Raw genomic sequence first — 57,671 nt, 5'->3', positions numbered from 1 at the left:
AGCGTTCAATATTGCGCTCTTCATTGAAGGTGATAATTACAACCGATAATTTCGTTTGTTCCATTTTTCAAAAAAATACGTTGATGCTACGGCAATTCAGGGTATAAAAAATTATTGTACGGATATCGTTTGATATGCAATTTACGAACTTCTGAATACAGCATATCTCTGAACGTATCAATTTGTTTCTTTTTCGTTGCCGAAATAAAAATGCAGGGTGTATTCTCAGATGCCATCCACGATTGTTTCAATTCTTCAAAACTGAGGTTTTCTTTTGTTGCCGGAGTCAGGTCATCTTCATCCTTCACAACATAGGAATAGCGGTCAATTTTGTTGAATACCATGATGGTTGGCTTGTCGGCTGTACCGATGTCGGCCAGCGTTTGACGCGCTACGTTTATCTGTTCTTCAAAATCATTATGAGAAATATCCACAACATGTAACAGTAAGTCGGCTTCCCGCACTTCGTCCAGTGTTGATTTGAACGATTCAACCAGGTCGTGCGGCAGCTTACGAATAAATCCTACGGTGTCCGTCAGCAAAAACGGAAGGTTGCCAACCACCACTTTTCTGACGGTTGTATCAAGTGTCGCAAATAATTTATTCTCGGCAAAAACTTCCGATTTGCTCAACACATTCATGATCGTCGATTTGCCTACGTTGGTGTAGCCAACAAGTGCAACTCGTATCAGTCCTTCACGGTTTTTACGCTGTGTAACTTTTTGCTTATCGATGGTCTTCAGCTTTTCTTTAAGAAAAGTAATCCGGTCTTTGATAACACGACGGTCCGTTTCAATTTCTTTTTCACCGGGACCTTTCATACCGATACCGCCCTGTTGTTTTTCAAGGTGGGTCCACATCCCGGTAAGGCGTGGCAGCAGATACTGGTACTGGGCAAGCTCAACCTGTGTGCGTGCATACGACGTGCTGGCGCGGAATGCGAAAATGTCAAGGATGAGATTGTTGCGATCGAGGATTTTACAACTCAGCGCTTTTTCGAGATTCCGGATTTGCGAAGGCGACAGGGCATCATCAAAAATAGCCGTATTGATTTCATGTTCTTTGATGTATTCCGCTATTTCGAGAAGCTTTCCCGAGCCCACAAAGGTGCGCGAATCAGGCGATTCAACTTTTTGAATGAATCGCTTTATCTCTTTGCCGCCTGCTGTTTCAAGTAAAAATGCGAGTTCGTCCAGGTAAACGCCGGCGCGGTCCTTATCCTGTTTGGGCGTAACAAGCCCGATAAGCACTGCCCGTTCTTTATTGGTCTCTGTTTCTATCAAGGTAGAGTTTGGATTTATTTCTTTTTATTACCATTGGCAATAAAAAAGAAGGTGATGGCGGCAAATACACCGAAAATGGCAACAAACCGTCCATGCGAAAATGCGTAATATGAAATGATTTTATACAAGCATCCAATGAATAACAGTGCTGCGGAAAGCATTGTCAGCCCGCTTTTTTTCAGGAATCCGCCGATAAACAGCAGCATTCCGAAAAAGCCAAAAGCTACTGCGATATAAAAATTGGTGCTGCTGAAATTTGGCGTACGGTATTCAACAAAAAAACAAATATACACAATGAGCAGAACCGCGAGGCGCAGCATCCAGGTTGACAACGGAAACAATGTTTTTATAGGTTCCATAAGGACGCAAATGGTTAATATCAGCAAAGATACGAATTTCTTATCAGAATGCCCTGTTCATGAGTTATGCCAGTTTTCCGCCAAGGTATTTCCTGGAAATATATTTTACGGGATACCACGATGCCGCAAACCCGATAATAAATACAATGCCGAACACCAACAGAAAATCCATGACTTCCATTTTTACAGGGTAAGCATCTACAACAAATGAATTGCTTGTTTGTATCGTGATGAAACTGAAGGTCTGCTGAAGCCAACAGATTATTCCGCCTAATACTAATCCAAGAACGCCGCCCAATAAATCAATCAGCAAACCTTCGATTAGAAAAATGCGCCGTATAAGTTTTTCATCGGCGCCCAGACTCGTGAGCACGGCAATATCTTTTTTCTTGTCGAGAATAAGCATGCTAAGTGAACCAATAACGTTGAAAGTTGCGATGAACAATATAAACGAAAGGATGATGAATACCGCAAGTTTTTCCGATTTCATGATTTTATACAACAGTTCTTCTTGCTGAAAACGATTTTTTACAGAAAAATTGTCGCCGGCAATTTTTTGTATTTCACGCTGTACTTTTTCCTGATCTTCTCCTTTGCCAATGCCTATTTCAACAGCGCTTATCCGCGTTTTATAATCAAGCAACTGTCGGCAGAACCGCAGTGGCACGATTACGTATTTGATATCAAAATCCTGCTGAATAGAAAACACACCCGCCGGTTGAATGGTAAGGCTGTTAAAAGCTTCCGCAGGATCAAAGCTGGCACGGGCATTACGCCGCGGTACATAAACAGTAAGTGGATTTTCATAATCACGCAGCGCTAATCCAAGTGAGTAGGCCACTCCCTGACCAACCAGCGCAAAATCATTGCTTCCTGTTTGAAGAACATAGTCGCCTTCTGTCATCATCTGCCTGATGTTGCTGGTTTTGTCAAAATCTGAACTGACACCTTTTATAGCGATAACAAACTGTTTGTCTTTGTATTTGAGAAGTGCATTTTCCTCAATAACCTCAGTGTAATAAGCTACTCCGGGTATGCTTTTTAATTGGTCCGATGGAAAAACTGCGGCATCAAAGGTTTTTCCTTCGTTTGCAGTTATACGTATATCGGGATTGAATGAATTGAAAAGCGTTACCACAAGGTTCTCAAAACCGTTGAATACCGATAGCACAATAATAAGCGCCATGGTTCCCATAGTGATGCCGGCAACTGAAATTCCCGAAATGATATTGATGATGTTGTGCGATTTTTTCGCAAACAGGTAGCGGCGCGCTATGTAAAATGCGAATTTCAATCTGCTTATTGCTTTAGAAGTTCATCGATATGATCCAGATAATCGAGGGTGTCGTCGTGAATGAATTCCAGCTCAGGCACAGCCCGCAGCTGATGCCGGATGCGCATAGCCAGTAATCTTCTTATTTCAGCAGTATTCAGTTTTACCAGGTCAAACAGCACTTTTTTATCTTTTGTGGCAAACAGACTTACAAAAACCCGCGCCATCATCATGTCTTTGCTGATAGTAACACGGGTAACTGTAATCATAGAATTACCATACAATCCGCGCTGTTCCTGCTGAATAATTTCCCCGATTTCTTTCTGGAGCAAACGGGACACCTTGCTCTGTCTGATTGTTTCCATAAATGCAAAAGTACAACATTAAAGGCTATTTACATCTAAACTGCAAAACTCCCGGAATTCAACAAAAAAAGAGACGGTCTCAGCAGAGCCGCCTCTTTTTTTAATATTAAGGAGGATTAATCCATTATAACCACAGGCAAAATTTTGGTTTGTTCACCTGCACTGACTTTGAAATAGTATACTCCGTGATACGTGTCAAGTTGTTCTTTGGTGATGATAAATGAGTTTCGGCCTGCAGGTGTGTCAATACCATCGATTAGTCTTACAAGAATCCGCCCTGTAACATCAATCAACTCAATATTTACGCGCGCCTGTTTATTCAGATTTAAAACAATCTGGCCGCCATCAGTCATTGGATTCGGATTTACTTCGGCACCAAAACCAGTGCCCGGCATATCTGAAATACCGGTAATGTAGTCGATAAATATGAGATCGGAAGTGTCGTTGCATCCGTATGTGTTTGCCACCACAACTGAATAATAGCCTGTTGCTGATGCCGTACAGTACTGGTTTGTTTCTCCCTGAATCGGTTGCCCGTTAAGCAGCCATTGATAGGATGGCGCTGTCGAACTTGTCAATAAATATCCTGCAAGAGTTACCGTGGGGTGAGGCGGTCCGGGCAGTACTGATACCTGCATGCTTACAGGTGAGGTAGTATCACAGTTATTATAAGCATATACCAAAATGGTTGCCAGCCCTGTAAAAGTGCTATCCCAGTTTACAATGGCATGCGATCCTGATTGTAACAGCTGACCTGCGTTTGATGGGTTGAGTGTCCAGAAATAGCCACTTGCGTTATAACATGATGCACCATAATGAACACTGTCAGTTCCCTGGCAAACGGTACCCTGCCCGTTGTGGAAAATAAGCTGTGCAACAAGGGTATCAACATGTATTGTGAAGTTCACGGAGGCAGTGGTGTCACAACTATTGTATGCCGCAGCAGTAATTATTGCATTGCCGCTGAATGCCGGATTCCACAGTACATTTATCGTGCTGTCTACTCCATTGATAACGCCGGCCTGAACCGGTGATATTGACCAGATGAATCCGGTATTGGCATAAGATGAGGTTCCAAATGTTGAAGCCGGTGTGCCCTGGCAAACAGATACCGGACCGGTAATTGGCGCAGGAGCTGTCGGGCCTTGACCCACAATAATATTTACTGATGAAGCTGCCGAGGTTCCACAACTGGTACTCGCTGTGGCCGAAATTACTGCAACACCTGCAAATCCCGGGTTCCAGTTTACAATTGAGGTTATTCCTGTTCCTGTAATTGTGCCTGCGCCTGCGGGTGTTATACTCCAGTTCACTATTGCACTACCGACAACGGTTGTAGCATATTGAATGTTCGAAGATCCCTGACACACAACAGTCTGACCTGTCGGCTGACTTGGTGTACTCGGGGCGCCCATAACGTTCACAGTTTGGAAAGCCGTGTCAATGCAGCCGCCGGTGTTGTAAACGTATCCGATATTGTGCGTGCCTATACCGGCTGTTGCCGGATTGAACTGGCTACCTGTAACGCCGTTACCGAAATACGTACCACCTGCAGGAGTTCCGGTTGTTAATGTGAAAGGTGTTGCATTCTGACATACCGGTGGAACTGCATTAAAGCCGATTGTAAAAACAGTTAATGTTTTTGAAGATGATGTGGATGTGATGCAACCGTTGTATGCATTCACTGAGATTGTCGCAGTCGTAATATTTCCAATCACTACAGTTATTAAATTTGTTCCCTGTCCCGTAACAAGAGAAACACCGCTAGGCAATGTCCAATTATAACTTACAACTCCCGGTATAGCATTAACCGAATACGTTGCAGTCTGCCCTACGCACACATTTGCCTGACCGCTGATGATTCCCGGATTTCCGAGTGTTCCCTGTGTTGTGAAGTTCCATCCGGTGTTACCACCAAGATCCGTTGAATTAAACGCATTAAATGTGGCACCACCAAGTGCCGAAATATCACTCATAACAATGTTGAAACCGCTCACAATACCTGATACTTTTGATACTTTCGCCGGATTGCCGGTAATGGATGAAATGATAGTGTCGGGAATGCTGCACTGGCCTGAAAATCCCCAGTAACTTGTTATTGTCTGTGTTTTTGTTGACTGCAGCGTGTATTTTTTCCCAGGAGCAAATAACAGAGTCTCAAAATAATTATTGCCCAGAATTTTACCGCTTCCACCCATCGTTACCTTATGGAAACTGGCTGTGAGCTGCCCGTTTGTGCTGATGCTTGCTGTACCCGTAGTCGCTGAGAATACAACGTCATAAAGTTGTATAGTGGAATTTGGCAGACCGTTTACGAGGCAAACAATGCCTGCTGTTACACCTGAATAATTTGGAAGTACAATACGGGATGTGCCTGCATTGACTGCCAAGTTTACTGTATTCAGGTAGATTGCCGGAACACCACCAGCTCCCGATAAAGTAAGCGTTGATGAACCAAGCTTCAATTTTCGGTTGGTGGTCTTGTCAGAAGTGAAACGGAGCGCTGTAATATTGTAATTAGCCGTATTGAAAGCTCCCATATAATAAAATATAGAATTTGTAGGTCCTGTTTTCAGGCTGTCGGCAAGCGTCCATCCGCCTGTTCCCTGAAAATACATGTCACTCGTGATTGTTTTCCCCGATGTATTAATTACATTGGTTGTATCTCCCGATTCAAAATAAAGCTTTCCCTTGTAATTGTATACCATTCCGGTATACAGATTCAACGAACCAAAAATCCTGATGGTTGATGCTGCCGTTCCACCGAAGGTCGGATTATTCAATGGATGATTCCAAATCATGTTTTTGCAATAAGCAGGAACAGGATCAATGGTTACAATGGAACCGCTTCCGAGAAATGAATTGGCATCGAAAACAACGTTGTCATTCGGACCCGGAAGACATGCTGCCGGGGTACCTCCGCTATTTAACGACCAGTGAGACTGGTTGCTCCATGAGCCGCTGCCGCTTATCCAGTAATATGTTCTAGAAACAGGAGCCGAAAAGGTCCAGCCACTGTTACCACCCATATTTGTTGCATTCGTGGCTGAAAATGCTGCCCCGCCCGAAACCTGAATATCTCTAAGAAGAATGTAGTCGGTACTTACAGTGCCTGTAGTTTTTATCACTGAGGCCGGACTCGCAAAAGTATTGGATTGTACTATAATATATGAACTGCAATTTCCTGAAGCATTCCAGTTTCCGGTAATCGTTTGTGTTTTTCCTGCCTGCAGAAAATAGGAGCTTCCGGAAGTAAACGTCAGGTCGTGGTATGTATTCTTACCATAAATACTCCCTGAACCCTGAAAGATTACATCATGAAAAGCCGCACCGCCTGCAGTAAGTACATAAATACTGGATGAAGCTCCTGCCGATGAAAGAACTACATCATATAGGTTTGTTGGTGCGGCGTTTGTTCCGGAAATAGTGAATCCTCCGGCATTGATACCTGAAGTTCCTGTGAACCTGAGCAGTGATGTGCCACCGTCAAAAACAAGGTTGGTCATGTTCAGTACCATGGCTCCTGACAGCAGAGTGCTGCTTAAAACAATTTCTGAACTACCAAAGGAAAGACCGCGGTTTCCTGTTAAATCGGAAATTAACTTTGTGCACGAAACTTTATAGCCATTGGTAGCCAGTGATCCGGTATAAAGAAATATTGACTTTCCACTTGCTAAAATCAGACTGTCGGATAAACCCCAGCCACCTGAACTCAAGAAATAAATATCTCCGTTGATTGTCTTGTCACCGCATGATATTGTATTACCTGTGGTAGCGGCTGCAAAATGTACATTTCCTGTAAAACCAAAATTAAAATTCGCATTCATATTCAGCGACCCGAAAACTTTTAAAATCGCAGTTGAGGCGCCTGCAAAAGTCGGGCTGTTGTTTACGCCTGTCCAGGTCATATTCTTACAACAGGCGAGTGTTCCACTTACCGTTACCGACTGTCCGGCACCATTAAATGAGCTCGCATTGAAAATTACGTTATCGGCGGGACCGGGAATACAACTGCCGCCGGCACCTCCACTTGTTAATGACCAGTGCGCAGGGCTTTCCCAGTTGCCTGTGCCACCAACCCAGTAATAAGTAGTAGAAGAAGGTGCGGTAAAACTCCATCCGGAATTGTTGCCCAAATCTATTGACGAACTGGCAGTGAACGCTGCGGCACCCGATTTACAGATGTCGCGTAAAATGCATTTGGCAAGTGTTACTGTTCCTGATGACTTATAAATGGTATCTACGGTGCCTGCAATGGATGACTGAATAGAAATATAACCGCTGCAACCACCCGTTGCGCTAAGTGTACCGTTTATTGTTTGTTTTTTTCTGGATTGCAGTGTGTAGCTTTTCCCCGGTGTCAGAATGAGGTTATTGTACGTGTTTGAACCATTGATAATGCCATCCCCAAGGAATGTCAACTGATTGAAACTGCAGATTGATTTCAGTGAAATGTTCAGTGTTGATGCTCCGTTCGGATACCCGAACATAACATTGTTAAAATCTGCCGTTAGCCCTAGGTTTTGATCGCTGATGTACAAACCGCCGCCCGTAGGACCTGTCTGACCAAGAAAACGGATACTTGATGAACCTGCATCAAACCACAAATCTTCCAGGTAAATAGCCATGGCACTCGAAGTGTTATCATGGATTCTGATTATAGAACTTCCTAAGATAAGGCTACGCGGAAAAATCCGGTCTGAAGAAAATTTGTAACACGAAATATTTTTATTGTTAGTGATAAGGCTGCCATTATATAAATACACTGATTTATTGTTGCCTAACGATAATGAGTCCGCAAGTGTCCATTCGCCACCCACACCGTTAAAATAAACATGGCTGAGCAGTGTTTTCCCTTTTGTATTTATTGTACAGCCGGGCATTGTGGATTCAAAATAAATTGAGCCGATGTAAGTAATATTCATGGCGGTTGCCAGCGTAAGCGAACCGTAAATCTTCAGTAAATTATAGCCGGCAAGAGTGGGAGTGCCTGTAACGCCTGTAAAATTAAGGTCATTACACACAGGTGTTCCGTTAACAGTTATTGTTCCTCCAGTCGGAAAGGAATGATTATCGAAATACACGTCATCATACATGTCGGGTAATGTCGTGTGCATTGTCGTGCCACCCGATGTGGTTGCCCAATGGTTTAGCATAGTCCAGGAGCCTGTTCCGCCAACCCAGTAATAATTCGTGGAAAAAACGCTGCCACTCGTAAGTGTAAGCATGAATATTAGAACCAAGAACCTCAGTCCTCTGATATTGGTAATTTTAGTGAGTGAATTCTTCATATTGTTTGTAGATGTAGATTTTGTTTTCATAAAGATACGATAAAATTAATGCTTTTCTAATGAAATTTTAATAACATGATTTTATTCTATAAAGGTACTATATAAAACTAATAAAATTACAAATAAACGTGGAAAAGTTATCGACAAACATCAAAATAATGTCGTTGAACGCAATTTTTAAAATTTGGTTACAGCTGACTGATTTTTATTTTTTCTGCCATAGCACATCTGCTATTTTTCAATATGTGGCTTTTAATGCACACATTTACAATTGATTAAGTGGCTGTTATATATTATGCCATTTTCATTTGCTTGCATTGTTATCCCAATCTCAATTGATTAAAATCAAGAGACTCTCATCGCTATTCTTCAAAAATGATAGCCAAAAGTGAGGAACGGCGATATTCGACCGTCACAATTATATATTATATCTTTGCTGAAATAAAAAATACCGGAAGTCGTTTTCTTCCCGAAACAGAGTAAATGAAAAAACTGATTGTCATTCTTCGCTACGCAATTCCTTACTGGAAATATGCTCTTGCCAATATTGTATTCAACATTGTTGCGGTTGCTTTTTCAGTGGTTTCCTTGGTACTTGCAATTCCTATCCTGAACATACTTTTCAAAACTCAGGAAGCTGTTACGTCTGCACCTCCATTGTCGTTCAACCCCGATTCTATCAAGCAGAACTTCTATTATTTTATAAGCGAGACAATAAGAAACAACGGCGAAATGACAGCATTGCTCTATATCTGTCTGAGCATGGTCGTTCTGTTCTTTCTGAAAAATCTGTTTCGCTATATGGCCATGTATTATCTGGCCCCTGTACGCAATGGCGTTGTTAAGGATCTCAGAAATGAACTGTACCTTAAAATTATGATATTGCCGCTTGCCTTCTATACCGAACAACGCAAAGGTGATATCATGGCGCGCATGACTTCCGATGTGCAGGAAGTAGAGTGGTCTATCATGAGTTCACTGGAAATGATATTCCGAGAACCCATTACCATCATTGTATTTCTTGCTACATTATTTATTATCAGTCCACAGCTTACATTATTTATATTGGTACTGTTGCCAATTGCAGGCTATCTGATTGGTCAGATAGGGCGCAGCCTGAAGCGGACATCGCAAAAAGGACAGAAAAAGATGGGCGAATTGCTCGCTCTGATTGAAGAAACTATTTCCGGACTCCGCATCATTAAAGCATTTAACGCCATCTTCAGCACTCAAGAGCGTTTTAAAAAAGAAAATATTGTTTACACTAAACTTATGGTTCGCCTTTACCGCAAGCGCGATTTAGCCGCACCACTCAGCGAATTTCTGGCCATCCTTGTAATTGTGCCTGTTCTGTATGTGGGCGGAAAACTCGTATTGTCAAATGATTCAGGAATGGGTGCTGCCGTGTTTATTACGTATCTCGGACTGTTTTCACAATTACTTCCTCCGGCCAAATCATTTACTGCCGCGTTTTATAACGTTCAAAAAGGGGCTGCCTCTGTTGAACGCATTCAGGTAATACTGAAAGCGGAAGAGGTTATCATTGAAAAACCCGATGCTATTGCCGTCAAAGAGTTTAAAGACGAAATAGAATTTCGTAATGTGGGATTCCAATACGGCAATGAGCCTGTGCTGAACAACATAAATCTTAAAGTTGAAAAAGGTAAAATGATAGCGCTGGTTGGTCCGTCGGGTGCAGGAAAAACGACCATGGTTGATTTATTGCCCCGATTTTATGATTGCAGCGAAGGTCAGATTATCATCGACGGGCACGATGTAAAAGATTATGTAATTTCAGACCTGCGGGGCCTCATGGGTATTGTTACTCAGGAAAGTATTCTGTTCAATGATTCTGTCTATAATAATATTGCGTTCGGCATGAAGAACGTTTCTGAGCAGGATGTGATACGCGCAGCGCAAATTGCCAATGCACATGATTTTATTATGGAAATGGAAAACGGATACCAATCTAATATTGGTGATCGTGGTATGAAACTTTCGGGTGGACAAAAACAGCGAATCAGTATTGCCCGGGCCGTTCTTAAAAATCCGCCCATCATGATTCTCGACGAGGCAACTTCGGCACTTGATACCGAATCGGAACGTCTGGTTCAGGATGCCTTGATGAAACTTATGAAAAACCGTACATCCGTTGTTATTGCGCACCGTCTCTCAACCATTCAGTATTCCGATGAAATTATAGTGATACAGAAAGGCGAAATTGTTGAACGGGGTAATCATACCGAACTCACTGCCAAAAACGGCGTGTACAGAAAATTGTGCGACCTTCAGGCTTTTTCCTGATAATGCTGTAATGTATAACATCATGAATGTCCCCGATCCACGTATCCTCAAACTGGTAAAGAAACACCATATTTTTACCCTTGCCTCATCGGTAGAGAATAATCCTTACTGCGCCACCTGTTTTTATGTCTTTGATGAAAACAGTATGCGTTTTATCTTTATTTCTGAAAAACACACCCGGCATATTTCGGAAATTGAGAACAATAATCGTGTTGCGGGTGCTATCGCATACGAAACCAGACTCATAGGTGTTTTACGGGGCGTGCAGTTTACCGGTAATGTTAGGGAATTAGAGGGTTCGGAGCGCTCCAGTGCAAAAAAAGCATACATCAGAAGGTTTCCGGTAGCGGCGCCTTTCTTAAAAGACACTCCCTTCTGGGCTTTAGAAGCCGATTTCTTTAAAATGACCGACAACAGGCTCGGTTTCGGCACGAAGCTAATCTGGTATCGGAATTCCTGATTATCCTGAAAAAAAGGATAGTATTTTTTCTTTCAATGAGTTAATTGCGGAAGTTAATAAGTCCCTGACTTTGTTAATAAAATTGGCTTGCAGCGCGCAGGCGCTTCACGTATTTTAGCTGTCCCGAAAAACTCTCAGGAACAATTTCCCATTCATCGGATTAACAAATATTTAATATTTGGGATGGGAGAAAACACGGTATTTTTTTGAGAAGTAACGATACAAAAGAAACAGCATATGGAAGAGAAGATCTTACCAAAGATTAGTGAGGCCACTGAAGCGAAAACCAAAACCACGTATAATAGCGTATTAGATAATCGTGTCAGACCTGAACTTCCTGACGATGAATTTTACACACAGGAATTTATTGCTCAGGTGAAAGAACCTGCCCGCAAAAAAGAAATGCAAACCTATAAGTTCGACGATGCTCTTGCTGCCACGATTGAATATTTTAAAGGGGATACGCTTGCCGCGAACGTCTGGCTGAATAAATATGCATTGAAAAATAGTGCAGGCGATTTGTTCGAACGGACTCCCGATGATATGCATCGCCGCATTGCGCGCGAAATTGCACGCGTTGAGAAAAAATATTCCAATCCTATCGGCGAAGAAGAAATTTACGAGCTGTTCAAAGATTTCAAATACATCATTCCGCAGGGAAGCCCTATGGCAGGCATTGGCAACGATTTTCAGGTTGCATCGCTTTCAAACTGCTACGTGATTGGCAACGAAACACCTTCCGATTCTTACGGCGGCATCATGAAAGTTGATCAGGAACAGGTTCAGCTTATGAAACGCAGAGGCGGTGTAGGGCACGATCTGTCGCACATCCGCCCAATGGGCAGTCCGGTGAAGAACAGCGCACTCACATCAACCGGCATTGTTCCCTTTATGGAGCGCTATTCCAATTCTACCCGTGAAGTGGCTCAGGACGGTCGCCGTGGCGCGCTGATGCTGAGTATTTCCATTAAACATCCCGATGCCGAACGTTTTATTGATGCCAAGCTGGAAGACGGAAAAGTTACCGGTGCCAACGTTTCTGTGAAGATTGACGATACCTTCATGAAAGCCGTTCGCGATGGCGGAAAATATGTTCAGCAATACCCGATTGATTCTAAAACACCTGTTTATAATAAAGAAATTGATGCCCTGCAGCTGTGGAAAAAAATTATTCACAATGCATGGAAATCGGCAGAACCGGGCGTTCTGTTCTGGGATACTATTATTAACGAATCGGTTCCCGACAGCTATGCCGATGTTGGATTCCGCACCATGTCAACAAATCCATGCGGCGAAATTCCTTTATGCCCATACGACAGCTGTCGCCTGCTGGCAATCAATCTTTACAGCTACGTTGAAAATCCGTTCACACCTCAGGCACTTTTCAATTCAGAACTGTTTTCGCAGCACGTGCACTATGCCCAGCGCATCATGGACGACATCATTGATCTGGAAAGCGAAAAAATCGATAAAATACTGCAGAAAATAGATGCCGATCCCGAAGATGAAGAAACGAAACGCACCGAACGCAAGCTTTGGGAAAAAATAAAAGAGAAAACGCTGAAAGGCCGTCGTACCGGTATTGGTATTACTGCTGAAGGCGATATGATAGCGGCTCTGGGTTCGCGTTATGGCTCTAAAGAGGCAACGGATTTTTCGGTTGAGGTGCACAAACAGCTTGCGATTGAGGCATACCGTGCATCTACCAATCTGGCAAAATCAAGAGGCGCTTTTCCTATTTACAGCACAGAAAAAGAAAAAAATAATCCGTTTATTCTTCGCCTCAAAGAAGCTGCACCGCTTGTATATAAAGCCATGGAAAAATACGGCAGACGAAACATTGCGCTGCTTACCATCGCTCCAACAGGCAGCGTAAGTATTTGTACACAGACGACTTCGGGCATTGAACCTGCATTCAAAGTAAATTACAAACGCCGCGTAAAAGTAAATCCGAACGATAAAAATGTAACCGTAAGCTTTGTGGATGAAGTGGGCGATTCATGGGAAGAATACAACGTGTTTCATCCTAAATTCCTGAAATGGCTCAAGGCAAACGGGTATGATTTGGACGCTGTAAAACTTTATTCCGATGAGCAACTGAAACCTGTGATTGAAAAATCACCGTACCATAAAGCAACCGCCAACGATATTGACTGGCTCGCCAAAGTAAAGATGCAGGGTGCGATACAGAAATGGGTTGATCATAGCATCAGCGTTACTGTTAATGTACCCACCGAAACTACAGAAGAAATGGTGAGCGACATTTATAAAACCGCATGGGAAAGCGGCTGCAAAGGCGTTACCATTTATCGCGACGGTTCCCGTTCGGGTGTGCTGGTGAGTGATACAAAGAAAGAAGACGTGGATGATTTCCGCGAAACAAAAGCCCCGACACGTCCGCGCAAACTCGATGCAGAGGTTATCCGTTTCCAAAATGACTATGAGAAGTGGGTTGCTGTGGTGGGTGTGTTGCATGGCCGGCCATACGAGATATTTACCGGCAAGGCGGAAGATTTCTTTTTACCTGCTTCGGTGAATAAAGGTCATGTATTGAGGAATAAAGAAGAGGGCAGCGAAACCTCCCGTTATGATTTTCAATTTGAAGATAAGGCCGGCTACAAGATAACCATTGAAGGGCTTTCACGCTCATTTGATATTGAATACTGGAATTACGCCAAACTAATTTCAGGCATTCTCAGGCATGGCATGCCCTTGCCTTATGTGGTTGACCTCATTTCCAATCTTCGTTTGGAGAACGACTCCATTGTGACCTGGAAAAACGGCGTGGTACGTGCTCTTAAAAAATACATTCCGGACGGCACACAGGCACCCGATACCAAATGTCCTCAGTGCGACGACCCCCAAGGTTTAGTTTATAAAGAAGGCTGCCTCACCTGCACCAGCTGCGGATATTCTAAGTGCGGCTGATACTGATAAATTTGCGGACATAAAAAAATCCCGGTTGATTAACCGGGATTTTTTTTATCATAAAGTGATGAAGTTTTACTTCTCTTTTTTCTCAGCTTCGATCTTCTCTGATTTAACAAATTCGCAGGTAAGGGCGTAAGTCAGTTCCTGTACGTCTTTCTTTTTCTTTACTTCGATAACGTAGAAATTACCATCGGTGCGGTAAGCAATAGTAGTTTCCGTTACTTTGAAACCAGCATATACAGAATCGATGTGGTGTTTAATCTTTTTGGGCAGGTACTCGGCAGGAATTCCCCACTCTGTCATTACCCACTCGCTCGTTTCCTTAATTTCAACTTCAACAGGCATATTGTTTTTGGTAAATGCCGCTTCATAAATCGCACCTTCTTTTGTCCAGGCTACGTTTACAGAATCAGTAATTTTTGATTTAAAAGTGCTCAAAACGGCGGGAGGAACGTCTTTTTCGGCAACTTTTTGGGCAAAAAGGCCGGTCGTAATCAGTACGGCCGCCAACAATGAAATCAACTTTTTCATAATGGAATAATTAGATTTTTCTGAAGGTTATTTGTCGCTAAATTATAATAAATATCGGTGTAAAAACGATAATTCAAAAAATATTTGAAAGAACATGATAGCGGATGAAAGCATTATAACGTGTGCTTTCACCCGCTATCAGTATTTAGGTGCTGTTTATCATGACGATTACTCAAGTGCGCTGAACGAATTTTTAAGCCCCGACCAATTCACCAGTTCCATCTTCACTTTTCCAACCAGAACTTCTCCTTCGGCATAAATTGGAATGCGGTTTTTATCGTCGCTGGCATACACTATTACAGGGTAAGGATCTTTAAAAACACTTCCTGTAATTACTTGTGGCTTCAGTTTAATGCATTTTACCTTGCCGATACCAATGTCGATACTTGACTTGCCGAGGTAGGTTACCTTTGATGAAAAAACAGTATCATCCAGCATGAATTTTACCGGCAGTTCATCGTTGGTGTTGATGTTGGCAAAATCATAACTGCGCATATAATATATAGCCGAAAGAATGTCCTGAATATTAGGCGGTGTAACAACTGTTGAAGAACGTTTTCTTTTATTGTCTTTGAAATACGCAACATTCTTGTTCTGGTTAAATGTTACATCCTGATTGATGATATAACTTCCTTCGTCAACACGTCTTATGAATAACCAGGGCACAAGGCTTTTTTCGTCCATATAAGTTTCGTAGCGGTCGAGTACTTTAAAAAAGAAATTAAAGGCACCCTTGGTTTTTCCCACAGCCGTAATGTGGAACGTATTCCTCTCGTTGATTACTTTGTTGTCTTTTGTAACTTCCATGGTGAGTATCCCGGCAGTTACTTTGCCTGTAAGCAGCGATTCGTAATATACCCTATAGGTCAGGATTTCTCCGCGCTGAAAAACGGTGTTTGTTACTTCGCGCATCTGAGCTTTTACCATGATGGCCGGCATTACTAACACCAGTACCATCCACATTACCTTTTTCATTGTTCCATTTTTTATGATGACCGGGAAATGCAAGAAACGTTCCAATCGAAACAATTTTTATAAAACGCTTTCTGTCAGATAACTATATTGATGATTTTTTTTGGAACCACGATTACTTTTTTGGGCGCAGCGCCTCCCAGATATTTCTCCGATTCTTTTGCTTCGAGTGCCGCTTTTGTAATATCTGCAACAGTCATATCGAGCGGAAGGTCCAGCAAAAACCTCATTTTACCGTTGAAAGAGACCGGATATGAAAAGGTATTTTCAGTAAGGAACTCTTCGTTATGGTTCGGATAAGCCGTCAGATTCACGGAATCGGAATTTCCCAGCAGTGCCCACAACTCCTCGGCAATGTGAGGCGCAAAGGGTGCGATCAGGATTACCAGTTCACTCAGCACTTTTTTCTTATTGCATTTTTGTTCGCTCAGTTCATTCACGCAAATCATGAAAGCACTCACGGCGGTGTTGAACGAAAAGCGTTCAATGTCGTCGCGTATCTTTTTTATGGCTTTATGAATAATTTTAAGTTCTTCTTTCGTGGGCTCATCATCGCTCACCGATAAATTGTTTTCATAATCGTGGAAGAGGCGCCACAGCTTGCGGATAAAACGAAACACGCCTTCAATACCTTTAGTGTCCCAGGGTTTATGCATTTCTACCGGGCCCAGAAACATCTCGTATAAACGCAGCGTATCGGCACCGTAGCGCACCACAAGATCGTCGGGATTGAGAACATTGTGCAGCGATTTCGACATTTTCTCTACGCCCGAACCACAGTAATATTTTCCATTCTCAAGGATAAATTCTGCATTCGCGTAATCCGGCAACCATGCTCGGAAGCGGTCCGTATCAAGGATGTCGTCTTCAACTAAATTTACATCCACATGCAATTCGGTGGTGTCGTAATTGTCTTTCAGTTTGTATGAAACAAAGGTGTTGGTGCCTTTAATGCGATATGCGAAACTGCTTCGTCCCTGAATCATTCCCTGATTGATCATCTTCTGGAAAGGCTCGTCTTTGCAGGCAATGCCGAGGTCAAATAAAAATTTGTTCCAGAAACGGGCGTATATCAAATGGCCGGTTGCGTGTTCCGCACCACCAATATATAAGTCAACATTCTGCCAGTAATCATTGGCTTCCTTAGATACCAGCGCATTTTCATTATGCGGATCCATATAGCGCAGGTAATACGCGCTTGAGCCTGCAAAGCCGGGCATGGTATTCGTTTCAAGAGCAAACCCGTCTTTTGTTTTCCAGTTTTTGGCGCGTGCAAGCGGTGGATCACCCGATTCTGTAGGAAGATATGCATCCACTTCGGGCAGCTCAAGTGGGAGCTGCGATTCATCCAGCGTATAGGGCATTCCGTTTTCTTTGTAATACACCGGGAATGGTTCGCCCCAGTAACGCTGACGGCTGAATATGGCATCGCGCAGCCTGAAATTTATTTTTCTTTTTCCGATGCCGCTTTCTTCAACACGGTTGTTCACAGTCTTTATAGCCGTTTTCACATCCAAGCCATTGATGAAATCGGAATTAATCAATATGCCTTCTTTGGCATCATACGATTCTGTTGAAATATCACCACCCGAAACTACTTCAGTGATGGGCAGCCCGAAATGTTTTGCAAATGCGTAATCGCGGCTGTCGTGTGCCGGAACGGCCATTACCGCACCTGTTCCGTAACCCGCCAGAACATAATCGCCTATCCAGATCGGAATCTTTTTTCCTGTAAAGGGGTGAATGGCATACGCCCCGGTAAACTGTCCGCTGATGCGTTTTACATCGGCAATGCGTTCGCGCTCGGTGCGGTTTTTAGCTTCATCAATGTATTTTGCTACCGCATCGCGATATTCGGGCGTTGTAATTTCGGAAACAAATTCGTGCTCCGGTGCCAGTGTCATGAACGAAACACCAAAAATAGTATCGGGGCGCGTGGTAAAAATATTCAATATTTTATCGTGCCCGTCGATGTTGAAATCAACGGAAGCTCCTTCAGATCGGCCGATCCAGTTACGCTGTATCTCTTTTATCGCGTCTGCCCAATCGAGCTTTTCAAGGCTGTTCAGCAGACGGTCGGCATACGCGGTGATTCGAAGCAGCCACTGTTTCATCAGCTTGCGCTCAACAGGATGTCCGCCACGAACCGAGAAGCCTTCAACCACTTCGTCGTTGGCAAGTACGGTGCCCAGTGCGGGGCACCAGTTTACCATGGTATCGGCTAAATAGGTGAGGCGGTAGCTCATCAGTACTTCCTGCTGCCGAGTTTCGGAAAACGACTTCCACTGTTCGGCAGTAAAAATGGTCACATCGCTGCATGCCGCATCAACGGATTTATTTCCGTTGCTTTCGAATTCCGCGATAAGCGTGGATATATCTTCTGCTTTATCGCTCGTATGGTTGTACCATGAATGAAACAATCTGATAAACACCCATTGTGTCCATTTGTAATAGCGGGGTTCGCAGGTGCGTACTTCCCGATCCCAGTCATATGAAAAGCCAAGCAGGTTGAGCTGTTCGCGGTAGCGGGTAATATTTTTCTCGGTTGTAATAAGCGGATGCTGCCCTGTTTGTATGGCGTATTGTTCGGCGGGCAATCCGTAAGCATCAAAACCCATTGGATGAAGAACGTTGAACCCTGTTTGCCTTTTAAAGCGTGCATAAATATCTGAAGCAATATACCCAAGGGGGTGGCCTACATGCAGCCCTGCACCTGAAGGATAGGGGAACATATCCAATACATAAAATTTGGGTTTGGCAGAGGTGTTCTCGGTTTTATAAACCCGGTTCTTTTCCCAGATTTCTCTCCATTTCTTTTCTATTTCCGTGAAATTATATTCCATCTTTTTATCTTGTAAATGAGCAACAATATGCTGTTTTGATTGAATTTGCGAAGGTAGAAAAAAAACCTGATTTTTGAGAGGCATCACTTTTCACTTACTGTCGGCAATTTTTATTATTTTTACACACTTCAAAACCGCAACATGGCACGAAAAGAAGACCGCTTTATCCGCAGACGCCTGAACGGGGCGTACATCACCACCATTGTAAGTATTGCGTTGGTGCTGTTTGCTATAGGGTTGTTAGGAATGCTGCTGCTGCACGCGCAGAAGTTGTCGGACTTTGTAAAAGAGAATATCGCCTTTTCTGTTTACATGAATAAAAATGCGAAAGAAGCCGACATTATTCAGTTGCAGAAAAAACTTGACGCGATGGATTACATCAAATCAACCGAATATATTGATGAAAATGCTGCTGCGGCTTCTTTTACTAAAATTTTGGGCGAAGATTTCGTTAAAACAATCGGTTATAATCCGCTGCACAGTTACATTGAAGTACATCTGAAAGCTGAATTTGCCGAACTTCAGAACTTTGACCAGATAAAGGCCGACCTTGAAAAAAATGAGAATGTTAAAGAAGTGGATTATCAGCGTTCGTTAGTTACGTTGGTAAATGAAAATGTGAAAAAAATAAGTATTGTGCTGTTGGCATTCAGCGTGCTTTTGCTGATTATTGCTACAACACTTATTAATAACACCATCCGCCTGTCGGTCTATTCAAAGCGTTTTCTAATTCGCAGTATGCAGCTGGTGGGCGCCACCGAACGGTTTATCCGCAAGCCTTTTCTTATTACAAGTGTGGTTCACGGGCTAATCGCATCACTGCTCAGTACCATTGGCCTTGGTGTAGTTATTTGGTTTGCACGTCAGGAAATTCCGGATATTATTACGTTGCAGCAAATTGACCTGTTTTTGATGTTGTTTGCCTCTGTTTTTATAATTGGCTTTATTATTTCGTGGATTTCCACGTACTTTGCAGTGCGGAAATTTCTGCGAGTTAAAATAGATTATCTCTATTATTGATTTTGAAACACCTTAACAGATATGGTTCAGAAGAAAAAAGTAAACATCCCGAACAAGCCCGTAATAAGGAAAACTGCTGAAACAGCAACACCTCAGGTAAAAGCCGCAGAACCTGTAAAGCCTGTATATCAAAGGCAACGGACTGAAGTTAAAAAGCCTGTTTTTCTGTTTGGTCGCATTAATTATATACTGATGCTTTCGGGATTGCTGGTTATGGCTATTGGCTTTATTCTGATGATTGGCGGCGGCTCCAAAGACCCCAACGTGTTTAATCCGGATATTTTCGATGCTCAGCGGCTCACGGTTGCCCCGATTCTGGTGTTGCTGGGTTACGCCATCGAAATATTCGCCATCATGATCAGACCCAAAGACAAAGTTCAGGCATGAACTATCTTGAGGCGATTCTAATCGCGATTGTACAGGGAATTACAGAATTCCTGCCTGTTTCCTCTACAGGACATATGATAATTGTTGAAACCCTGCTGGGGATTCCACCCGATAACAAATTTGTTGCTGCGTTTACCGTCTGCATTCAGCTTGGCTCTATACTTTCAGTGCTTATTCTCTATTGGCGGCGGTTTCTTCAATCGGTGAATTTCTATGTTAAATTATTCATTGCTTTTATTCCGGCAGCAATTCTGGGATTTTTATTAAATAATATTATTGAACAGTATTTCCTGCGAATAGAAGTCGTGGCAGCTTCATTACTTGTAGGTGGCATTGTGCTTGTTTTTGTAGATAGATGGTTCAAGGGAAACACGGATGAAACCAAAGAAGTAAAGTACATGTCGGCCTTTAAAATAGGCCTTTTTCAGGTGCTTGCGATGATACCCGGTGTTAGCCGCTCTGCTGCAACTATTGTTGGTGGGCTCACCCAGAAGCTCACACGAAAAAATGCTGCTGAATTTTCTTTTTTCCTTGCCGTTCCTACCATGTTCGCGGCCACGGCCTATAAGCTTTTCAAAATTTACGACACCATAGAAAAGAGCCAGATAAAAATATTGGTGGTTGGCAATGTTGTGGCTTTTGTTGTTGCCATCATTGCCATTAAAGCATTTATCACTTTTCTGACACGCTACGGATTCAAGCTGTTTGGCTATTATCGTATCGTTCTTGGTATTGTATTGCTGATACTTTTCGCACTGGGCGTGGATTTGAACATCAGTGGTTAACAGCCTGATTTGAAATGCCATTTTTTCCTTTGCGTTTGAATTAGGGAAATGCAGCTTCATTTTGTTAAGGGATAAAAATTTCACAGAGATATCACAGAGAACCAAAGAGCAATATTCTTCGTTTCATTTGGTTTTTCAATAACACGCCCATAGTTCTTAAATTATTTTCGACAAAAATTATCTGAATATTTTGGAAACATCACGTCAGTATCATTTTGAAGAAGGTGAAACACTTCTTATAAATAAGCCTTATGCATGGACTTCGTTTGATGTGATAGGTAAAATGCGTGTAATTTTAAAATATCGTATCGGGTTAAAAAAAGTAAAAACCGGTCATGCAGGTACGCTTGATCCGCTTGCAACGGGGCTTTTGATTGTATGTACCGGTAAATTTACTAAGCGCATTGATGAGTTTCAGGGCATGGAAAAGGAATATACAGGAACCTTCCGAATGGGTGCAACTACACCTTCTTTTGATATGGAAACGGATGAAGATGCCCATTTTGATTATTCACATCTTACGGAAAGCCTTATTAATCAATCAGCACAAAAATTTGTTGGCGAACTGATGCAGGAACCGCCCATTTTTTCGGCTGTAAAAATTGACGGCAAACGCGCTTACGAACATGCCCGCAAAGGGCGCAGTGTGCTTCTCGAACCACGTAAAATAACGATAAGTGAATTTGAAATAACGCGCATAGCGTTACCGGACATTGATTTTAGAATAGTGTGCAGTAAAGGAACTTATATCAGAGCGCTTGCCCGTGATTATGGAACAGAACTGAACTGCGGCGCCTATTTATCTGCGTTGTGCCGCACACGCATTGGCATTTACCGCCTCAGCGATGCTATGACCATGGATGAGTTCGAAACTTCGGTACAACCGCTTATTCAATCACAATAAGTGCATCGCCTTCCATTACGGTATCGCCTTTTTTGACCTTAATTGCCGATACTTTGCCTTCTTTGTCTGAATTGATGTTGTTCTCCATTTTCATGGCTTCCAGCGTAAGCAGTTTTTGGCCTACCGTAATTTTATCCCCGATTTTTACATGAATAGCAAGGATGGCTCCCGGAAGCGGCGATTTAATAGTGCCTCCGCCAACCGGTGGCGAAGTCTTCATGATGGTGGGCGATGAATCGGTTGACGGAACGGCCATGGAACGTACCAGTTTGGGCGTTTTCGATTGCATGGAAGAACCTTCCACATCTACCTTGTAAGAATTTCCGTTCACGTGTACTTCGGCAGTGGTATCGTCAACACTAATAATTTCTACCTCGTAAGGGTTTTCGTTTATTTTGAATTTGAATTTTTTCATCGTTTAGCGCGTTAAATTTCTTGGGTATTTAAATGGAATCTGCCGTAAGCCGTATATTTTGGAGCTCCATGGAGAATACGGTCTGATCACTTTTTGGATGGTGAGGATGGCCTGTTCGTAATCATGCATTTCTTTGAAATACAGGTTAAGCGCCAGACCTATGGCTGCAGAAATTTCTGCGTCCTTATCTGTCTTTGGCTTTTCAACAGGCGGAGCGGATGCCGCTTTTACTTTTTTTTCTTTACCGAATACTTTCATGATGTTCTCTGATTATAATGGTAAATTGGAGTGTTTTTTCGCCGGATTGCTGTCTTTTTTTGTCGCCAGCGACTGCAACGCTCTGATGATTCTGAAACGCGTATTGCGTGGTTCAATCACATCGTCGATATAGCCGTACTTCGCTGCATTGTATGGATTGGCGAATTTTTCCTTGTATTCCTTTTCCTTTTTATCGACAAATTCAGCACGAGCTTTTTCATCAGTAATTTCTTTCAGCTCTTTTTGATACAGAACTTCAATAGCGCCTTTAGGTCCCATTACGGCAATTTCGGCAGTTGGCCATGCATAGTTGATGTCACCGCGAAGCTGTTTGGAACTCATAACATCGTGTGCACCGCCGTAAGATTTACGTAAGGTAATAGTGACTTTTGGAACGGTTGCTTCGCCGTATGCGAACAGTAATTTAGCTCCATGGAGAATAATGCCGCCATACTCTTGTGCAGTTCCCGGAAGGAATCCCGGAACGTCAACAAGTGTCACCAGCGGAATATTAAAAGCATCGCAGAAACGCACAAAACGTGCTGCCTTGCGCGAAGCATTGATGTCGAGAACACCTGCAAGATAATTGGGCTGATTGGCTACAATACCCACCGGCATTCCGTTGAATTTGGCAAAACCGGTAACTATATTCGGTGCGTAATGCCGCTGCATTTCCAGAAATTCACTGTCGTCAACAATTGTATGAATTACTTCTTTAACATCATAAGGCTTATTCGGATTGTCTGGAATAATCTCATTCAGCAGATCGTCAAGCCTGTCAATAGGGTCGTTGCAGGGCGACAGGGGAGGATCTTCAAGATTGTTCTGAGGCACGTAGGTGAGGAGTTTACGGATGAGCATGATTCCCTCTTCCTCATCTTCTGCAACCATATGGTTCACACCCGATTTGGAGCCATGTACCATTGCGCCGCCCAGTTCTTCTTCATTTACAATTTCACCGGTAACGGTTTTCACCACCTTAGGTCCGGTAACAAACATGTAACTGTTCTTTTTGGTCATGACAATAAAATCGGTGAGTGCCGGTGAATAAACTGCACCACCTGCGCAAGGTCCGAAAATAGCCGATATCTGCGGTATTACTCCCGAAGCCATGATGTTGCGCTGAAATATTTCGGCGTATCCGGCAAGGCTGGTAACGCCTTCCTGAATACGTGCACCACCGCTGTCGTTAATGCCAATAACAGGTGCGCCCACCTTCATCGCTTTGTCCATTACCTTGCAGATTTTTTGCGCAAAGGTTTCAGACAATGAGCCGCCGAATACCGTGAAATCCTGTGAAAAAACATATACCAAACGACCGTCAATAGTGCCATAACCGGTAACTACACCGTCGGAAAGATAAACCTCTTTTTCAAGACCGAAATTGGTACAGCGGTGCGAAACAAACATATCAAATTCCTCGAAACTGCCTTCGTCGAGCAGCATGTCTATGCGTTCGCGTGCTGTGAATTTACCTTTTTTATGCTGGGCATCAATGCGTTTTTGTCCGCCACCCAGTTTTGCTTTTTCGCGTTTTTCAAGTAATACCTTGATTTTATCTTCCAGTGCCATGAGGGATGCTGTTTGGGTTATTTAGAGTTTTTATTTTTGTCTTCGCAGAATTCGGTAAGTACACCCATGGTTGATTTTGGATGCAAAAATGCAATGTCGAGTCCTTCAGCGCCTTTGCGGGGTGTTTTATCAATCAATTGTACGCCTTTGGCTTCGGTTTCGGAAAGGACTGATTCCAGCCCATTCACGGCAAATGCCAGATGGTGAATGCCTTCTCCTTTTTTCTCTATGAATTTCCCAATCGGACCTTCAGGGTCGGTTGATTCCAGCAATTCTATCTTGGTTTGTCCAATCATGAAAAATGCTGTTTTTACCTTTTGCTCCTTCACTTCTTCAACGGAGTAGCATTTAATTCCGAGTATACCCTCGTAGTATTTAATGCCTTCTTCCAGATTCTTAACGGCGATGCCGATGTGCTCGATGTGTGAGATATTCATATTCACTAAATTTTCCGCAAAATTAATCCCTATTTTTTAATTGTTAATCAAATAACAGAAAAATATTATTATATCTTGATAATTGCCCGTGTGTTTCCATTTCAGTGCAACTAATTAATTAAAAATAAATGAAATAGGTGGATGCTATTTTTGATTGAAGAGACTGTCTGCGGTCATAAAAGTTCGGTACTGTTGTTTATTCATAAAATGGTTGCCACCCCTTTTTTAATTATTCATATTAATTATTAATTGTTCATTTTATAGATTCCATTGTTGGTCTGTATCCCAGTTTGCTTTAATAGTAATGGCCGAAGGATAATAATACACATCTTCCGGTTGTTGTTTCTGCAAGTAATTCCCGGTGTCCCATTTGCCATTATTATTGCGGTCGCAAAAAGCACGGACACCATATTTTCCAGGCATCAGATGCTCAAGACTGATTGTGCCTTCAGTTTGTATGCGCTGTTCTGCCTGTAATTTGCCGTCTTCGGTTACTACCTGAACGATAAACGGGTACCGATAATCCGAAACTTTTATTTTTAGCTTCAGCGTACCGTATGTTTCAGGTGCCGTTGTAGCGAATTTTAACTTTATAGTATCATTCTGAATACCGAAAATATCGGTGAAAGAGCCCGGCGGAATGTACAATTCATAGGCGGTTTTTTTCTTCCAGACGTATTTTACAAGGAGTTTCCTTTTAGACAAACTGTCAGCAAACAGCAGCTCGGGTTTGACCGCCTGAAACAATGAATCTTTTTTCTCTTTCAAAATGATATTCGGGAAATTATAACTATTTAACGGATGATTAAATATGAGTAATAATGGCTGAAAGTAATTCTGTAAACCGCTGCTGCCATATCCGGGAATGCAGGTAAGTGCAAAGCCTGTTTCGTTATCGGCGCTTCCCTTGCCCGTTTTATTTCTTGGTGTAGATTTAACTATTTTTGATTTGGTGAATAATTCAACCGTATCAAGTATCCTTCCCGCATCTGATATCTCAAGTTTCAGTGTGTCAGCCTCAGCATTTTTAAGCCAGCAAATGAGAGTATCTTTCGAAGCGTTGAATTCGTCTGTCTTCCAGTTGCTGCCAGGATTTTTATTCAGTACACGAATATTCAAATCAGACACAGGTTTTCGGAAAACGATATCCACACGACCAATTTTCTCTGCCTTTGCTTTTAGTACTTTTTGCAATGTATCACGCTCTTCGAATAGCAACATATTTATCAGGTTTATCGCAATTTTGGGTTGTGCTGCTCTGATAGAATCTTCTTTCTTTTTTGCAATGCTGTCTTTTTTACCGGGCTTTTGCGAGGCTGTGTCTGCTTTAATAACGGGCACATACTGAGCTGTTACAAGGGTGTCGCAGAACGCTATTTGTTCATTGGGCTGATCATAAATAAAGTTACTGTTCACATCTTTCAAGGCAAATATTTTATACCTGCCGGCGGCGATATTGTTCACTTCAAACAATCCTGATTCATTGGTTTTGCATATGTAATCAGGTGTTTTTTTATACGGCAGGGAATCCTCATTGTGACGGTAGAGCATAACATAGATGCCTTTTTCTGCTGCTTTGGTATAGGCATTTAAAATGCTGCCGTGAATGCTTAGAGAATCGACATGACTGCCGGTTGAAAAAACATACTGAAAATTTTGCAGAATATTGCTTTCGTTCACATCCTGAATGGCGTTGCCGAAATAAATCGTGTAGGTTGTGCTGTCGGCAAGTTTTTCAGTGAAATCAATAATTACTGATTTTCCTTTCAGCAGGAATTCGGGCATCTCTTTTAGGGGCGGAGAAATTACAATCTGATTTGCTGGGTCGGCAACGGTTACGAATTCATCGAAGCGTATGCTGATTCTTGAACCTTTAAATCCCGAGGACCACGCTGCAGGTTCGCTTTTGATTACAACAGGTGGTGTCCGGTCTGATGGACCGCCTGAGGGAGTCACAATGTTTGCACATGAGAACAGGAACATCATGCCGGTGAGGAACAGTAATTCTTTAAAAAAATTTAGTGCGCGTTTCATATGCAAAAATACTCCCGCAAAGATGGCGAAAAAAAACAAAAGGCAGCGGGTTGCGCTGCCTTTTTTCTGTAAAGAAAAGATTCTAGTACCGATAATGGTCGGGCTTATACGGTCCTTCTACCGGAACGCCAATATAATCAGCCTGTTCCTTCGAAAGTTTTGTGAGTTTAACGCCAATTTTCTCGAGGTGGAGGCGCGCAACTTCTTCGTCCAGATGTTTCGGAAGACGGTAAACATCCACTTCATATTTGTTTGTCCAGAGTTCTATTTGTGCCAGTGTTTGGTTGGTAAACGAATTGCTCATCACAAATGAAGGATGTCCTGTGGCGCAGCCAAGGTTTACCAGGCGGCCTTCGGCCAGCAGGAAAATAGAATGTCCTTCGGGGAAGAAATACTCGTCCACCTGAGGTTTTATCGTGCGTTTTTTAATACCCGGATAGTTTTCCATACGCTCAACCTGAATCTCATTGTCAAAATGACCGATGTTGCAGACAATGGCCTGATCTTTCATTTTAACCAGATGCTCAAGCGTGATTACGTCTTTGTTTCCCGTAGTCGTTACAAAAATATTTCCTTCATGAAGTGTGTCTTCGAGCGGAGATACTTCAAAACCTTCCATAGCTGCCTGAAGTGCACAAATAGGGTCAATTTCGGTAACAATAACGCGGGCGCCGTATGATTTCATGGATTTGGCACAGCCTTTACCAACATCGCCATAACCGCATACAACCACAACTTTACCGGCAATCATTACGTCTGTAGCGCGTTTGATGCCATCGGCAAGAGATTCGCGGCATCCGTAAAGGTTATCAAATTTTGATTTGGTAACAGAATCGTTCACATTGATGGCAGGAACCAGCAGTTCGCCATTTTCTTTCATGGTGTATAAGCGATGAACGCCGGTGGTGGTTTCTTCTGAAACGCCTTTCCAATCTTTTACCGTGCGGTGCCATCTCTGATTATCTTCAACAAATAATTGTTGGAGCGTTTTCAGGATAATACCTTCTTCTGCATTTTCCGGAGTTTTTTTCAGAACAGTTGAATCGTTCTCAGCTTTATATCCCAGGTGAATCATCAATGTAGCATCACCGCCGTCGTCAACCAACAGAGTAGGGCCGTTGCCACCGGGGAATGCGAGTGCCTGTGATGTGCACCACCAGTATTCTTCCAGCGTTTCACCTTTCCAGGCAAAAACAGGAACACCGGCAGCAGCAATGGCAGCGGCGGCATGATCCTGAGTAGAGAAAATATTGCAGCTTGCCCAACGGACGTCTGCGCCTAATTCAACCAGTGTTTCTATAAGAACGGCTGTTTGGATGGTCATATGAAGAGAACCGGAAATGCGTGCACCTTTCAGCGGTTTCTTTTTTCCGTATTTCTCGCGCAGCGACATCAGACCGGGCATTTCTTTTTCTGCGATCTGAATTTCTTTGCGACCCCAGTCAGCCAATGTGATATCGGCAATTTTAAAATCTTGTGTTTTTTCTGCCATTTTTGTTTCCATAAATATGTTATAAAAGGTTATTTTCAAAAAGTTTGCAAAGATACTTTTTTTGCAGCAAAGTGCAAAATCATAAATTCACAATACAAAGCAGATTCAAATTCTAATTATCTGAACGAATGAATGCTTATCGTACGACTGATATTTTTTCGGTTCGTCGTATCAGCCCATTTTCAAAAAGCCTGATGAAGTATGTTCCCCGTGCAATATCACTCAAGTCAAAGGAATGAGCAAGACTGCCTGTATTACTGCCTGACTGATCGCTACGGATGATACACCGACCTGTAAAGTCAATGATATCAAGCGTGTATTCCTGACCTGCATCTGCCATAAAAAGGACGGTCGTTTGCGCCGATGCCGGATTCGGGAATACCAGCATGTTCAATTCAGTATGATTTGCAGAACTGTCGCCGGTTCCGGTTAAACACGTCATTGGAGTCACGCCATAACCGGAGATGGCGTTGTTGCAATCTGTGAGACTGAAAGGGTTAATCTCTTGAATCACGATATTGTGATTGGGCGCAATAAGAACATAACAGGGATAATTCGTAATTTGGTAAAGCAGGTTCACCGAATCGCCTCCGCCTTCGGTACCACTTGCACAGGGGTAATTAACCCCGAAGAAATTATCAAATGTTTGAACCTGATTCGTATTATCCCCTGCATCAATTCCTAAAAAAACAACACCGCCCTCGTTACAACCGAAATATTCGTAAGAAGCGTTCGCATCGGGTGCTGTTGCCTGGCATGTAGGGCATGACACAAAGAAAAAATCCAACAACACATATTTTCCTGCGTTCAGATAATCGAACAGTTTGTGGTTGTTGCCGTGTGTGTCAGTAACGATAAAATCTACAGCAGTGGTAAGCGGCGTTTGAGAACTGCCGGCAAAAGAAACCAGAAAAAACACTAAGGCTGCAACAGTTTTGCGCATGTAATATCGGGTTTGCCTTATGCAAAATTATTATAAATGTACATAATTGCTCGAATTTTCGCAGGTTTTCATTATAAAATGTTTAATGTCAATTGTTGGACTTTCGCGACAAGCTGATGATTAAAATCAAATGCCCTGACCAATGACATTCCAACTGTAATAAAAAGCTTTCGTACCTTTGCACCTTATATTGTTTGAATATGCCCGTTAATGAAATCCGTCGTATTAATCAGAGCACAATACTCGGAACATGGTTGATTAACGAATCATGGGAAGAGCTGTATGAAAAGGCGTTTCTATCGGAGCACGAGTTGGCGGAATTCGATACATTCAGGAATGATACACGAAAGAGACAGTGGCTTGCTTACAGAACTCTGATACGCGAGATGCTTGGCGAGAATTATTTATTGATATACGATGGTGATGGCAAGCCTCACATAAATGAACCCGGGCATTTTGTTTCAGTATCGCATTCTAAAGATTATGCCGCAGTTATTGTAAGCAAAGATAAAGCAGTAGGAATTGATGTTGAAATGATACATCCACGCATTGAGAAAGTTATAGGAAAATTTCTCTCGGAAGAAGAAATTGGGGCGGTTGGTACTGCAAAACGCCTTGAAAAGCTTTTTGTGTACTGGTCGGGCAAGGAAGCTCTTTACAAACTCGACGGAAAGGGTGCGGCGGATTTCAGCCATCAGATATTGTTCGGTCCGTTCGAATATGAAACACCGGGGAGGCTTACAGGGCGAATTATCAGACATGGTGATGAGAAGCAATATACCGTGAATTATGAAGAAATGAGCGAGTACATGCTTGCTTATGCCATAGAATAAAATATTATGATATCAAACCGACCAAAACCGGCAAATATCCGGCATGAACTGGAACGGCGCATTCTTGTGCTTGACGGTGCCATGGGAACAATGATACAGGCATTCAAGCTTGAAGAAAATGATTATCGCGGCGGGCGCTTCAAAGACCATCCACAACTGCTCAAAGGCGCGAATGACCTGTTGTCGCTTACACGACCCGACGTTATTTCTGCCATACATGAACAATATCTGGATGCCGGATCCGATATTATTGAAACCAATACCTTCAATGCCAACAGGCTTTCAATGGCTGATTACGGTCTTGAGAGTGCTGTATATGAAATGAATATTGAGTCGGCAAAACTTGCCCGTGCTGCTGCCGATAAATTCACAATGCAAAATCCTTTAAAACCCCGGTTTGTTGCCGGTGCCGTTGGTCCTACAGGGAAAACACTCAGCATTTCCGATAATGTGTCGGAACCCGCAATGCGGTCTATGACCTTCGACCTACTTACAGCCACCTACGAAGAGCAGATAAATGGCTTGATAGACGGAGGTGTGGATGTGTTACTTATTGAAACTATTTTTGACACGCTTAATGCGAAAGCTGCAATATACGCATCGAAGCAGGTGTTCAAAAAGAAAAATATTACGCTTCCGCTGATGCTTTCAGTGACGATTAGTGATAACAGCGGACGTACACTTTCGGGGCAAACGCCCGAAGCGTTCCTCGTTTCCATATCGCATGCATCACCTTTGGCAGTGGGTTTCAATTGTTCATTGGGTGCTACCGCACTGCGCCCGTTCATTGAAGAAATGTCGGCAAAAAGTCCGTTCTTTCTCAGTGTTTATCCCAATGCCGGTTTACCTGACCATACGGGTTGCTACGACGAAGGTCCTGAACAAATGGCCGCAAATGTGGCGCCACTGCTGCGCGAAGGACTGGTGAACATAATTGGTGGGTGCTGCGGCACTACCCCAAAACATATTGCGGAAATAGCAAAACTTGCAGAAACTGCTACCGGTCGGCAGATTCCGGAAATAAAAAAAGAAACGAGGCTCAGCGGACTCGAAGTCCTTACCATCAATAAAGAAAGTAATTTTATCAATATCGGCGAACGAACCAATGTCTCCGGTTCACGGAAATTCGCAAAGCTGATACGCGAGAAAAAATATCCGGAAGCCCTTTCAATTGCCCGGCAGCAGGTTGCCGCAGGAGCACAGGTTATCGATATCAATATGGACGATGGCCTGTTGGATCCCGAAAAGGAAATGGTGAATTTTGTGAACCTGCTGGCTTCTGAGCCTGATATCAGCCGCGTTCCGTTCATGATAGATTCATCGCGCTGGACAGTGATAGAAGATGCCCTCAAATGCATACAGGGAAAAGCAATAGCGAATTCCATCAGTTTGAAAGAGGGCGAATCTGTGTTTATTGAGCGGGCGCGCACACTGCATGATTTGGGTGCAGCTGCCATAGTAATGGCTTTTGATGAGAATGGACAGGCAGCTACAAAAGAAGAAAAAATTGCCGTGTGTAAGCGTGCCTATGATTTGCTTACAAAAGAGGCCGATTTTAAACCTGAAGATATTTTTTTCGACGCCAACATTCTTACCATCGGTACCGGTATGGATGAACATGCCGCTTATGCACTGAATTTTCTGGAAGCGGTGAAGTGGATTAAAGGCAATTTGCCATACGCGAAAGTGAGTGGTGGGGTAAGCAATCTCTCATTCTCGTTTCGCGGCAACGATGCGCTGCGTGAGGCAATGCATGCAGCCTTTCTGTATCATGCCATAAAAGTGGGCATGGATATGGGTATCGTGAATGCAGGGGCTCTTCCTGTGTATGAAGATATTCCGGCTCCCTTGCTTCAGCTTGTAGAAGACCTGATTCTTAACCGCAGAAAAGATGCAACTGAGCGTATTACGGTTTATGCACAGGGAATGGCAGCCGGCGAAAAGAAAACCGAAGCGGAAGAACAATGGCGAGCAGACAATCCCGAGAAACGGCTGCAGCATGCGCTGATAAGCGGCAATGAAGATTTTCTGATTGCCGACCTGGATGAAGCAATGACGGCTTATGGCTCTGCACTTTCGCTGATAGAAGGTCCGCTGATGGCGGGCATGGGAAAGGTTGGCGATTTGTTTGGCAGTGGGAAAATGTTTCTGCCACAGGTCATAAAAAGCGCTCGCGTGATGAAAAAAGCCGTGAGCCATCTGGCTCCGCACATTGAAAAAGAAAAAAAGGATAGTGTTGGTAAGCGTGCCGGAACGTTTGTATTAGCTACAGTCAAAGGCGATGTTCACGATATCGGAAAAAATATTGCTCAGGTTGTACTTGGATGTAATAATTTTGAGATTATTGACCTTGGCGTAATGGTTCCTGCCGATAAAATACTGCGTACAGCAATCGAACAAAAAGCTGATATCATTGGGTTGAGTGGGTTGATTACTCCTTCTCTTGATGAAATGATACACGTTGCCCGCGAAATGGAAAAAGCGGGAATGAGCATTCCTCTGATGATTGGAGGCGCTACAACTTCCGAGATTCATACAGCGTTGAGAATTGCTCCGGCATACAGCGGTCCGGTAATCCATGTGCACGATGTATCGCAGGCTGCCGCCATTGCTTCAAAACTATTATCAGCAGATCAGAAAGCGGATTATGTGATATCACTGCGCGAAAAGCAGCAAAAAGTGCGTGAACGGCACGAAACTTCGCAGGCAAAGCTTGAATATATTACACTGGCCGAAGCGCGCAGCAACCGCCATAAAACGGACTGGAAGAATTTTGATTTCGCGAAACCAGCGTTTACTGGGGTTAAGAAAATTGAAGTGTCTGTTGCAGACCTGATTCCTTACATCGACTGGACATTCTTCTTTTTTGCATGGAAGCTGAACGGTCGGTTCCCGGCACTGCTCAGCGATCCGGTAAAAGGACCTGAAGCAACAAAACTTTACGAAAGTGCCCTCGAATTACTCAACCGCATTGCCAAGAATGATATGCTGAAAGCTGTTGGATATGTCGGGTTCTATGAGGCCAATAGCCTGGGTGACGATGTTCATCTTAGATACGGAAGCGGAAATGATGCGGTGCTTCATTTTATGCGTAATCAGGAACGCCGGTTTGAACTTCACGAAAACCGCTGCCTGTCCGATTATATTGCACCTGAACCGTACAAAGATTATATCGGGTTATTTGCAGTAACTGCCGGTATTGGTGCCGATGCACTGGCTGATGGTTTTTCGGCCGACGGCGATGATTACAACGCGATTCTGCTGAAATCACTGGCAGATAGGCTTGCCGAAGCCTTCGCGGAAAAAATTCATCACATGGTGCGCAAGGAATTTTGGGGCTATGCACCTTCAGAACATGAGGATACACAGGCATTCCTTAAAAATGAATTTGCAGGTATACGACCTGCAGCCGGCTATCCCTGCTGCCCAGATCATTCAGAAAAGAAGGCGATTTTTGAATTGCTTGAAGTTAACCCGGAAGATATATTGTTAACGGAAAATTACGCAATGTCGCCTGTGGCATCCGTTTGCGGTTATTATTTTTCACATCCCGAATCAAAATATTTTGCCATCGGTAATGTTCAGCCCGATCAAATCGAAGATTATTCGGTTAGGAAACAAACCTATCTTAAAAATATAAATACACTGAAATGAAAATTGCAGAAAGAATAAAAAAATCAGACAAAACTTTATTTACGTTTGAATTGCTGCCACCCCTTAAAGGTGATAACATAGGTACTATTCATGAAATGATAGAGCCCTTGCTGGAGTTTTCGCCGGCATATATTAATGTTACCTATCATCGTGAAGAAGTCGTTTATAAAAAGCGTGATGGCGGTTTGCTTGAAAAGAAAATCGTACGGAAACGCCCGGGAACAGTTGGAATAACGGCAGCCATCAAATTCAAATATAAAATTGAGGTTATTCCGCATATTATTTGTGGGGGTTTTAGTCGTGAAGAAACTGAGAATGCCCTGATAGACCTGCATTTTTTGGGAATACATAATTTATTGGTGCTTCGCGGCGATGTGCCTAAATCAGAAAAATATTTTGTTGCCGAATGCGATGGTCATGAGCATGCAATCGACCTTGTGCGTCAGGTTCAGGATTTGAATAAAGGTATTTATCTGGATGATGAAGTGGAGAATAAAACACCCACAGACTTCAGTATTGGTGTTGCGGGTTATCCTGAAAAACACGCTGAAGCTCCTAATATGCAATCGGACCTGCGTTATCTGAAACAAAAAATTGAAGCAGGAGCAGAATATATCGTCACACAAATGTTTTATGACAACGCAAAATATTTCAGCTTTGTGAAACAATGCCGTGCCGAAGGTATTGATGTGCCAATCATTCCGGGAATAAAGCCGATTGCCTCCATTAAGCAAATTAATATGCTTCCGCAGACATTCAATATAGATATTCCGAATGCACTGGCACAGGAAATAGAAAAATGTAAAAATAATGAGCAGGCGCGTGAGGTTGGTGTTGAATGGACCACGGCTCAGGCCAAGGAACTATTGAAAGCAGGTGTTCCGGCATTGCATTTTTTTACAATGGGTCGCGCCGATAATATTCGGAAAATTGCAAAAGCGGTTTTCTGATCATGATGAAAATGATATCTTTGAACAAATAATCAATCATGAGCATTTACACCCACATAGTTTCAAAAATTGAAAATGGTCGCAAACAGTTAGCTGTACTTATAGATCCAGATAAAGTGAGCGGCGTGGAGGTTGGGCGTATGGCAGAAATCTCACAGACGTGCGGTGTCGATTATTTTTTTATTGGTGGAAGCCTGCTTACCAATGATAATTTGGATTGCTGCATAGAGAATTTGAGAAAGCACAGCTCCATTCCGGTTGTGCTGTTTCCGGGAAACACGCTTCAGATAAATGCAAAAGCTGACGCAATCCTTTTTCTCTCACTTATTTCCGGGAGAAATCCTGAAATGCTGATTGGTAAACATGTCGTTGCAGCGCCCTATTTGAGAGCAAGCATGCTGGAAGTGATACCAACCGGTTATATGCTTATAGAAAGCGGAAAGCCAACAACGGCGCTATATATGAGCAATTCAACGCCTATTCCTTCGGATAAAGATGATATTGCGGTGTGTACGGCTCTTGCAGGTGAAATGCTCGGTTTGAAATTAATCTACGCCGATGCCGGAAGTGGCGCCGAAAGAACGGTTACACCTTCAATGATTCGTAATCTTAAAAAGAATATTTCTATTCCCCTCATTATTGGGGGTGGCATCCGCAGTGCTGCCAAAGCCAAAGAAATTTATGATGCCGGAGCCGATATAATAGTGATAGGTAATGCCATCGAGAAAAACAGCCGCCTGATATCCGACATCAGGGAGGCCGGAAACGCATTATAGTGAATTGTTTTTTGGCTTTCCCAATAAGGATTAGTACGGTAAATAATAATCAGGCGAATCTTACTTCATTTTTCTGACCGAATTACTTTAAAAAATAATTTTATAGGCTTTTTATGAGCGTTTATAAGTATTATATTGGTAGTTAAATATGTAATTTATTTCATTAAAAGTATGATTAATATATTGATAAACATAATGTTACGGCAGTTTATCATTAAATTAAAAATAATTTTCATTTTTTTTCAAAATTCAAATATTTTCTTACATTTGCTGCCTGGCAATTTTGTAAAAAAAGAGCAAAAGAGTTAGTAAAATTTTTTCTTGCAAGGTTTTTCACCTGCACGCAATTGCCCTCCCAAAAACAATTAATTAGATAACCAAACGGTTTAGGAAACCTGTGCCCTTTCGGACCGGTTTTCCAAACGAAATGCAGTATGGACTAATTAATTTGATTCGCATGAAGTGTTTTTACGAAAAAAATAAATGCTTGCAACATGGCAAAACTAAATTTTGTAATCCTCGTCAGTTGTGTATAATACTTGTCACATTGCTTCTCCAGACAAATGTGTTAGCTCAAATATATCCAATGGTCCAAAACCTTCCATACACACAGAATTTTGGAGTAGGCGCATTTACTCTGATGCCTGAAGGTATGGCCGTATGGACAGTCAGTGCAGGTCCGAAAACAACGCAGGCATTGGCGCAGGCAAGCGTTGCAAATGGAAATGCCCTGATTCCTGCAGCCACTGCGTCACAGGTTGGCTCGGGTTGTTTTGGTCTGGCGATAAATGGCAATGGTATGCTGTACATTCAAACAGGATCCAATACAGTAAACGGCACCAACCAGGGTGCCGTTGCCGTTTCAACAATCGGGTATAGCAATATACAGGTGTCGTTTTCTGTGCAGATGATATCCGCACAATTAAAAACGGTGGGGCTGGTTTTGCAATACCGTACTGCCACTACAGCCGCTTGGACAAATGTGACAGGAGGGGTTTATTCCCATAATAATGTGGATAGAGTTAACGGACAAACTGACAATTTCGTCAATCTGATATTGCCAACTGCCGCGGCAAACAAGTCCGTAGTGCAGCTTCGCTGGGCAAGTTGGGCAGGTACACAGGCTGGAAACTATTCGGGAGTGGCAATAGATAATATTTCTATAACCGGAACCTACGATCGTCCGACTTATTATTTTCGGAGTAAACAATCCGGCAACTGGAGTAATACGAACACATGGCAGATGTCGTCTAATAATTCAACTTGGACAGATGCTGTTTTTACACCCAATTATAAATCGAAAAGTATAACAATTCAAACCGGACACAATGTTGTTCTTACGACAATTGATACCCTTGATGAGGTAATAATAAATGGTACTTTGACTTATGGCGATTTTTCCGGTAATGAGTTAGCGGTTAATAACGGCGCGGGAACTGATATTATAGTAAATGGTGCTTTTGAAGATTCCGGACCAAACGCAATCAATTTTTTGACCGGCGCAACATGGGCTATCGGTACAAATGGAACACTCATCCGAACGCGAAGTACTGCCCCCGATAACTGGCAGTTGAAGTATCAGGGAGGCATTGCAGTAATTCCGGCAACCGCCAATTGGATACTCCGTAAAACGGGCACTGATTCTCCTGTGCTGTCAAGCCTTGGCGGGATGTATTATCCCAACCTCTTAATTGAGTGTGCTACGATGACAGGATGGATTTGTAATGGCAATTCATGTTTTTCAGGTGCAACAGATTATCCACGCATCAAAGGTTCGCTATTTATTGGCGTAAACCAGAGTGGTACTGTAAATTTTAAAAATGAGAATTCTTTTACAACTGCTATTCCGGTAGCCGGAAATATAATCGTCGGCAACGGCTCCTCGCTTCAAAATTGCGGAACCGGCATTGATGTAAAAGGCAATATTATTATTGACGGAATTCTTTCATATGGAAACAGCGGCACGCGAAAAATATTGTTTTCGGGCACCACAACCCAAACGATTAGCGGAAACGGAACAATTAACTTTTATAATATCGCTGTTAGCAAAACTACAACGCCCCTGAATCTCGCAACAAACATCAGTGTTGAGAACAGCCTTGTTTTAACGGCAGGAAAGATGCTGTTGGGAAATAACAATCTTATTCTCGGGCCGGCAGCAACAATTACTGCGACATCAAATGCTTACATCAGAACCAATGGACTTGGCAAACTTGTGAAAAAATATAATAGTACGGGCGCAGCTTTCACCTTTGCAGTAGGTGATTCATTGAAATATACTCCTTACACGATTAACCTGACATCAGGCAGCATTACTCCAAATGCAGATATTTCGGTTCGGCAGGTTTCTGTTCGCGAACCTCACTTTGCTGTCTGTTCAAACTATATCAGGAAATATTGGGAAGTGAATGTTAACAACATCACTAATGCTGCAGCAACAGCTACTTATTTATATGCCGATGCTGATGTAGAACTGAATGAAAATGATTTTACTGCACTTCGATGGAGTGCTGCTGACAGTACGAAAATTGCAGGGACTGTCAACAAAGCAACAAATACAGCAACTGCTTCCGGCTTGCTAAAATCCGGAAACTATACTGTGGCAGGAATAATTCCTCACGATGTATGTTCTGCTGCAACCGGTATAACAGCTGATACTAATTGTTCGCTCCGTCAATATTACTCTTATGGAACCTGTTGGCTAAAACTTCAAAACAACTTCCAGCAGCAAAAACTGACAGCTATAAGTGGCATTAACAGTCCACTTACGATTACTCTTTATTCAGGAAGTTGCAACGGTATGACGAAAATTCGCAAAGATTCCATCGGTGCAAATGATACCTTGATAATTGATACACTAAAACTTATTCCCGGAATCTATTTTGTTAAGGTGGAAACCTCAGGAAAATTTCAGGTTTCTGTTTGTAAATTTTTGCCGGTACTCGATTTTACGTTATCTGCAGACTCTTTGAGTGATGGAGACACACTTAAAATAATAAACACTTCAAAGGGATTTTCTGTAAATGCCGGTTTTTTGTGGCAATTTAATGATTGTACATTTTTCCCCGATGATTCTTTACAAAATACCTGCAGTCTTACCACGAGGGGAATTCACCCGCAACTTAAAGGAACATTCATAATGGATGGTTACCATTATATCAGTTTAAAAGCTGTTGATAATAATGGCGCAATTATAACGACTGTATCACCTGAATTAAAAACAGTTTTGAGCGGCATGAAAACAAACTCGTGCCACGGGACGTGCCATGATACGCTTCCATTGGATCCATGTCAATATATTTGCAACGGAGATTTTGAGTACCACTCCGCTTGCCCACAAGGAATTAGTGAGATTTGCCTTACTGAGCCCTGGACAATTAATGATAGCCTCGGAAGCACCTGTAGTACACCCGACTACTTTAATTCTTGCAGAACCTGCAACAACATCTCCGGGTGTGTCAGTGTTCCTCAGAATATGATAGGCTACCAGAATTCACATACTTTACATGGTGGCGCCTATGCCGGTTTTATCGCAACAAGCTACGCATACTATTGGAATCCCTATTATCTTTATGAATATATTCAGCAACCCCTAAAATTTCAATTGACGCAGGGGGAAAGGTATCATGTAATAATGTACCTCAGTTTGGCCGAACGCTGTAACTATGCTGTTGGGGGGTTGCAAATGTATTTTACCAATGGGCAGCCACAGCAACCGACAGGATGGCGTCAAATAGTACCGGCATTTCCGGCGCAACTAACAACACCTTCACCGATAATAAATGATAAGCAAAACTGGGTGTTATATAGTGCCGATTTTGTTGCGCCAACTTCCGGCATTGACTGGGTAACGATTGGCGTTTTCGACCCTGACCCTCCCAATCAGCCAAATCAGCCGGTTTCAGGCAATTACATGGGGGTAAATTATTTGCCGGGCTGGGACAATGCTTACTACTTTATCGATGATGTAAGTGTTACCTTTGAGCCCACTATAACCGCCTCACAGACTCAGATTTGCCCGGGTCAAAGCTCGATACTTACAGTAGCGGGAGGGACACAATATCTTTGGAACACTGGTCAGACAACACAATCAATAACAGTGAATCCATCTGCATCAACAACCTATTTTTGCACTATTACAAGTGCAAATGGTTGCACCAAGATAGATACCGTTACAGTTGGTGTTGTTGGGCTGCCCACACAACCACAGCTTATCGGATCATTCCATAATTGCGTTCAGGGCGCTTCATTACAATATAGTGTTGTGAGTCCGCCAACGGGTTGGACCTATAATTGGTCTTTTCCTGCAAGCGAGACATTTTCAAACTCAAACCCTAACGGTCCGGCTACCTTCAATGTGGTTTGGAAAAATCCATTCAGTGCACCGCGTGTAAATCTTATCGTAAAAGGTACCGAACCAGTGAACGGCTGCTCAAACTCTGATACTATCACCATATATCAATGCTGCGATGCCGGTATTAGTACCTATCCCGGAACCCCCGATTATAATTGGCTCGACCAAACGATAACACTCGTTAATGGAATTACACTTGTTGGAAACAAGAAAATTATCATTAATGGTACCGTTTATTTTGATGAGGACCTCACCTTTGATGGCTGCACTTTCTACATGGGGCCATTTGCAAAGGCTGTTGTTAAAAGTGGACGTACGGTTACCATTAAAAGAAGCTCGGTGGTGCAGTCGTGCGATAAAATAAATATGTGGGACGGATTTTATATTTCGGATAATACAGCTACTCTTAAAATCTTAGGCAAATCTTGGGTGCAGGATGGTCGTAATGCTGTTGTTTCACAAAATGGCGGAATATTTCAGATAGAAGAATCCAGCACTTTTGATTTGAATAATATCAGTTTATTAGTGAAATCACAAGGTGCAAATACAGCGAGTTATTTTAAAACAAATTTCGTGCGATGCTCTAATGCCGCCTCAATGCTTTGGCCCTACAATAATAACCGAAGTTACTGCGGCGTTAAAGTTGATACAACCACTTATGTTTTAATTGGTCCGTCAAATACGTTTAATAAACTTGATGTCGGAATTTATTCATACAAATCAGGCGTGGAGATTATACAAAATACATTTAATAATATAACGACTGCACCTCTCCAGTTTACCAAAGCAGCCATTTGGGCAATAGGTCCGGGTGTTTCGCTGAAGGCGCTCAATAATACATTTACGAATTGCTTTGAAGGAATATACTGCGAACGACGTATGAATATTCAGGTGAAGAACAATACGTTTACTACAATAAAACAAAATGCGGTTTATTATAATGGTATTGGGCCTGTGCTAAACAGTAATACCGTGCTTGTTGATGCCAATATTATTTCAAATGCCGGCAATGGTGTATTTGCGTACATGCCGGGCAAAAGCATCAGTACAATATCAAACAACAATATCAGCTGGACCTACAGCGTACCCGACACTCTTCGCTATGGCATTAAATTTTATGGTACTAACAGCGCGAACGAAAAAATGACCATCGGCCCCATGAATGTGGTGGGCGCTACTTACGCCTATAAAGCAATTGGCCTTCAAAATGCCGTACTGCCGGTGGTTACTGCCAACACCATCACCATTGCCAATAAAAGTGGCAGCTTTACTCCCTATGGCATACACCTGCAAAATTGCGTGAGTGCCAAGGTAAAGTGCAACAATGTAAGCACCAACAACAATCCTGCACCCGGTACAGGTATGAAAAGCTTTGGGATAGCCTTTGAAATGAGCGAAAATACTTCCTTACTGGCAAATAATATTAATAATATACACACGGCAATTATGGCCGCCAACTCCTGCCTGAATTCTAAAGTGTTTTATAATAATATGAATTATTGTAGATACGGACTTGTGCTCAATGCCCAGGGCATTATTGGGCAGCAGGGCAATATGCAACAACCAACAAATAATAACTGGACCGGATGTGTGTATGATACGTGGAGTTTTTCTTCTTATGGCGGGTCTTCTGCATTGTATGTCCAGAATACCACGAATATAAATCCATACATTCTATTCATCCATTTTTCTCCAAATAACCCACTCTATTCTGCATTTTCGCGCATGGGTGGAGCACAAAATATAATGCAGCCGCTCAACCCTTGCGCCGGATGGCCTGTGATTGCAAGCGTTCAGAGTGCGCAGCTTACTGACATTGCCGAACAAGGAGCTGTTGGGCTGCAAGCAACCGATAAAGCTGCCGAATACTCTGCAGAGCGCTCGCTGCGCAATATTGTAAAATACGATTCGCTGATGGCGCTTGAACCTGTTTTAGATGCTTTTTACAATAGTACCGAACCCACCGCTATGGGCTTGCTCGACTCTGCCTTGGCAGCCATACGCGAAGGAAATTGCTCTGTGGCAGCTGTTCTAAATAATAGGGTGCCCGATACGAATGTAATAGAAGCGAATGAGAGGCGGGTGAATGAAATAGAACTGAACCACTGCAACGGCAACAGCCCATTTACCGAAGCTGAAGTAAGTGAACTGAGAGCGTTGGCACAAAGCTGCCCGTTTACCGATGGCAAGGCAGTATATCGCGCCCGTACGCTATTAGCAATTGTTGATAGTTTTAACACCGAGTATTTGAATGAATGTGAAGAGCTGCGCATAATTGAAAATCGTAAAATCAGCACCCAAAAGGCTGAAGATACTGTTTCAGAAAATGCAGCTATTCAAATAAGCATATATCCAAACCCTGCCGCCGAGGTAATAAACGTGGAAGTTTCGGGGATTGCGCTCGGAGTGCCCATGAGCATGGAGGTGTATGATGTAATGGGCGTAATGGTGAAAAAAATAGGCTTCGTGAATGAGGGCATGAATTCTATTCTGCTCAGTGAAATTAGCAACGGGGTGTATTTCTGCAACCTGATTAAGGGCGGAATAATACTCAGCAAAAATAAAATTGTAATAGTTAAATAGATGTATTTTAACCTTTTGTTTGCATTTGGTTAAGATTGGTATTATCTTTAAAAATTAATAGAAGCAATGAGAAAACCGGCAACCATAATGATTGCTATGTTCATGATTCTGCTTGTGAATACATCATTTTCACAAGTGAATCTGGTGCCAAACCCAAGTTTTGAGGAGAGCCATGGTGAATGGCCATGTCCATTTAATAATTTGGATAGTATTCCATGGCCGAATTATTGGGTAAGCCCGGCTTCGGTTGGTGATGGCGACCCTGATTATTTAATCAGTTGGTGTTGTAACCAATATAGTTCAGTCCCTTCAAATTATGCCGGTATTCAATTTCCTTATGAAGGTGATGCTTACACAATGATAGGTCTTGTATCTGATACAGCAGCGGGTCACGCTCCATACAGGGAATATTTGCAAACGGTATTATTAGATACTTTAAGAAGCGGGCACCGTTACTGTTTCAGCGCTTGGATGTCATCTAGCGATTCGGCCGCCAAAGTAACTGATGATATTGGCGTTTATTTTTCTGACACTGCTATTTATAAATATGATGGGAAAAATTTTCCAGTTACACCACAGATAAGGAATCCGGAAGGTCGCTATTTGGATGATAAAGCCAACTGGCAACTTTTTTCGGGGAGTTTCGTTGCTGTTGGCGGGGAAAGATATATTACTATCGGTAATTTTTTAGACGATTTTCATACCAATTATATTACACCGCAACCACATTCAAATGATGTTGGTTGGACAAGCGTGGGCGCTTATTACCTTGATATGGTTTCTTTATATGACTGCACCGGATTTGATTACCGTGCCAATGCAGGGGGTAAAAACCTGCACATAAGTTTGGGCGATAGTGTTCAGTTAGGCACCGATGCCAGCCCTGCACGGCAGTATAGCTGGTCGCCGGCGGCGGCATTGAACTCGAATACCATTGGGACGCCTACGGCTGCGCCACAGCAAACCACTACTTATACGCTTACCGTAATTGACGAGTACTTTCAAATGACATCAGATTCTATAACCGTTTTTGTAGATCCGGTAGCATCTGTTGCTGAAAAGCAAAATGAACGCAATATTAAAGTGTATCCAAATCCGGCTGCGGATATAGTAACCATTGAGTTTAAAAATGGAATTTTCGAAAATGCAATCGTAGAACTGTACGACCTTACTGGTCAAAAAGTGTTGGTTGAAACCATTGAAAGCGGCAGCTCGAAACATCAGATAAATCTGAAAGAGATGAATGCCGGATTCTATTACTGCAAAGTAATTAATAACGGGCTTATGTATGGCGAACAGAAAATAGTAATCGTAAAGTAGGATAAAATTATTCACTGTTCCCGCCACAGGCGGACAGGCGTTTTTCACTCTTCACATGTAAAAAAAAGTACAATGAATAAAACAAAAGCCATAATGGTCTTTTTGTCGGCTTTTCTGATAACGGAACTTGCTTTTTCACAAATGAATCTGGTGCCAAACCCAAGTTTTGAGCAAAATCATGGCACTGAACCTTGCCCTTTTAATCCTGCCGACAGTCTTCTGTGGCCTGACAGTTGGATAAGCCCAGCGCCAAATTGGGGCGGTGGAAATCCTAATTATTATTTGACATCGTATTGTAATCAGTATAGCTCTGTGCCACTGAATTTCGACGGGTATCAATATCCTTATGAAGGCAATGCATATACCTTAATTGCCATTGTTGGTGACACGGCCTCGATGCTTTGGAGAGAATACTTACAAGTTGAATTAACACAAAACCTAGAAGCGGGACATCGTTATTGTTTTAGTGCATGGCTATCTTGTGGTGATTCCGCAATGAGAGCGACAGATGATATTGGAGTGTATTTCTCTGATACTGCAATTTACCAAAATGGAAGTGAGAATTTTACATTCATTCCACAGATAAGAAATCCGGAAGGTCGCTTTTTATCTGATAAGACTGGTTGGCAGCTTTTTACAGGGAGTTTCGTGGCTGTTGGTGGGGAAGATATCTTACTATTGGAAATTTCTTAAATGACTATCAATCTGATTACATTATACCGGAACCTCATGCAACCGACTTAACTTACGATGAGGCATTTTATTACCTTGATATGGTTTCTTTATATGACTGCACCGGATTTGATTACCGTGCCAATGCAGGGGGTAAAAACCTGCACATAAGTTTGGGCGATAGTGTTCAGTTAGGCACCGATGCCAGCCCTGCACGGCAGTATAGCTGGTCGCCGGCGGCGGCATTGAACTCGAATACCATTGGGACGCCTACGGCTGCGCCACAGCAAACCACTACTTATACGCTTACCGTAATTGACGAGTACTTTCAAATGACATCAGATTCTATAACCGTTTTTGTAGATCCGGTAGCATCTGTTGCTGAAAAGCAAAATGAACGCAATATTAAAGTGTATCCAAATCCGGCTGCGGATATAGTAACCATTGAGTTTAAAAATGGAAATTTCGAAAATGCGATCGTAGAACTTTACGATCTTACAGGTCAAAAAGTATTGGTTGAAGCCATTGAAACGGGCATTTCAAAACATCAGATAAATCTGAAAGGAATAAATGCAGGATTCTATTACTGCAAAGTAATTAATAACGGCCTTGTGCTTGGCGAACAGAAAATTGTAATTGTAAAATCAATGAGGCTGTGATTTTGCGAACCGAAATCATTAAGTCGAACTGATCCCGAGCTTGTCGAGGGATCACAGGGTATTATTCCCCACTGTTCGCTGCGTTTTTTTCCAGTGTGGTGACCTCAGACGGTTTTTATCTTAATATCCTTGATATTCAGTTGAAGCGTAACATTTCCGTTCCATTCATTTTCTTCGATGTGATAGCAGATATCAAAGGTGTTTCCACTTCTTATATAGTCATAAAGTTCGCCATACTGAAAAGCGATAGCCGGCAGCGGAAGCCCTGAAATGGTGGGATGTGTGATATTGAGTTTAAGATGATTTTTGCCTACAACCCTTGCAGTTCCTATATCTACAACACCACGAGAAAGAAATACCGGTGCCATATTACCGGGGCCAAATGGAGCAAACTGCTGGATAATGCGATAGAACTTAGAATTTATCTGCTTTAAGTCGAGTTCGGTGTCAACTTCAACTTCCGGCACCATCATGTCTTCGGTAATTGTTGAACACACGATATCTTCAAATCGACTGATGAACTGCGTTAAATTCTCGGGCTTCAACGAAAGGCCGGCGGCATATTTGTGTCCACCAAAGTGTTCGAGCAGGTCCGAGCAGGCATCAATGGCATCATAAATATCAAAATCTTTGACCGAGCGGGCAGAGCCGCAAATCAGTCCATTGGAATTTGTAAGAACAATGGTGGGCCGATAAAACGATTCGGTAAGGCGCGATGCAACAATTCCAATAACACCTTTATGCCATTCGGGTCTGTAAACAACCGTTGATTTATTCCTAAGAAGCACCTCGTCGTTTGAAATCATCTCGATCGCCTGAATCGTTGTGAGGCTGTCGAGGCTTCGGCGCTCGGTATTATAATTATCGATGTGTTTGCCTATCCCAAATGCTTCTTCAATATTCGGAGAAATGAGTAATTCAACTGAATTGCGACCACTTTCCATTCTGCCGGCGGCGTTTATTCTGGGACCGATAAGAAACACCAAATCATTGATGTTAAGCTGTCGATTAAAAATAAAATCTAAGTTATCGTCCGGTGCCAGGGTCCGGCGTTTGATGCCGCTGTATAAAAGAATGGCTTCTATTCCGGGACGCGGGTCTGAATTCAGTAATTTGAGTCCGTAATACGCAAGTATTCTATTTTCTCCCGTTATCAGAACAATATCTGAGGCAATACTGATTGCAACCAAATCTAGATAGCGATACACATCTTCGGTACCAATGTTGTTTTTCATCGCAAAAGCCTGAATAAGCTTAAATCCGATGCCGCAACCGGAAAGTTCTTCGTACGGATAGCTGCAATCGCCTCTTTTTGGGTCGAGTACTGCGCAAGCATTAGGCAGTTCAGCGCCCGGTCTGTGATGGTCACAGATAATAAAATCAACACCTTTTTCAGAAGCATAGGCCACTTTCTCAACAGCTTTAATCCCGCAGTCGAGAGCAATGATGAGTTTGAAGTTATTCTGACTTGCAAAATCAATTCCCTGTATAGAGATGCCATAACCTTCAGAATACCGGTCAGGAATATAGAAATCAACGTGCGGATAATGCTTTTTCAGGAATGAATAAACCAGTGCAACAGCGGAAGTTCCATCAACGTCATAATCGCCATAAACTAAGATGTGCTCATTTTCGGCAATCGCCTTTTCAATACGGCTGATAGCCAGGTCCATGTCCTTCATTAAAAAAGGATCATGCAATTCTGCCATTTGCGGTCTGAAGAAAGCTTTAGCTTCATCAAAGCCGGTAATGCCACGCTGAACCAATAGGGCGGCAATCTGTTTATCAACATTGAGTTGTTTTGCCAGCCCTTCGACCGTAACTTTATCTCCCTCGGATTTTAAAATCCACCGCTTTTCCATCGTAGGCTAATTCTGTCTGTAAAATTATACAATTAACGCCAACAAACCTAAAAAATATTAACTATTGCACTTTTCAGACAGGTATGATATTGCCCACAATTTTAAATCCTATTCCATGAACGTTAATCAATTCAACGCTGCTATCTTCCTTAAGAAATTTTCTGAGTTTTGTGATATATACATCCATGCTTCTGGCGTTGAAATAGCTGTCATCTTTCCAGATTTCTTTCAGCGCAACGCTGCGGTCAAGTACTTCGTTTGCGTTTTCACAAAGTAATTTTAACAGGTCAGCTTCTTTACTGGTGAGCTTTTGCTCCTTATCCCGAATAGTCAGCAGCTGTCGGTTATGATCAAAAATATAGTCGCCCAGCGAAAACTGATTGCTGTCCGGACTTGCCTTTTCCTGAACACTTGTACGGCGGAGGATAGCATTCATTCGCATCAGCAGAACTTCCATACTGAATGGCTTGGTAATATAATCGTCGGCACCTATCTGGAATCCTTTTAAAATATCATCCTGCATTGATTTCGCCGAAAGGAATAATATCGGTATTTTTTTATCGCGTTTTCGTATCTCTCGAGCTAACGTAAACCCATCTTTTAACGGCATCATAATGTCAAGGATGCAGAAATTAAATGTTTCTTTGATGAAAAAATCATAGGCTTCCTCTCCGTTCGCAGTCAATACAGTAGGATAGCCTTTGGCTTCAAGATATGTTTTCAGCAATTCGCCCAGATTTTTGTCATCTTCGGCAAGTAGTATCCTGATATTCTGTTTTACCATATTGCATTAATTTTTATTTCCGAATGGTAGATTAATCTTAACTCGGGTGCCTTTTTTAATTTCGCTTTCTATGATTACGGTTCCGTGATGCATTTCAACGATTGTCTTTACATAATGCAAGCCAAGTCCAAATCCTTTTACATCATGCAGATTTCCGGTTGAAACCCGGAATAATTTTTCAAAAACCTTACTTTGATTTGCTTTACTGATGCCTATGCCATTGTCTTCAACCGTGATTAAAATTCCGGTCGGACTGTTTTGTGTTTTTACTTTAACCAGCGGTTTGCCGGGCGTGTATTTTATGGCATTGTCTATCAGGTTATACATTACATTAATCAGGTGTGTTTTATCAGCTTTCAGATAATAATTGCGGGCATGGAAATCGGTAATAATTTTGCCGTCTTTTGCTTCTGCCTGAAGATGCATGTTTGTGATAAGATCATCAATAGTTTGGTGAATATTAATAAGCTCAAAATGCAGGTTAACCTGTCCTTTATCAATAACAGCCGTTTGCAGAATTTTTTCGGCCATGGTGCCCAGCCGCTTATTTTCCTCGTTTATAACACTGATGTATTTTTTTTGCATCGGCTCCGACCGGCTGATATCCCTGTCGTCCAGGGCTTCACACGCCAGTGCGATGGTTGATATGGGCGTTTTAAATTCATGCGTCATATTGTTGATGAAGTCATTCTTCATTTCCGAAAGCCTTTTCTGCTTGAATATGGTTACAATGGTGTAGATAAACGATAGTGTAATAACGAGTACAAGCAGCGAAGAAAGAACAATCATTTGCCACAACTGTGATAGGAGATATGCCCCGCGGTGCGGAAAATAGATGAGAATATACTCAGGTGTCATGAACAAATCGCGCGGAAACATATTATATGAATAGCCATGTTCCAATAATTCTTTATGATAGCTCACATTACTATCTGACCGCGCAGCATAGGGAACCATCACGTTGCGCAAGGGGTCATAAACCCCAAACTCATAATCAGTATAAATACCGTTATTTTTAAGCTCATTATTTATCAACGAATCGAGTAAGGCAAAATTGAGCCTGTTTTCTATTGCTGAATAATGCTTTAAATTAAACATGTCCTCAAAAACATCATTTACAAGGGATGTTTTATCTAAATACTTGTTGATTTTATTCTCAACATTGAGGAATTTATTTGCAGTAACACTGTCAATGTTATAATTCGAATTTGATGTTTCTGAAAAAAGGTCGTTGTTTAAATTGTCGATATCTCCCTTTTTCTGTATCGTGATGTAACTGGTATCATATCGTTTTATTATTTCACCCGTATGCTCCTGCAGAACTACAACACGTATCTTTTCGCTGGTAACATTGAAAATATTTTGTGACGGCCGGGATGAGTCACCGGCATTGGCTTCCAATTCTTTGTTGAAAATCTGGTTGATGGAATCGATTGTATTTACTAGCTTTCGACCCTGTTTGTTCCCGTGCATTTTAGTGCGAATGCGGTCCGTAACCTCCATCTTCTCCAGTTTATAGATAACTGTTGACATGGATTCTTTCACGTTTCTGCTGAAATTGGCTTCTTTTATTGCAATAGCATTTTTTATCCAGTATGCCTGTATAGCAACAAGTACCAATAGTGCAATCACCATTATCACGATTATAAACAACAGAACTTTTTTATTCATCTATTCCTCGTATTATTCGGAAATGCTTTAATGTAGGGCGGTTTAACATTTGTTAACACTTCTTAACCATTATTAACATCTACTGCTTTATATGTGTTGTACCTTTGAAATGGTTATTTAAAGGCTCTTTATTTTTTCATGTGGTTAATATAATCGCTGTTAAGCCTTACAAAATTTTGGTTATTATTTTCTGGAAAAGAGTGGTAAATTTACCACTCTTTTTTTTATTGTTCCGGTGTCCGTAAATTCCATATTTTTGAAGATAATAAGCCATAGCATTCATTTCATAAAAGGCAAAGTTAAACAATTATCCAATGATTAAGGTTAGTGTTGATGTTGATAATATAGAGACGGCAGTTTCATCTGAAGAACTCCTGCAAGTGGAGCGTGAAATGGAAACCCATTTTCAAACACTCATTTCACAATCGGGTGCCGGGCGTGATTTTCTGGGATGGCTTACGCTGCCTGCTGATGTAAACGATGACCTTGTCGCACGTATAGATGCAGAAGCAAATAGTTTGCGGGGGAACGTTGAATATATGGTGGTGCTTGGTATAGGCGGTTCTTACCTGGGCACCCGTGCGGTGGTCGAATCATTGGGACATAGTTTCAGTATGTTGAACAACGGGGGCAATTCCCCTAAAATCCTATATGCGGGGCAAAATATCAGCGAAGACTACATTGCCGACCTTCTCGATGTCCTTGATAAAAAAGATTATGCACTGTGTGTTATTTCAAAATCAGGAACTACTACAGAAACGGCTATTGCATTTCGTATTCTGAAGGCACACATTGAAGAAAAATATGGTGTTGAAAGTGCCCGCAAACGCATCATTGCTATTACAGATAAGGCAAAAGGCGCACTTAAAAAGCTAGCTGATAGCGAAGGGTATTCAACTTACGTAATCCCTGATGATGTGGGTGGCCGATATTCTGTACTGACTCCTGTTGGGCTATTACCCGTTGCCGTTGCCGGGTTGAATATTCGTAAACTATTAGATGGTGCGGGATGCATGCAAAGGCATCTTGCAGCGCCATCTTCTCTTAAGGAGAATCCTGCCATAATCTACGCGGCAGCCCGCAACGCGCTGTATCGTAAAGGTAAAAATGTGGAGATAATGGTTACGTACGAACCTCGCTTGGTAAGCCTTACAGAATGGTGGAAACAGCTTTATGGCGAAAGTGAAGGGAAGCAGCATAAAGGCATTTTTCCGGCAGGTGTCAATTTTACTACTGATTTGCATTCAATGGGGCAATACATTCAGGATGGACAGCGCATAATTTTTGAAACGGTACTCTCGGTGGCGAATTCGCAAAGAAAGGTGGTGATTCCTGAGAATAAGGAGAATCTTGATGGCTTGAATTTTATTGCAGGTAAAAAACTTTCGGAAGTCAATCATGTGGCCGAAAGTGGTACCCTGCTGGCGCATATTGACGGAGGTGTTCCCAACATACGCATCAGTATTCCGCGATTGGATGAAGAATGCCTCGGACAATTAATTTACTTTTATGAATTTGCTTGCGCGCTTAGCGGTTATGCGTTGGGCGTGAATCCATTCGATCAGCCGGGCGTTGAAGCCTATAAAAATAATATGTTCGCATTGCTCGGAAAGCCCGGGTATGAAGCGGAAACAAAACAAATGGCAGATAAAGTAAAATCAGGAACGAATAATTAGAATTAAAATGAAAACGCATAAAATAATATTTGCTACAGCTTTGATGTGCATGCTGTCTTTTCCTTTTTTAAATGCGCAATCCAACTATCCAAAGGGTAAAGCTAAACTGATAGAGTTTTTCAACCCTGCTGCAAAGTTTACAGTTCCTGCCGGTAAAACCTGGTATGTGGTAAATATCTTCAGCGATTGTGCTACAGATATTATCGTCAACAAGAATGACCCTGGAACATATAATTACAATGAAGTGCGCATATTTATTAAAAGTATAAACGGTGCTGTTCTTACAGATATTGATAAAAAGAAATATGGTCCTGTCGTTTTTCGCGGGCCCAACCATGAAAGAGTTCAGCAGATGCCCATAGTATTACCTGAAAATACAATAATAGAATTTATCATTACATCCGGCGATTGGAGCAGCACAGTTGAAGGTTCAAAGCTGGTCAGAAATGATAATCTCAAAGCTTACCTCAACGTTATAGAAACTGATAATTAGAAAAGATTATTTTTCGCCCCAGCGATAACGTTCAAATTCAAAACCTGCAAGAGCAAGCAACTTGTCCACGACGGTATATGAAAGTGCGGTAATGTCTGCCGGCTGTGAATAGAACGATGGTGAGGCAGGACAAATGACGGCCCCTGCTTCAGTGGCAATTTTCATGTTGTTCAAATGAATGATGCTGTAAGGCATTTCGCGAACACACAGAATTAGTTTTTTTCGTTCCTTCAGCATCACATCAGCACTGCGTGTCATTAAATCAGTTGATATACCATTCGCAATACGACCCAGAGTTGCGACAGAGCAAGGGCAAATTATCATAGTATTGTAGCCCGCCGATCCTGAGGCTGCAGGTGCAAAAAAATCATTGGATGCATAACTTTTAAAAGGAAGTGTTTTCCACGAATCATCACCCAGTTCGTAGTGCCATACATCTTTTGCATTATCTGAGAACACCAGAGCACAATCTTCAATCTGGCTTCCCAGAGTATATAATTTCTCTATCAGTAGTTTTGCATAAATAGCACCACTGGCACCGGTTACCCCTACAATAATTTTCTTAGTCTTTTTTTCGGCTGCTGAATTCATAGGTAAGATTTAATAGCAATAAACTATTGTATTGTCCGCGGTTCAGGCGATACGTTACATTGCCCGCATGATTACGCACCGGTAGTATTGAATTTTGTCCTCTGAATCCGGCCCTGAAATTTTCCGAAATATTAAACTGTATTCCGCCAAGCACGCCAACTTCATACCAGTTAAATGGCCGCGTGTCGGGCATAATACCGCCCTCGTCCTTTTCTGTCGATTTCATTAAAAAGGCAACTGTTGGACCCAGTTCAAATTCAAAACGTTTGTTGAACAACCAGTTGTATAATATCGGAATTTCAATGTATTGAAGGTTTAATTTGTATGAATGAGGATCGACCGCGCCTGGTTTAGGGTTGTGGGCACTTCCCTTCTGAATATAATTCATCTCAAATTGCAATGCTGAACGTGTGGTAAAACGGAAATTCACAAACGCACCGCCAAAAATACCTGCTTTGTTAAACCCTGATAGCTGGTCTCCTGAAATCTGGCTTGCCGTAATACCCAAACTGAGTCCGCCTTTAAAAACTGTTTGACCGTTGATACTTGAAATAACAGTTATACTGATTATCAACAGTGCGAGCGCACGTTTCATTGTTTTTCTTTTTTATGATTGGTGCAATATGCATTCATAAGCATTTCAGCATCGTTTCCGCCTAACATTTCCACTTTTTTAGCATCGTTGCAGGCACCTTCGTGGTCACCAAATTCGTTACGGATATATGCCCGCTGAGAATAGAAATAATTATTGTTGGGGTCAAGATTTAATGCAATGTCAAGTTCTTTTGTAACCTGTTGTTTCGTTTCATCTGTTGATGAAACCTTCAGCAAATAATACTGAGTCATTCCTTTCAGAAAATGAGCCTGAGCATCGGTAGAGTCAAATGTTATTGCCTGACACGCATAATCGTGCGATTCGCGGTACTTGCCTTGAGCAAACCACGCCATGGCCATGTTTTTAAGATAGGTCACATTGCGACCGTCAAGTGCCAGTGCCCGTTCAAAATAAACAATCGCCGAATCAAATTCATTTTTCGATTGTTTGATAACTCCCAGCATGTTCAGGGCTTTGTGATATTCCGGGTTGAGTTTAAGTGTTCGTTCAAAGTACTGCATGGCAATGTCATTATCTTTATTATAATAACTCATGCCGGTTTTATATGCAAGGTCATCGCGCGGAATGGATCCGGCCCAAGTGAATTTAATTTCGGAAAATGGCTTGAAGTACTCAGATTTATTGCTGTCCGTATCAGTATCCGTGAGCACGCTTTTAACGTCAAATGCAATGGTGTCTTTATTTATATATTTCACAATGCTCTGACCAATTTCTATCCAGCCGTTTGTCATTTCATTGAACATTTTCAGCTCAAAACTTTTGGACAACGTTCCTTCTGTTCCGGTCTCAGGCAAAAAATCTCCGAAGGTTCTGCGCACGGTCAGTACACTGCTGTCAAGTGATGCAATCGTTCCATAAAACTCATACGATAATGTGTCCGCGGGATATTCCGGTTTTTCCGGAGATTTACAATATACCAGGCAAGCAGTAAAAGTTAGAAATGTAGTAAGGAGTAGGCGTTTCATTCAATAATGTTTTAGCCGCGTAAAGGTAGTACAGTATTATATCGAAACAGAACCGGAATTCTAAATTTCAATTAACAATTATTAATCACGAATTGTTAATTACTCATTACCACGTAATCGTTACCTGTCCGTTTCCCGATTGCACTTGTGCGCTGTTACTCTGGTTGGCGCCTGAGTTGTATGAGCCGCCGCCACCGCCGTTTCCGGGATAATGGTACGAGCCGCCACCACCCGAATATCCGCCGCCACCGCCGCCACCCGAGCCGCCGCCACCACCGCCACCGCCAAATCCACCGGTGGCATTCCCTGACAGGTTGCCGCCGGCACCGCCATTCACAAAAGCTTTGCCGGCATTAGCTGAAGTATATCCGCAACCGGAAAAGGCTCCGTCTGTTAGTAATCCACCTCCGGCAGCAGCACAACCGCCCGGCCCGCCGCCATTTCCATTAGTTCCACCGGCACCATATTGCGACGGATAAGATGTACTATTACCGTCCATACCACTAGTGCCTATTGATGCATGCATGTTATTGTTAGGGTTGGTTACATTACCACCACCTCCTCCGGCAATAATGAGCGGACTGTTTGCCGAAGTCGTAACAAACGAACCGCCCCCACCACCGGCATTATTAGCACCATTCATTCCGCCTTGTCCGCCAACAAGTATTTTTAATGTCTGTCCGTTTAACCCCGTGAATTCGCCTCGCATGCGCGCTCCGAGACCGCCTGTGTTTCCGCCCTGCGCACCCCAAACTTCTATAGTTAGGGCACAGGCATCAATAGGTACCGTCCAGTTAACAATACTACCTGTATAACTGAACGTTTGAGAGCTGTGTGTGCAGCCTTGCACATTTACTGCGGTCGTGCTTACAGAGGAACAGCCATTGTTGGTTACCTGTATGCTTACTGTGGCATTGCCCGAGGTTGTCCAGGTTACAACCGGATTTTGTGATGTGCTTGTTGATGGGGAACCATTTTGGAACGCCCATAGATAAAACTGTGCACCGGTCTGTGTCGGTGTAAAGGTTACATTCTGATTTAGACTCGGGGGATTTGGAGCATAAGTGAATGTTGATACAGGTGAAGGCAGCACCAAGGCACCCAGAGTTATCACATTACTCGAACAGTTCTGACTGTTTGTGGCAATCAGGCTGTAAATCCCTGTGTTTGCTGTTCCGGCATTCGGTATCATTGGATTTTGAGCCGTTGACGAAAAGCCGTTGGGACCTGTCCATGAGTAGGTAACCCCGGCGATAGTACTAGCTGTGAGTTTAAGCGTATCTCCCGCGCACCGCGGACTATTGCTGCCTGCAACAGGCGATGGCGGCTGAACGCAATTGCCGCAAAGCTCATACCACCCGCCTGCCTTATAGAAGTTGAAACAATTGGTTGTTTTGTTAAAAATCAGCAGCCCTATGGCAGGATTTGTAATTGCGTTCCGCTCGGCAGTGGTCATGCGTGGGACAAGCACACCCTGATTGTTGCTGTTGGCATCAAAAATGGCTGAGCTGTCGGCCGGAAGACCTGAAACATTCACTGCTACGCCCTGTGAATAGGTCGTTTCTGAGAATAAAAACAGTATAAAAAGCAATGACAGCAGCCTTAATGCACGAGAGATTAGTGTTATCATACGATTCCGTTTTTCAAAATACTAAAGTACTCAAATATTTTGATACAGGAATACGCACTAATACGCGGTAGTGACCTACATCAGCTTTACGGGGATGCAAATGTCAATAATGAATTTCTTTTCAGGGTGTGTTTGTTTATTCGGTAAACATATTCTTTCTGATACTTATTCATAATATAGATACTCAGGGCGGGGGGCCTGATTTTATTCGGTTATTATCAGTATTTCATTATTTTTTTTGTGAAGCATCCTTCAATGCCGTTTGCTTTCAGAAAATAAATGCCATCGGCAAGATTGCGGATATCAATTATTCCGGAACCACAGATGACTCCGTTGTATTGAAGCCGCCCCTGAATATCCTGTAAGGTTACATTTGTCATTCCGTTTCCGGGAACGGTTAAGTATAATAAATCTGTTGCAGGGTTTGGGAATACTTCTAAAACCGCGAAGGTGTTTTCTTTTACACCCGACGTTTCAGTTGCCGAGTAGGAATATGAAGCCGTGTTGTTTTCATGAATCGTGGAATCAATATTCATTACCGCCATAACCACCCGGTCGTAATCAGAGCCAAAGCCCGTTGTCACGAATGTGCCATGATTCACGCTGTCGAGCGGCATGCTGATTATGCTGTCAATTGCGTCATTCGAAGTATTCTTCAAGATTATATCCACACGAAATTTCGAATCAGGCTGACCATTGAAGGCAATGGTTATGGTTTTGGATGTTGAAGACGTGAATCCGATATAATCAGCCGCATATGGATTTACAGTTGACTGAACCGTTGAAAGCGGAAATGTACTGTGAATGTCGGAGAGCGAGCAGGGAGCGAAATTATAATGTAAATACCCGTATTTTCCTCCATCATAAACAGAGTCATCGGCATAGTTCGCAATTATCCACTGTTCAAAGGCATCATCAAATGATTGTGAATATCCCAGTGTGTTAAGGGTACTTTCAACACCCGGAATACCATTAAGCTGGTTACTGATAAGTGTTGAAATATAGTTCCAGTTTCCGTAATGCTCAAACATGAATAACATGAATAATTTTACCTGATTGTAATTGGAGAAATAAATAAGAGGGATATCGGGGTCGTTGGTGAAAAAGGAATAGGCATCAGGTACATTGTGCTGGAAAATATTTTCTGTCAGGTATATCGCTGCAAAGGTAGAGAATCCTTCATCCACCCAAGCTTCTTCCCAGTAATGGGTAGGGTTGACGGCCGGTTCGGGAGAGTGGTCCTGCTGCCAGTGCAGCAGGTGCCCGAACTCATGGGCAACTATTTCTGCGGCACCTTGGTAGCATTGACTCGCAACAAAAATAATCTCCCGCTCGGAGCTGTGCTTGCCCCAGGTGGCAAACACCATGGAGTCCGACATTTGTTGCCCGGGATCAAAATATCCGCACCAGTTATTCTCATCCAGAAAAACGATAAAAATATTTGAATCACCATCAAAAACATCAGGTATGGGTCCATATTTTGAAGTGAGCGCCTGATAATATTGGTTGTCGAACGTTTGCACGAGGTTATCTGCATCTGTCTGTAAAATCTGAGGGCCGATGATTTCAGTAAACACATAACAATGATTCCCGGCCTTTTTGCATACTGTTTTGATTTCGCGTTGCGGGGCACCCCACAGCGGAGGCCAGTCTATGTATGATGGCGACCAGAACGTCAGTGAATCACCGTCATTGAATTGCGAAAAGCAGGGAACCTGCATCCCGCCAATGAGCACTATCAAGGCAAACAGGAGTTTTGTTTTCATATTCAGGTATAAAAATGTTGAAGAAAAAGCAGATTATTCCTTGAAGAACGAACATTCAAATGTACGAATCGCACACACACGAATTAAAATCAAATACCTAAAAAATTAAAGTGTTCAATAAAGTGAGTGCCGGGTTCTCTATACGCTGCTTATGTTAATTGTTTGAGTTTTTCCAGCATTGAGAAACATTCAGCACTCATTTTTGAAAATGCAAACCACTTTTTACCAATGTCTTTTAATGAAGCGCCAATATGGTAAAGTTCTTTTTCGTCAATGATCAGGAAACGATCGTGGGCATGCTTGAGTTCAATGACCTGCACCGGTTCATACTGTGCGTTATACTTGCTGATGTCTAACTGAAGCTGTTTGTTCATTTCTTTGGTGTAAATGGTGAGTTTTACGCCTTTCTTCCTTTTTGTAAGTAGTGTGAGTACGGAATCATCAATGTAATTATCGATAAGGATAATTGATTTGCCGGCATTACGAATGAGATCTGCAATAAAGGAATAGGCATCGTAAATCTGGCCATCAAAGAAAATGCCTTTTTCAGGTTTGAGTTCCCTTTTTTCCATTGCGGAAAAAATACGGTCAAACTTTTCATCGGCTTCGATCTGCTTGCGTTCCACCTTATCCAGCCGATGAAAAACAACTGCATTATCTGCAATAAATTTTCGCATTTGGACAAAGGTTTGCATGATCTGTATGCTGACGTTAATGGCTGTGCTGCTTTTCAATACTGCGGATAGCATGGCGACTCCCTGCTCAGTAAAGACATAAGGTAGATATCGGCGACCGCCATGTTCAGAACTTGAGGTCACAATTTGTGACCTCAAGTTCTCCCATTCTTTTTCTTTTAGTTGAAAAATAAATGTTGCAGGAAATCGTTCTGCATTTCTTCTTACGTGGATACGCCGCCTAAATTGACCAGTCTACGCCGTTTTAATTTGACCACCTTCA

The 57,671-nt window shown here is 42.5% G+C and carries 42 protein-coding genes and 1 pseudogene (1 of these 43 running past the window's edge); 17 read left to right on the top strand and 26 right to left on the bottom strand.

Annotated elements, in window-relative coordinates; all coding sequences use genetic code 11:
- From WCM76_02480 to WCM76_02455, 6 genes are all read right to left on the bottom strand, one after another.
- A protein-coding gene (locus WCM76_02480; GenBank protein ID MEI6764477.1) for a glycosyltransferase family 2 protein crosses the window boundary here: on the bottom strand, positions 1 to 64 show its beginning. It extends 698 nt beyond the left edge of the window; only the first 64 of its 762 coding nucleotides appear in the window; the start codon lies at positions 62 to 64; its stop codon lies beyond the left edge, outside the window.
- A 22-nt stretch (positions 65 to 86) separates the two neighbouring features.
- On the bottom strand, positions 87 to 1,283 hold the full coding sequence (gene hflX / locus WCM76_02475; protein MEI6764476.1) for a GTPase HflX: 1,197 nt from the start codon (positions 1,281 to 1,283) through the stop codon (positions 87 to 89).
- Between the two features lie 14 nt (positions 1,284 to 1,297).
- The gene (locus WCM76_02470; protein MEI6764475.1) at positions 1,298 to 1,642 is read right to left on the bottom strand and encodes a hypothetical protein; all 345 of its coding nucleotides are present in this window, start codon (positions 1,640 to 1,642) and stop codon (positions 1,298 to 1,300) included.
- A 64-nt stretch (positions 1,643 to 1,706) separates the two neighbouring features.
- Positions 1,707 to 2,936, bottom strand: a complete 1,230-nt coding sequence (locus WCM76_02465) for an FtsX-like permease family protein (GenBank protein ID MEI6764474.1) — start codon at positions 2,934 to 2,936, stop codon at positions 1,707 to 1,709.
- A 5-nt stretch (positions 2,937 to 2,941) separates the two neighbouring features.
- A complete protein-coding gene (gene rbfA, locus WCM76_02460) occupies positions 2,942 to 3,280 on the bottom strand; it encodes a 30S ribosome-binding factor RbfA (GenBank protein MEI6764473.1) in 339 nt (112 codons plus the stop codon).
- 116 nt (positions 3,281 to 3,396) lie between these two features.
- Positions 3,397 to 8,601: a T9SS type A sorting domain-containing protein gene (locus WCM76_02455; GenBank protein MEI6764472.1), complete on the bottom strand. Its 5,205-nt coding sequence runs from the start codon at positions 8,599 to 8,601 to the stop codon at positions 3,397 to 3,399.
- Between the two features lie 453 nt (positions 8,602 to 9,054).
- Here WCM76_02455 and WCM76_02450 point away from each other — a divergent pair, with 453 nt between their 5' ends.
- The 3 genes from WCM76_02450 to WCM76_02440 all read left to right on the top strand — a co-directional run bounded on the left by WCM76_02450 (position 9,055) and on the right by WCM76_02440 (position 14,263).
- Positions 9,055 to 10,875 carry an ABC transporter ATP-binding protein gene (locus WCM76_02450; GenBank protein ID MEI6764471.1) on the top strand — a complete coding sequence of 607 codons (1,821 nt, stop codon included), beginning with the start codon at positions 9,055 to 9,057 and terminating at the stop codon, positions 10,873 to 10,875.
- Positions 10,876 to 10,897: 22 nt separating this feature from the next.
- Positions 10,898 to 11,335, top strand: a complete 438-nt coding sequence (locus tag WCM76_02445; protein ID MEI6764470.1) for a pyridoxamine 5'-phosphate oxidase family protein — start codon at positions 10,898 to 10,900, stop codon at positions 11,333 to 11,335.
- 402 nt (positions 11,336 to 11,737) lie between these two features.
- The gene (locus WCM76_02440) at positions 11,738 to 14,263 is read left to right on the top strand and encodes an adenosylcobalamin-dependent ribonucleoside-diphosphate reductase (GenBank protein ID MEI6764469.1); all 2,526 of its coding nucleotides are present in this window, start codon (positions 11,738 to 11,740) and stop codon (positions 14,261 to 14,263) included.
- Positions 14,264 to 14,338: 75 nt separating this feature from the next.
- Here the strand turns inward: WCM76_02440 and WCM76_02435 are convergent, their stop codons facing one another.
- From WCM76_02435 to leuS, 3 genes are all read right to left on the bottom strand, one after another.
- Entirely contained in the window at positions 14,339 to 14,797 is a 459-nt protein-coding gene (locus WCM76_02435) for a PepSY-like domain-containing protein (protein ID MEI6764468.1), read from the bottom strand.
- 168 nt (positions 14,798 to 14,965) lie between these two features.
- On the bottom strand, positions 14,966 to 15,772 hold the full coding sequence (locus WCM76_02430) for a DUF3108 domain-containing protein (GenBank protein ID MEI6764467.1): 807 nt from the start codon (positions 15,770 to 15,772) through the stop codon (positions 14,966 to 14,968).
- Between the two features lie 74 nt (positions 15,773 to 15,846).
- Complete coding sequence (gene leuS, locus WCM76_02425) at positions 15,847 to 18,612, bottom strand: leucine--tRNA ligase (GenBank protein MEI6764466.1); 2,766 nt, start codon at positions 18,610 to 18,612, stop codon at positions 15,847 to 15,849.
- 141 nt (positions 18,613 to 18,753) lie between these two features.
- Between leuS and WCM76_02420 the strand changes: the two genes are divergently transcribed.
- From WCM76_02420 to truB, 4 genes are all read left to right on the top strand, one after another.
- Positions 18,754 to 19,632, top strand: a complete 879-nt coding sequence (locus tag WCM76_02420; protein MEI6764465.1) for a permease-like cell division protein FtsX — start codon at positions 18,754 to 18,756, stop codon at positions 19,630 to 19,632.
- Between the two features lie 21 nt (positions 19,633 to 19,653).
- Complete coding sequence (locus WCM76_02415; protein MEI6764464.1) at positions 19,654 to 20,019, top strand: DUF3098 domain-containing protein; 366 nt, start codon at positions 19,654 to 19,656, stop codon at positions 20,017 to 20,019.
- Positions 20,016 to 20,804: an undecaprenyl-diphosphate phosphatase gene (locus tag WCM76_02410; GenBank protein MEI6764463.1), complete on the top strand. Its 789-nt coding sequence runs from the start codon at positions 20,016 to 20,018 to the stop codon at positions 20,802 to 20,804. The genes WCM76_02415 and WCM76_02410 overlap by 4 nt, the downstream gene beginning before the upstream one ends.
- Positions 20,805 to 20,994: 190 nt before the next feature.
- Positions 20,995 to 21,708 carry a tRNA pseudouridine(55) synthase TruB gene (gene truB, locus WCM76_02405; GenBank protein MEI6764462.1) on the top strand — a complete coding sequence of 238 codons (714 nt, stop codon included), beginning with the start codon at positions 20,995 to 20,997 and terminating at the stop codon, positions 21,706 to 21,708.
- Here truB and WCM76_02400 read toward each other — a convergent pair.
- From WCM76_02400 to WCM76_02370, 7 genes are all read right to left on the bottom strand, one after another.
- Positions 21,692 to 22,123, bottom strand: a complete 432-nt coding sequence (locus WCM76_02400) for a biotin/lipoyl-containing protein (protein MEI6764461.1) — start codon at positions 22,121 to 22,123, stop codon at positions 21,692 to 21,694. The two genes, truB and WCM76_02400, sit on opposite strands and share 17 nt — an antisense overlap.
- 3 nt (positions 22,124 to 22,126) lie before the next feature.
- Complete coding sequence (locus tag WCM76_02395; GenBank protein MEI6764460.1) at positions 22,127 to 22,381, bottom strand: hypothetical protein; 255 nt, start codon at positions 22,379 to 22,381, stop codon at positions 22,127 to 22,129.
- A 12-nt stretch (positions 22,382 to 22,393) separates the two neighbouring features.
- Positions 22,394 to 23,953, bottom strand: coding sequence for an acyl-CoA carboxylase subunit beta (locus WCM76_02390; protein MEI6764459.1), 1,560 nt, complete (start codon positions 23,951 to 23,953; stop codon positions 22,394 to 22,396).
- Between the two features lie 17 nt (positions 23,954 to 23,970).
- A complete protein-coding gene (mce, locus tag WCM76_02385; GenBank protein MEI6764458.1) occupies positions 23,971 to 24,390 on the bottom strand; it encodes a methylmalonyl-CoA epimerase in 420 nt (139 codons plus the stop codon).
- A 258-nt stretch (positions 24,391 to 24,648) separates the two neighbouring features.
- The gene (locus tag WCM76_02380; GenBank protein MEI6764457.1) at positions 24,649 to 26,424 is read right to left on the bottom strand and encodes an Ig-like domain-containing protein; all 1,776 of its coding nucleotides are present in this window, start codon (positions 26,422 to 26,424) and stop codon (positions 24,649 to 24,651) included.
- An 82-nt stretch (positions 26,425 to 26,506) separates the two neighbouring features.
- Positions 26,507 to 27,916 carry an adenosylhomocysteinase gene (ahcY, locus tag WCM76_02375; protein ID MEI6764456.1) on the bottom strand — a complete coding sequence of 470 codons (1,410 nt, stop codon included), beginning with the start codon at positions 27,914 to 27,916 and terminating at the stop codon, positions 26,507 to 26,509.
- A gap of 136 nt (positions 27,917 to 28,052) precedes the next feature.
- On the bottom strand, positions 28,053 to 28,859 hold the full coding sequence (locus WCM76_02370) for a redoxin domain-containing protein (GenBank protein ID MEI6764455.1): 807 nt from the start codon (positions 28,857 to 28,859) through the stop codon (positions 28,053 to 28,055).
- 200 nt (positions 28,860 to 29,059) lie between these two features.
- On the opposite strand from WCM76_02370, the gene WCM76_02365 reads away from it, so the two are divergent.
- The 8 genes from WCM76_02365 to WCM76_02330 all read left to right on the top strand — a co-directional run bounded on the left by WCM76_02365 (position 29,060) and on the right by WCM76_02330 (position 44,660).
- Positions 29,060 to 29,692, top strand: a complete 633-nt coding sequence (locus WCM76_02365) for a 4'-phosphopantetheinyl transferase superfamily protein (protein MEI6764454.1) — start codon at positions 29,060 to 29,062, stop codon at positions 29,690 to 29,692.
- Positions 29,693 to 29,698: 6 nt separating this feature from the next.
- The gene (metH, locus tag WCM76_02360; protein ID MEI6764453.1) at positions 29,699 to 33,346 is read left to right on the top strand and encodes a methionine synthase; all 3,648 of its coding nucleotides are present in this window, start codon (positions 29,699 to 29,701) and stop codon (positions 33,344 to 33,346) included.
- A complete protein-coding gene (metF, locus tag WCM76_02355; protein MEI6764452.1) occupies positions 33,343 to 34,296 on the top strand; it encodes a methylenetetrahydrofolate reductase [NAD(P)H] in 954 nt (317 codons plus the stop codon). Before metH ends, metF begins: the two co-directional genes overlap by 4 nt.
- 38 nt (positions 34,297 to 34,334) lie before the next feature.
- Positions 34,335 to 35,072, top strand: a complete 738-nt coding sequence (locus WCM76_02350) for a geranylgeranylglyceryl/heptaprenylglyceryl phosphate synthase (GenBank protein ID MEI6764451.1) — start codon at positions 34,335 to 34,337, stop codon at positions 35,070 to 35,072.
- A gap of 586 nt (positions 35,073 to 35,658) precedes the next feature.
- Complete coding sequence (locus WCM76_02345) at positions 35,659 to 42,009, top strand: T9SS type A sorting domain-containing protein (GenBank protein ID MEI6764450.1); 6,351 nt, start codon at positions 35,659 to 35,661, stop codon at positions 42,007 to 42,009.
- Between the two features lie 66 nt (positions 42,010 to 42,075).
- On the top strand, positions 42,076 to 43,329 hold the full coding sequence (locus tag WCM76_02340) for a T9SS type A sorting domain-containing protein (GenBank protein MEI6764449.1): 1,254 nt from the start codon (positions 42,076 to 42,078) through the stop codon (positions 43,327 to 43,329).
- A 72-nt stretch (positions 43,330 to 43,401) separates the two neighbouring features.
- A complete protein-coding gene (locus WCM76_02335; protein MEI6764448.1) occupies positions 43,402 to 44,022 on the top strand; it encodes a hypothetical protein in 621 nt (206 codons plus the stop codon).
- Positions 44,023 to 44,102: 80 nt separating this feature from the next.
- Positions 44,103 to 44,660, top strand: a complete 558-nt coding sequence (locus WCM76_02330; GenBank protein MEI6764447.1) for a T9SS type A sorting domain-containing protein — start codon at positions 44,103 to 44,105, stop codon at positions 44,658 to 44,660.
- Between the two features lie 104 nt (positions 44,661 to 44,764).
- Here the strand turns inward: WCM76_02330 and recJ are convergent, their stop codons facing one another.
- From recJ to WCM76_02315, 3 genes are all read right to left on the bottom strand, one after another.
- Positions 44,765 to 46,522, bottom strand: a complete 1,758-nt coding sequence (gene recJ, locus WCM76_02325; protein ID MEI6764446.1) for a single-stranded-DNA-specific exonuclease RecJ — start codon at positions 46,520 to 46,522, stop codon at positions 44,765 to 44,767.
- Positions 46,523 to 46,595: 73 nt separating this feature from the next.
- Positions 46,596 to 47,306 carry a response regulator transcription factor gene (locus WCM76_02320; GenBank protein MEI6764445.1) on the bottom strand — a complete coding sequence of 237 codons (711 nt, stop codon included), beginning with the start codon at positions 47,304 to 47,306 and terminating at the stop codon, positions 46,596 to 46,598.
- 6 nt (positions 47,307 to 47,312) lie between these two features.
- Entirely contained in the window at positions 47,313 to 48,977 is a 1,665-nt protein-coding gene (locus WCM76_02315; GenBank protein ID MEI6764444.1) for a HAMP domain-containing sensor histidine kinase, read from the bottom strand.
- A 314-nt stretch (positions 48,978 to 49,291) separates the two neighbouring features.
- On the opposite strand from WCM76_02315, the gene WCM76_02310 reads away from it, so the two are divergent.
- Entirely contained in the window at positions 49,292 to 50,653 is a 1,362-nt protein-coding gene (locus WCM76_02310) for a glucose-6-phosphate isomerase (GenBank protein MEI6764443.1), read from the top strand.
- Between the two features lie 7 nt (positions 50,654 to 50,660).
- Positions 50,661 to 51,146, top strand: coding sequence for a hypothetical protein (locus tag WCM76_02305; GenBank protein MEI6764442.1), 486 nt, complete (start codon positions 50,661 to 50,663; stop codon positions 51,144 to 51,146).
- Positions 51,147 to 51,152: 6 nt separating this feature from the next.
- Here WCM76_02305 and WCM76_02300 read toward each other — a convergent pair whose 3' ends face one another.
- The 7 genes and pseudogenes from WCM76_02300 to WCM76_02270 all read right to left on the bottom strand — a co-directional run bounded on the left by WCM76_02300 (position 51,153) and on the right by WCM76_02270 (position 57,622).
- Entirely contained in the window at positions 51,153 to 51,737 is a 585-nt protein-coding gene (locus WCM76_02300; GenBank protein ID MEI6764441.1) for a UbiX family flavin prenyltransferase, read from the bottom strand.
- Positions 51,709 to 52,332, bottom strand: a complete 624-nt coding sequence (locus tag WCM76_02295) for a porin family protein (protein MEI6764440.1) — start codon at positions 52,330 to 52,332, stop codon at positions 51,709 to 51,711. Before WCM76_02295 ends, WCM76_02300 begins: the two co-directional genes overlap by 29 nt.
- Entirely contained in the window at positions 52,329 to 53,318 is a 990-nt protein-coding gene (locus WCM76_02290; GenBank protein MEI6764439.1) for a hypothetical protein, read from the bottom strand. Before WCM76_02290 ends, WCM76_02295 begins: the two co-directional genes overlap by 4 nt.
- A gap of 106 nt (positions 53,319 to 53,424) precedes the next feature.
- Positions 53,425 to 54,948, bottom strand: coding sequence for a PKD domain-containing protein (locus WCM76_02285; protein ID MEI6764438.1), 1,524 nt, complete (start codon positions 54,946 to 54,948; stop codon positions 53,425 to 53,427).
- A gap of 218 nt (positions 54,949 to 55,166) precedes the next feature.
- Positions 55,167 to 56,714: a T9SS type A sorting domain-containing protein gene (locus tag WCM76_02280; protein ID MEI6764437.1), complete on the bottom strand. Its 1,548-nt coding sequence runs from the start codon at positions 56,712 to 56,714 to the stop codon at positions 55,167 to 55,169.
- Positions 56,715 to 56,863: 149 nt separating this feature from the next.
- Positions 56,864 to 57,391 (bottom strand): hypothetical protein, encoded by a 528-nt coding sequence (locus WCM76_02275; protein ID MEI6764436.1) that lies wholly within the window; start codon positions 57,389 to 57,391, stop codon positions 56,864 to 56,866.
- Positions 57,392 to 57,460: 69 nt separating this feature from the next.
- Positions 57,461 to 57,622 (bottom strand): annotated as a pseudogene (locus WCM76_02270) (ORF6N domain-containing protein).
- Positions 57,623 to 57,671 lie beyond the last annotated feature (49 nt).

The organism is Bacteroidota bacterium (assembly GCA_037133915.1).
In the GTDB taxonomy this organism is placed as follows: domain Bacteria; phylum Bacteroidota; class Bacteroidia; order Bacteroidales; family CAIWKO01; genus JBAXND01.
The sequence above is the reverse complement of the archived record's forward strand: the minus strand, read 5'-3'. Positions and strand labels throughout refer to the sequence as shown.

What these genes read in the sequence shown, in the direction of transcription:
- WCM76_02470 (MEI6764475.1), bottom strand. Translation starts at nt 1,642, where the DNA reads ATGGAACCTATAAAAACATTGTTTCCGTTGTCAACCTGGATGCTGCGC.
- rbfA (MEI6764473.1), bottom strand. Translation starts at nt 3,280, where the DNA reads ATGGAAACAATCAGACAGAGCAAGGTGTCCCGTTTGCTCCAGAAAGAA.
- WCM76_02455 (MEI6764472.1), bottom strand. Translation starts at nt 8,601, where the DNA reads ATGAAAACAAAATCTACATCTACAAACAATATGAAGAATTCACTCACT.
- WCM76_02450 (MEI6764471.1), top strand. Translation starts at nt 9,055, where the DNA reads ATGAAAAAACTGATTGTCATTCTTCGCTACGCAATTCCTTACTGGAAA.
- WCM76_02445 (MEI6764470.1), top strand. Translation starts at nt 10,898, where the DNA reads ATGAATGTCCCCGATCCACGTATCCTCAAACTGGTAAAGAAACACCAT.
- WCM76_02440 (MEI6764469.1), top strand. Translation starts at nt 11,738, where the DNA reads ATGCAAACCTATAAGTTCGACGATGCTCTTGCTGCCACGATTGAATAT.
- WCM76_02435 (MEI6764468.1), bottom strand. Translation starts at nt 14,797, where the DNA reads ATGAAAAAGTTGATTTCATTGTTGGCGGCCGTACTGATTACGACCGGC.
- WCM76_02430 (MEI6764467.1), bottom strand. Translation starts at nt 15,772, where the DNA reads ATGAAAAAGGTAATGTGGATGGTACTGGTGTTAGTAATGCCGGCCATC.
- leuS (MEI6764466.1), bottom strand. Translation starts at nt 18,612, where the DNA reads ATGGAATATAATTTCACGGAAATAGAAAAGAAATGGAGAGAAATCTGG.
- WCM76_02420 (MEI6764465.1), top strand. Translation starts at nt 18,754, where the DNA reads ATGGCACGAAAAGAAGACCGCTTTATCCGCAGACGCCTGAACGGGGCG.
- WCM76_02415 (MEI6764464.1), top strand. Translation starts at nt 19,654, where the DNA reads ATGGTTCAGAAGAAAAAAGTAAACATCCCGAACAAGCCCGTAATAAGG.
- WCM76_02410 (MEI6764463.1), top strand. Translation starts at nt 20,016, where the DNA reads ATGAACTATCTTGAGGCGATTCTAATCGCGATTGTACAGGGAATTACA.
- WCM76_02400 (MEI6764461.1), bottom strand. Translation starts at nt 22,123, where the DNA reads ATGAAAAAATTCAAATTCAAAATAAACGAAAACCCTTACGAGGTAGAA.
- WCM76_02395 (MEI6764460.1), bottom strand. Translation starts at nt 22,381, where the DNA reads ATGAAAGTATTCGGTAAAGAAAAAAAAGTAAAAGCGGCATCCGCTCCG.
- WCM76_02390 (MEI6764459.1), bottom strand. Translation starts at nt 23,953, where the DNA reads ATGGCACTGGAAGATAAAATCAAGGTATTACTTGAAAAACGCGAAAAA.
- mce (MEI6764458.1), bottom strand. Translation starts at nt 24,390, where the DNA reads ATGAATATCTCACACATCGAGCACATCGGCATCGCCGTTAAGAATCTG.
- WCM76_02380 (MEI6764457.1), bottom strand. Translation starts at nt 26,424, where the DNA reads ATGAAACGCGCACTAAATTTTTTTAAAGAATTACTGTTCCTCACCGGC.
- ahcY (MEI6764456.1), bottom strand. Translation starts at nt 27,916, where the DNA reads ATGGCAGAAAAAACACAAGATTTTAAAATTGCCGATATCACATTGGCT.
- WCM76_02370 (MEI6764455.1), bottom strand. Translation starts at nt 28,859, where the DNA reads ATGCGCAAAACTGTTGCAGCCTTAGTGTTTTTTCTGGTTTCTTTTGCC.
- WCM76_02365 (MEI6764454.1), top strand. Translation starts at nt 29,060, where the DNA reads ATGCCCGTTAATGAAATCCGTCGTATTAATCAGAGCACAATACTCGGA.
- metH (MEI6764453.1), top strand. Translation starts at nt 29,699, where the DNA reads ATGATATCAAACCGACCAAAACCGGCAAATATCCGGCATGAACTGGAA.
- metF (MEI6764452.1), top strand. Translation starts at nt 33,343, where the DNA reads ATGAAAATTGCAGAAAGAATAAAAAAATCAGACAAAACTTTATTTACG.
- WCM76_02350 (MEI6764451.1), top strand. Translation starts at nt 34,335, where the DNA reads ATGAGCATTTACACCCACATAGTTTCAAAAATTGAAAATGGTCGCAAA.
- WCM76_02345 (MEI6764450.1), top strand. Translation starts at nt 35,659, where the DNA reads ATGGTCCAAAACCTTCCATACACACAGAATTTTGGAGTAGGCGCATTT.
- WCM76_02340 (MEI6764449.1), top strand. Translation starts at nt 42,076, where the DNA reads ATGAGAAAACCGGCAACCATAATGATTGCTATGTTCATGATTCTGCTT.
- WCM76_02335 (MEI6764448.1), top strand. Translation starts at nt 43,402, where the DNA reads ATGAATAAAACAAAAGCCATAATGGTCTTTTTGTCGGCTTTTCTGATA.
- WCM76_02330 (MEI6764447.1), top strand. Translation starts at nt 44,103, where the DNA reads ATGGTTTCTTTATATGACTGCACCGGATTTGATTACCGTGCCAATGCA.
- recJ (MEI6764446.1), bottom strand. Translation starts at nt 46,522, where the DNA reads ATGGAAAAGCGGTGGATTTTAAAATCCGAGGGAGATAAAGTTACGGTC.
- WCM76_02320 (MEI6764445.1), bottom strand. Translation starts at nt 47,306, where the DNA reads ATGGTAAAACAGAATATCAGGATACTACTTGCCGAAGATGACAAAAAT.
- WCM76_02315 (MEI6764444.1), bottom strand. Translation starts at nt 48,977, where the DNA reads ATGAATAAAAAAGTTCTGTTGTTTATAATCGTGATAATGGTGATTGCA.
- WCM76_02310 (MEI6764443.1), top strand. Translation starts at nt 49,292, where the DNA reads ATGATTAAGGTTAGTGTTGATGTTGATAATATAGAGACGGCAGTTTCA.
- WCM76_02305 (MEI6764442.1), top strand. Translation starts at nt 50,661, where the DNA reads ATGAAAACGCATAAAATAATATTTGCTACAGCTTTGATGTGCATGCTG.
- WCM76_02300 (MEI6764441.1), bottom strand. Translation starts at nt 51,737, where the DNA reads ATGAATTCAGCAGCCGAAAAAAAGACTAAGAAAATTATTGTAGGGGTA.
- WCM76_02295 (MEI6764440.1), bottom strand. Translation starts at nt 52,332, where the DNA reads ATGAAACGTGCGCTCGCACTGTTGATAATCAGTATAACTGTTATTTCA.
- WCM76_02290 (MEI6764439.1), bottom strand. Translation starts at nt 53,318, where the DNA reads ATGAAACGCCTACTCCTTACTACATTTCTAACTTTTACTGCTTGCCTG.
- WCM76_02285 (MEI6764438.1), bottom strand. Translation starts at nt 54,948, where the DNA reads ATGATAACACTAATCTCTCGTGCATTAAGGCTGCTGTCATTGCTTTTT.
- WCM76_02280 (MEI6764437.1), bottom strand. Translation starts at nt 56,714, where the DNA reads ATGAAAACAAAACTCCTGTTTGCCTTGATAGTGCTCATTGGCGGGATG.
- WCM76_02275 (MEI6764436.1), bottom strand. Translation starts at nt 57,391, where the DNA reads ATGCGAAAATTTATTGCAGATAATGCAGTTGTTTTTCATCGGCTGGAT.